Raw genomic sequence first — 57,671 nt, 5'->3', positions numbered from 1 at the left:
GCTACTGCCTGCGCCCCGGTACCGGCCACGGCATGGATGAGCAGCGCATGAAGCGGGTGTGGAAGCTCTTTCGAAACGGACCGGTTTTCGATCGGAACAATCAGGTGCGCGGTGAGTGGTGGATTCTCTGGCGACGCCTTGCCGCGGGCCTCAACCCCGGACAGCAGCGCCAGTTTTTCCAGGAGGTCTCCCCCCTGGTCTTTCCCGCCCGGGGCAACGGCGTGAAGATGACCCCCCAGGAGCAGATTGAACTCTGGATGGCCCTTGCCAACATGGAGCGCCTCATCACCAAGGACAAGGTGCGCCTGGGCAACCAGCTGGTAAAAGCCCTCTCCCCGAAAAAATCTCCGTCCCAGATGGTCTGGGCCCTCTCCCGCATCGGCCAGCGCGAGCCCCTGTACGGCTCCGTGGACCGCGTGGTGGCCCCAAAAGATGCCTGGCCCTGGATCGAAAAACTCCTCACCGGGTCATGGAAAGAGCCCAAAGCCGTGGTCAACGCCCTGGTCATCATGGGCCGTAAAACCGGCGACCGCATGCGCGACCTCGACGACGCGCAGCGCGAGCAGGTCATCGCCCGTGCCCAGGCCCTGGGCGGCGGTAAAAAGGTCCTCAAACCCCTCACCGAGGTGGTGACCCTCTCCTCCGGCGACGAAAAGGTGATCTACGGGGAATCGTTGCCCACGGGCATCGTGCTGCATGAATAAATAAAAAAGCAAAAAACGCCTCCGGCGGCCAGGGATGATCCCCTGGACCCCAGGTTTTAAAATCACAGGCCTGAAATGATTAGATATCATTTCAGGCCTGTGCGTTTTGGGGACTGCACGGTTACACATTACCAACCTGCCACGGGAACTGTAGGGTGCGGCTCCCGCACCGCCTTGCGTAACGCGTCCCACCGGCCCTGTATTTTTCCCATGGCATAACGGGTTTGCAACGATTCGTTTGCCTCCGGCGGGTCGCTTTTTGAAAAAAGCTCCGCAAAAACTTTCCGGTTGCCTGCTTGTTACGTCGAATGCAGTCAGCAAACCAGACCCTTCGAATGGATCAAACGTAGCCTCAAGACCTGTTTGTCAAACCCAAACCATAAAATCGGGCAAACGTTTGGCACCTGGCAGGACCGCGGGGGCTTTTTTTGAGCTGAATAGTTACCCGGGGCTCTGCAACAAGAAGCCGGTGACGGGTTTCGATACGCTAAGCGGTGCGCACGGCGCACCCTACAAAACCCCGATCGGCTTCGCGGCTCGCCCTGCACAACCCCGCACCATAAAATCGCTCCCTATCACCTATGTCCTATCCCCCTATGACCTTTTTTCTATCCTGCACCTCGCATCCAGCGCCAGCACCCCGGACCCGTCTTCCAAAACCCGCACGGGGTTGAGGTCCAGCTCCTGAATTTCCGGGAACTCGGCCATGAGGTGGGTGACGCGGTGGATGAGGTCGATGTAGCCGGTTATATCACCAGCGGCTTTACCGCGGGTTCCTGCAAGGATTTTTGCCGATTTCAAGCGGCTGATTTTGGTCTCGATCTCATGGGGGGACGAGGGGCACAGCACGGTCTGGGCGTCCTGGAAGACTTCGATGTAGATGCCCCCGTAGCCGAAGAGGGTCACGGGCCCGAAGGAGTCGTCCACGCTGCCTCCCACAAACATATCGTGGCCATTGCCTGCCATGGCCATGAGACGCACGCCGTCGAAGGACGATTTCCTTGTAGCCAGATTGGGCGTAGGGATCTTCGAAACCGGTTTCGACATCCGGTTGCCGTTGAGGCCAACAGAACCTCGCCCGCCTGGAGCTGAAACGGCGTTGGATGATGACCTTCATCACCACGGGGTAGCCGATGGCCTCGGCAGCTGCCACCGCTTCATCGGCGGTGGCGGCAGTCTGGTTTGTTGCCACGGGGATGCCGAAGGCAGTGAGCAGTTCCAGGGCCTCCTCGCCGTGGGTGCCGGGGTGGGAGTGCACCCAGGAGGCTGCGGCGTCCATGTCGATACCCGGGGGCAGCGACGTGGTGAAGGCGGGCTCGGCGCGCTTGGCGTGGTAGCGCTGCTGGAGCTTCATGATGCGGATCATGGACTCCGGGGTGTTGAAGATGGGCACGTTGACGTTTTGCTTGACCCGGTTGATGGTCTTTGAGGGGCCGTAGAGGCAGGAGGCCATGGGTTTTCCCGAGGAGCGGATGGCGCCGGTGACCTCTTTGGAGATATCGGTCTTGAACATTTTGTTGAAGACGTCGTCGTTTTTCGGCATCTGGGGATTCTGGGTGAGGTAGACGGCCCCGTCCACCTGGTCGTTGTGCAGGACGAGGTTGATGACGCTGGCCGTGGAGGCGGGGTCGTAGATGTCCCCGAGGTCCAGGGGATTGGACAGGGAGATGACCCCTGCGTTGGTGAACTCGGCGATCTCTTTGTAGAAGGCCTCTCCGGGATCGGCAAACTCGAAGCCTGCTTTTTCGCAGAGGTCTGCCATGAGCACGGTGAACCCTCCGGCCGGGCTCATGACCATGATGCGGTTGCCCCGCATGGGGGGCAGCTCGAAGATTTTTGCGGCGCCGATAAAGTCGTCGAACTCTTCGATGCGGAGGATCCCGGCGCGTTCAAAGGCAGCGTCGATGATCTCTTCGTTGTTGCTGATGGCCGCGGTGTGGCTCATGGCTGCCTTGCTGCCCGCAGAAGTGGTGTTGGCCTTGTAGACGATCACCGGTTTTCCGGCCTCGGTGGCGGCCTCCATGAGTTTCCGTCCGTCGGTGATGCTCTCCAGGTACAGGCAGATCACCTTGGTGTCCGGGTCTTTCCCGAAGTAGCGGATGCAGTCCACTTCCGTGACATTCAGCTTGTTGCCGATGCTGGCGAACTTGGCCAGGCCGATGTTTTCGTCGGCCATGAGGTGCCAGAGGAAGAGGCCCATGCCCCCGCTCTGGGTGACGAGGCTCATGCCGCCGCGGGGTGCTTTGAAGGTGGGCGTGAAAGGAAGGCAGAGGCCGTTGGCCGTGTTGGCCACGGTGAGGCCGTTGGGGCCCACGAATCGGATACCATAGGCTTCGGCCACGGCCGTGAGCTCTTCGGCCAGTTTTTCCCCTTCGGGGCCGGATTCGTTGAACCCCCCGGAGAGGATGGCCGCGCGGCGGACCCCGAACTCACCGGCCTCGCGCAGAGCACCGGGGATAAGACGTGCGGGGAGAAGAAAAACTGCCAGATCAGGCTGTTGTGGGAGATCCTTAATGTGACGGTACATCTTGACCCCGTCCACGTGTTTCTCGTCGCCTTTGGGGTGTATGCCGAACAGGCGGCCTTCATAGCCCCAGCGGATCAGGTTTTCGAGCATGAGCCTGGGGATGTTGTTTTCTCGATTGGACAGTCCCCAGATGGCAATGGATTCGGGATAGAAAATTTTTTCCATGGTCCTCCGCAGTCTGTGTTATGTGGGTGATGCGCGTTATGGTTTGGGTACAATGTTCAGGGTTTGCGGGGCACGGGTGGCTCTGTTACGTTAACGTAAACTTTATAGGCTGAAAGTCAAAGGGCTGTCAAGGGCAAGAAGCAGCTGCCCGGAAAAATTCGGTTTATCGAGGGGGCGTCAGGGCTGAAGGGCATGAGAGGCAGTTCTTGACAAGAGGCCTTGCAAGGCATATGTAACGACGGAGTTCTCGCAAGGTTGACGCTGGTTTGCCGCGAGATCGTGACAGAAAAGAGCCGACAAAGAGGCCTTGCCGCCCACTCCTGGGCAGGCACGGCGATGAATCATCCAGGAGATCCTTGCATTGAAGCGCCAGGGCAAAGAAATATACTACACCATCTCGGATTTGGCCCGCGAGTTTGACATCAGCACCCGCTCCATCCGGTTTTACGAAGAAAAGAACCTCATTTCACCCCGTCGTACCGAAGGAAACCAACGCATCTACAGCCGCAGGGATCATGTCCGCCTCAAGCTTATCCTGCGCGGGAAGCGGTTCGGGTACTCCCTTGAGGAGATCTCCGAGATCATCGGCCTCACGGATTTTGATATCGATGAAGTGGAGCAGATCCGGAAGACCCTGACCATGGGTCAGAAGAAGATCACCGATGTGCGAGAGCGCATCAACGACCTGAAGCTCCTGGAAGAGGAGCTGGTCTCCTTTCAGGGGAAGATGGAAGATCGTCTCCGTGAGCTGACCTCCGACGAGTGAGTTTTTCATGCCCCTTCGTTTTTCCTTCTTGGAACCCCATTTCAGCGGATCCCACAAAGCCGTAGCCGAAGGTCTCAAGGCCCACAGCCGACACGACATCGACCTGTTGACCCTCCCCGGGGGAAACTGGAAGTGGCGCATGAGGGCATCGGCCCTCCATTACGCCGGTGTGTTGCGTGAAGCAAAGGATGCGGACGGTCTCATCGTCTGCAACATGGTGGACCTTGCCCGGCTGAAAGGGCTGGTGGGCACCTGCCCGCCGACGCTGGTCTACATGCACGAGAGCCAGCTCACCTACCCTCCGCCCAAGGGGAGCACGGTCCAGGTAGACCTGGTGATGCAGGAGATCTACACCGTCCTTGCGGCAGACCGGGTGGCGTTCAATTCATCCCACCATCGGGAACTCTTTATCAACAGCCTTTCTCCCTTTCTATCCCGTTTCCCGGATGCCGTGCCCCGGGGCCTGGAAGAGATCGTGGCCGAAAAATCCGTGGTGATCTACCCGGGCTGCAGCCTTCCGGCTGAAGCGCCGGACATGGAAGAAAAGCGCACGGATCCGCCCCTCATCATCTGGAACCATCGGTGGAGTTACGACAAGAATTTTCCCGCCATGCGGCAGGTGCTGGAGATGGTGGCGGAGAAGGGGATCCCCTTTGAGGTGGCTCTGCTGGGGGAATCCGCAGGCGGAAAGGCCGAGGAACCGTTCCATGAAGCCCTGAAAACTTTAGGGGATCGGGTGGTTCACTTCGGGTACTGCAAGACAGCCGAAGAGTATCGGGCCTGGCTGAAGCGCGGAGCCATCGTGGTGAGCTCTGCGGTTCAGGAAAATTTCGGCATCTCCGTGGTGGAGGCCATGGCTTATGGGTGCCTGCCCCTTTTGCCAAAGCGCCTGGCCTATCCTGAGGTCCTTCCCAGAGCGTTCCACAGCGCCCACCTTTACACCAGCCGCAAGGACTGCACGGCAAAGTTGTGCGAGCTTCTGGATCGCTGTACGCACAACGATCAGCGGTCCGCAGCCCGGGACCTTGCCCGTCACATGGCGTCCCATGACTGGGGGCAGCAGGTCACGTCCTACGATTCCGTTCTGGAATCCATGGCCTTTCCACGTTTACATCATGCCTGACAAATTTTTGCGGCTTTGTGCCCGGTGGTTTGCCGGGGGCAACTGACAGTCTCTACACCTTAAGGCCCGGGATACCCACTCATAAGCGGGTATCCCGGGCCTTTGTGTATTGGCGTGTGTCGTTTACTTGTGGATGCTCGCCACCTTGGCACCGGTGACTTCAATGAGGTCTTGGGGGGAGAGTTCGATTTCAAGGCCCCGTTTGCCCCCGCTGACCATGATGGTAGGGTGATCCATGGCCTGGGCATCCAGGAGCAGGGGAATGCGTTTTTTGTGGCCCACAGGGCTGATTCCGCCGGTGATGTACCCGGTGGCCCGTTCCGCCTCTTTGGGGTCGGCCATGGCCGCTTTTTTGGCCCCTGCCGCCTTGGCCACGTGCTTCAGGTCCGTGAGCCCGGTGACCGGGACAATGGCGCCGCAGAGGTTTTTGCCCACCCCGTCCAGGGCCACAATGATGGTCTTGAAGACCCGCTCGGCCGGAAATCCCAGTTTTTCCACGACCTCATCGCCGTAAGCCCCGGCATTTGGGTCGTGTTTGAAGCTGTGGACGGTATGTTTTATTTTCTTCTTTTTTAAAAGGTTGATTCCGGGTGTCAAAGCAGTACTCCAGGTATGTTTTGTAATGTTTTGATATGTTGGTTGTTTTTATTCAATGTGTTTTTTGTATATGCTGTGGCTGCCCCAGGCAATGGCTGCAACCATCAGCAGGATCCCCAGTGTTTTAAAACCACCTGCGATGAGGTGGTCTTTGTCCAGTAGCCCTGTTTCGGTGAGGATAAACTGCCAGTCATGGAACCCGTACGGCGAAGAGTGGCCCACGTTTCCCCCCAAAAGCGGAAGGGTAAGGCGACGGGCATCGTCCACATAAGGGGCAATGTCCAGGCAGTTCTCCCCGATCCACCAGAGGCAGACCGACGCGCCGAAGGGGTCCCGCTGCTTGATGAGCAGCACGAGCAGGCAGACCAGGGGCATGAGGAGCTGGCCCAGGGTGCCGCCCAGGGAGTGGATCACCGGCCCGAAAGGCCTGAAGAGCAGGTGCCCCGCCTCGTGGAACGGGAGGTTCACGTTGTGAAGAAACGAATTTCCGGCCCCGCCGTCCACCAGGGGGATTGTTGCCAGTTTAAGTCCCCATACCGCGAGCAGGAGCAGCAATACGCCTTTGACCACCGCATAGACCTTCCCTTCAAACGCCCCTTCCGGCTCGTAAAACGTCACATGGGTATCTTCCCCATAGGCCTGGTGTCCCCCGTTGGTTTTGACGGGTTTTTGGGACGTATTTGAAGCCGAGGCGATTTTGGCAAAGATTACCCCGCACCGCAGGCACTCCTGGGTGCTCGCCGGGTTCTCAAATTCGCACTTCGGACAGGTTTTTCTGGTTATCATGGGGCAGGCAGCTCCTGACTGTTTTGGGGCACTTCATGTCGTGGTGCTTCTGGTGGCGTCGGCATCCCGGGGCACGTTTTGTCGGATGCGGCTCCCGCACCGTGGTCGGTTTCACCGTACTGTGGTGGTTCCCGAAAAAATTTGGTGCGCACGGCGCACCCTACGGGCCTCGGTGCTTCGGGCTGTGTTGGTTTATGCATCATGCCACTGTTTGGAACGTAACGCATGCTTTCTTAATGGCGCTGGCTAAGCGTTTCGCTTCCGCTGTTTTTGAGAGGCATATTATCCCGTGGTGCTTCGGGTGGCGTCGCTATACCGGGGCACGTTTTGTAGGGTGCGGCCCCCGCACCGTGGTCGGTTCCACTGTATTGTGGTGATTCCCGTAAAAATTCGGTGCGCACGGCGCACCCTACGGGCCTCGGTGCTTCGGGCGGTATCGGGTTTTGGTTCATGCCGTTGTTTGGAACGTAACACAGGCCTTCTTGGTGCCCCGTGCGTATCCTTATCCCTGTTTTTCCTACTCACTATTTACCACTCACCATTCACTATTTCCCCTTGCCCTCCATCCCCACAACCTCCGCCATCGCCGTGGTGAGGGTCTGTAAATCGTCCGGCTCCATGACAAAGGGCGGCATCACGTAGACCAGCTTGCCGAAGGGGCGGACCCAGACGCCGCGTTCCACGAAGCGGGCCTGGATGACGGCCATGTCCACGGGGTCGGTGAGCTCCACCACGCCGATGGCGCCCAGGACGCGGACGTCGGCCACCTGGGGCAGGTCGGCAAGGGGCATCAGCCCGGCTTTGAGGCCGGCTTCGATGCGGTTGACCCGTGCCTGCCAGGGGGAGTCGAGGAGCATCTGGGTGCTGGCCAGGGCCACGGCGCAGGCCAGGGGGTTGCCCATGAAGGTGGGGCCGTGCATGAAGTTGGGCGGGTTGCCGCTGCTGATGGTTTCCGCTACTTCGGCCGTGGCCAGGGTGGCGGCCAGGGTCATGTACCCGCCGGTGAGGGCTTTGCCCAGGCAGAGGATATCCGGTGTGACTTCCGGGTGCTCCAGGGCGAAGAGCTTGCCGGTGCGGCCGAAGTTGGTGGCAATCTCATCGAAGATGAGGAGGAAGCCGTAGCGGTCGCAGAGCTCCCGGAGTTTGTTCAGGAAGAGGGGCGAGTAGATGCGCATGCCCCCTGCTCCCTGGACCACCGGCTCGATGATCACGGCGGCGATCTCGTCTTTGTGGCTCTCCATGAGGGCCTCTAACGCCCGGATCTCTTCGTCTGAGGGTGCTTCGTCAAAGCGGGCGGCCGGTGCGGGCGCAAAGAGGTGCTTGGGCAGAACCCCTGCAAAGATGTCGTGCATGCCGTTGACCGGGTCGCAGACGCTCATGGCCCCGAAGGTGTCGCCGTGGTAGCCGTTCATGAAGCTGAGGATGCGGTTTTTCCCCTTTTTACCGCGGGCCATCCAGTACTGGAAGGCCATTTTCAGGGCCACCTCCACGGAGACGGAGCCGGAATCGCAGAAAAAGATACGCTCCAGAGGATCCGGGGTGATGGAGAGGAGGAGCCGTGCCAGCTCCACCGCGGGCTGGTGGGTGATACCTCCGAACATCACATGGGACATCCTCTGGGACTGAGCGGCGAGCACCTGATTGAGGACCGGGTTGTTGTAGCCGTGGATCACGGCCCACCAGGAGGACATGCCGTCGATGAGTTCCCGGCCGTCTGCAAGGGTCAGGCGGACGCCGTCGGCCGAGGCCACCTCGTAGGCGGGAAGTGGGTTTTTCATGGAGGTGTAGGGATGCCAGATATGCCTGCGGTCAAATTCAATAGAATCCATAGGTACCGTATCAATCGAAGATAAGGGTTGATTGGTTTTCTGCGTGCATTTCCGACGGGGATGCGGGTGATTTCCAGAATCGTGTAGTATGCCGCCGTCATTGCCGTTGCTGCCACGGAAAAGATGAAAGAACAAGGTGGTGGTGGCCGTTTGCATGTTTCATTCATCCAAACGCAAACCGCCCTTCACGCTGAACGTGAAGAGCGGTTTCTAACCTATTGGAATGAAGGGGTCTTATGCATCCTTTTTAGGCCGCATCTGGTACCGCTTCTGCTGGGAGAGGATGGCCTTTCTCAGGCGGATGGAGATGGGGGTAACCTCCACCATCTCGTCATCACGGATGAAGTTGATGGCCTGCTCCAGGGTCAGGGGCTTCACCGGGGTGCAGACAACGTTGTCGTCTTTGCCGGAGGCGCGCATGTTGGTGAGCTTTTTCTCTTTGCAGGCGTTGACGTTGATGTCGCCCTCTTTGTTGTGCTCACCGATGATCATGCCTTCGTAGACGGGAACTCCGGGGGGGATGATCATGCGGCCGCGGGGCTCCAGATTGAATAGGGCGTAAGGCACGGACTGGCCTTTTCGGTCGCAGACGATGGAGCCGGTGTAACGGGTGGGGAAGGTTCCCCTGAAGGGCTCGTATCCCTGGAAGATGGAGTTCATGATACCGGTGCCCTTGGTGTCGGTGAGGAACTCATCACGGTAGCCGATGAGGGAGCGTGAGGGGATGGAGAACTCCATGTTCACGCGGCCTCGGCCGTTGTTGGTGAGGTTGATGAGCTTGCCCTTTCTGAGGGACAGCTTTTCGGTGATCACGCCCATGAAGTTTTCATCGCAGTCCACGTAGACGTTCTCGATGGGCTCGGTGCGGACCCCGTCCTCTTCCTTGAAGATAACCTCGGGACGACCCACGCAGAGCTCAAAACCTTCCCGGCGCATGGTCTCGATGAGGATGGCCATCTGGAATTCGCCGCGGCCCTTGACCATGAAACACTCGCGGTCGTCGGTGAGCTCCACTTTCATGGAGACGTTTTTCATGGACTCTTTTTCGAGGCGGTCCAGGATCTTGCTGGACTGAACGATCTTGCCCTCCTGGCCGGCCAGGGGCGAGGTGTTGATGGTAAAGCGCATGGCAACGGTGGGCTCGTCCACGGTGACACGGGGGAGGGCCACGGCGTTGTCCATCTCGCAGACGGTGTCTCCGATCTGGATCTCTTCGATGCCGGAGATGACGGCAATATCCCCTGCGGCAACGGTCTCGGTCTCGCTGATGCTGAGCCCGTCGTAAATCTGAACCTTGGTGACCTTGATGCGGACGGCTTTGCCCTCTTCGTTGATGTATACCAGGGGCGTTTTGGTGGACAGGGGCCTGTTGTAGACCCTGCCGATGGCCAGTCTGCCCAGGTAATCAGAGTACCCGAGGTCGGAGATGAGGATCTGCAGGGGTTTCTCCGAGTTGATCACCGGTGCGGGCAGGTCGTTGACGATCCTTGTGAACAGGGGCGTGAGGTCGGTGCCCTTTTCTTCCAGGGTATCCTGGGCGATGCCGTCCCTGCCGATGGCGTAGAGGACGGGGAAGTCGAGCTGCTCGTCGGTGGCGTCCAGGTCGATGAAGAGGTCGTAGATCTCGTCGAGTACCTCGTCGGGGCGGGCATCGGCGCGGTCGATCTTGTTGATGGCCACAATGACTTTAAGGCCTGCTTCCAGTGTCTTTTTCAGAGCAAGAGCAGATTCGGGAAGGGGGCCTTCGGAGGCCACCAGCAGAATGGCACCGTCCACCATGGAGAGGGCACGCTCCACCTCGCCGCTGAAGTCGGCGTGGCCGGGGGTATCGAGGATGTTGATACGGGTCCCGTTCCAGTTGACGGAGCAGTTTTTGGCGGAGATGGTGATGCCGCGTTCCTTTTCAAGGTCCATGTTGTCCATGAGCCGGTCTTCCACTTCCTGGTCTTCGCGGAACAGGCCGCTCTGACGGAACATGGCGTCCACGAGGGTGGTTTTGCCGTGGTCAACGTGGGCAATGATGGCGATGTTTCTGATGGTGTTACAGACTGTCATGTGTGGGTCTTCCTCTTGGTTGATGGTTCTTCACAATGCCAACACTACGATGCTTCGCCGCCGGAAGAAATCTGCCGGAGACCTCTGTGGGGGGTGTTACGGAACCATCATATGTCAAGCCGAAACCGGCTGTTGGGCATGGGTGCTCCCTGGTATCGGGGGGGAGCCTGTTGGGGCAACGCCGAGATCCGGGGTTTTTTTAGAATACACAGATATTCAAACAATTGCGGCTCATCACATACTCATATTTTGCCACAGAAACAACCGAAAAAGCGATGGCGACTCATTTTTTCGGGGGGCACTGCCTGTGAAAATGCCGGGGCTCCGCACGCCAGGCAGAGGAGGGGCAAGGGCACAAAGGTGCTGAACGTGTGCTTTTTCCGGTCCGGGGACAGTGTCTGAACGGTTGAAAATCGCGGGGTGATGCTCTATATTCTTTTTTTCCCGGTTTGAATCCCCGGAAACGCCCCAGGCGGTTTTTCGGGGCTTGTGTTGAACTGTAAGATACGGAGTGGTGAAACATGGAATATGCACGTACCGCCGATGAACTGGATGCCCTGGTGGAGGCCAACCCGGACCGATTTCCCACGGAATTCATTGAGGAAGGCTCCCTTGCCGACGTTTTAATGAAAAAACACACATACAAAGAGCTGGCCACCATGGTTCAGATGCCGGCAGATCCCGAGCAGATGAAAGAGTGGGACCTGACGGAAGACCAGTGGACCGAACAGGTGACCCTTGCATGGCTTGCGTTCAAGCACGAGCATTCCCTTTAAACCTGGCACCGAAGGATTCGCCGGATCGTGAAAAAGACCGAAAAAAAAAGAGAGCATGAGGCCGATGTGCCGTTCTGGGAGAACACCCCCCTGTCCCGAATGACTCGGAAACAGTGGGAATCCCTCTGCGACGGGTGCGGCCTCTGCTGCATGGAGAAGCTTGAGGACGCCGATACCGGTGTCATTTACGTGACCTCCGTGGCCTGCCGATACCTGGACCTTGAAAGCTGTAGGTGTCGGATTTACGAGAACCGCACGTACATCAACGATGTGTGTGTGGAGCTGATGCCCGGCTCTGTGGAGCATTACCACTGGCTGCCGGAAACCTGCGCCTATCGAAGGGTCCTGGCCGGCAAGCCTCTTCCTTCCTGGCACCCCCTTATTTGCGGGAGTGCAAAGCAGATGAAGAAAGCCGGTGCCACGGCCAGTGACAGGGCCATCTCCGGTGAATCCATCCATCCCGATGACCTTTACCGGTTTATCGACTACGAAGTGCCGTCGAAGTGATCCCAACGCCCCTGTCAAAAGGGGCTTGGTCCTTCGGATTTTCCCGCCTGTTTTTTTACGCTTTTTTTTATGTCCGTTCCCCTCTCTTTTCCTTGCATCTCGATAATTTGTGACTAATTTATGACATGGGAAATCTTCAGGGTTTCCCCATGTAACGCAATGGCAGTGGCGGTGTGGCTGTCACAGAAGGGTTTTGTGACGGTGCCGTTTCCGCCCCTGCTTGACAGGGCAGGTGGGCTATGATGGAGCGTGTGATAGAACGGCAAAACAACATCAGTTTTGTAAAATCAACAGCAGCAGCATGGGCCTTGGCGTCTTTGCTGCTTTTTTTGGCCCATATTCTGGGGGGGCCTCTTTTTTCCATTCCGGCTGCGGTGGGGGGGCTGCTGGCCTACCACCTGACGCCGAGGATCTCTCCGGCCGTGGTGCTTCGATTTTACAGAGGGGTTCCGGTGACGGAGTTCCAGATGCCGGGTTTGCATCGCCTGGTGAAGGACCTGGCCACGGATGCACGGCTCACCAATGCCCCGGAAATCTGGATTTTACCCAGTGCACGGTCCATTGCCTTTGTGACGGGAGACCGGCAAAGCTCCGCCATTGCCTTGTCCAGGGGGATCCTTGACGCCCTGACCAGGGATGAACTGGCAGGGGTTGTGGCCCATGAGCTGAGCCATGTGGCCCACAACGACAGCCGCATCATGTGGTTTTCCGAAATCACGGTGAAAATGGTCAATGTGCTCTCCATCATCGGGCAGTTGATGGTGCTCATCAATCTTCCGGCCATCTTTGCAGGGGAACGGGAGGTCTCTCTTCTCCTGCTGGCCGTTGTGGTGACGGCCCCTGTGGCGGCGCTGCTGCTTCAGCTGCACCTGCTGCGGACCCGGGAGTTCGCAGCCGACACAGGCTCTGCCAAACTTCTGGGCTCACCAAGGCCCCTGATACAGGCGCTGCGAAAGCTTGAAGGCGGCCGCTCCCCGTTGCTTATGCGCTGGGTGGCTGGCCGCAGGGAGCAGCGCGGGCATACGCTGTTGCGCACCCATCCACCGGTTCGGGAGCGGATCTGTCGGCTCAAGCGGTTGGAATCGGACCCTCGGTGGCAGAGGACCTACACCCCGGTGACGGAACAGGAGCTCGTGGAGATGCTCCTTCCGGGCCACGGGGCAAAGGTGGTGGTGTTGAGGGATCGTGAGGGGGGATAGTGAATAGGGGGTAGTGAATAGGGAATAGGGAATAGGGAGAGAGCGCGTTTTCTGTCGGTCGAAGATTTTGGGGCGTTTTTGTTTGGCAGGGCCTAAGCTATCTGCCATGGGGACCACTCACCACTCACCACTCACCATTAACTCTGAGTGACGTAGGGTGCGCTTGCGAACCGTCGAAGAACCGTAACGGTCATAAAACCCATCTGCGGGTGACCTGCACGCAGCATAAACGTGTCAAAAGACGTTGGTTTCATCAAACAGATGGTGCGCAAGCACACCCTACAGGATGTCACATAATAAGCTGTTAAAGCCACTCTGGCATTCTGAGGTAAATTGGGCTGCATACGTACTGTCAATTGCCCTTCTATGTGTCGAAAAATGGACCATTTCCCCTGTTTCACCACTCACTAAAACACCCAATCCCCGGATCCGGTTAAGGCTCGCCACCTGGCCATGGCCGTGTGGTCCGAAAAGGCCACGGGAAACATTTCATCCGCAAAGGGGGCCATGGCTTCCTGCCAGGCTTTGAGCGATGGGCTGTCCGGTGCGTCGATGACGGCGCCGTCGGCGTCGCTGAGGGTTTCCAGGTCTTCCCGGCTGGGAAGAGTGTCTCCTTTGAAGCGTTTCAAGGTGCGTCCCATGGGGACGGAAAGAGGACGCGGATCTTCGCTGACCAGTGTGCAGAGGATGGCTCGGTTGCCGGGGCGCTGGTCCAGCAGAGCCAGGTCGTTGTCCAGAAAATGGGGCCGGGAAAGGGGGAGGTCGGTTACGATGTGTAACGCGTCGGGAAGGTTTTCAGGCTCGACCCAGATGATTTCAAGCGGTGTGTGCGGGTTGTGGGCGACACAGGCCTCAAGGATGCCAAAAACCGTTGCCTCGTCCGTCACCTCGGGGGTGATGACCACCTGATAGGGGGCGGAGAGCCGGGGGGCGGTAAGGCGTGCCTCGTCTGCGGTTGTCTCCGTTGTCACCACAAAGGTGGCGATGAGTTCCCTGCTGTCCGGGTTGATATGACGGTGGGCAGGCAGGTTGCCGGATGTCCAGGAGAGGTCCACCTCAGGGGGCGTGATCAGGTCCATGTCCAGCAGGGACTCTGCCCAGTCCAGGGCCAGGGTGATCTCATCGGGCTTGAAGCCCGGGGTCTCGATGATGGTGTACGGAGGCTTGTCCTGGTACCGGAGCCCCAAGGCTTCACTCTCCTTTCGGAAGGCGGTGCCCGGGAGCAGTGCAAGGGGGAAGACCTGCATGTCGTCGTCCAGGCCGTTTTCCTTTACAAAGCCCAGGGAGCGCGAGAAGCTGGCGAGGTCATCGCCGGGGAGGCCGATGATGAGGTCCACCGTGGAAAGGATTCCGTGGTCCTTGAGATGGTTCACCCCGTCGATGAACCGTGTGAGGTCTGTCTTGCGACCCATGAGTTTCTGGGCCTGGGGGCAGGTGGACTGAAGGCCGATTTCAAACACGGTGAACCCGGCTTCGGCAAACAGCTCCGCGGCCTCGGCGTCGATCCATTCGGCGCGTATTTCGCTGCGCAGGGAGAGGCGTTTGTCCGGGTTGAGCTTTGCGATCTCTTTGAGCAGCTCTTTGAGCCCGGGGCGGGCGTTCAGTGACGGGTCCAGGAGATAAAGCTCCTTGACCCCTTTTTGTACGGCCCAGCCGATCCCTTCGAGCACCTTGTCATCGGAGAGAAAGGTGAGGCCTTTGCGGGCTTTGTTGTAGTAGCAGAACTTGCACCCGTAGGGGCAGCCTCGCTGGGTCTCCAGGAGCATGATCTCTTCCGGACCGGGGTCGAGGAGCTTTTCCATGTACGGGTTTTTGGCGTCCATGAAAAACTCCGGGGCGCAGCCGAAGGCCTCTTTTTGCTCCCAGAATTCCGGTTCATTCAAAAGCCTGACAAAGATCTCTTCCCCTTCGCCGTACACACGGAAATCAATGGCCGGATGGCGGGTGAGCTCATTATCGGCCGTTACCTCGGGACCTCCGGCCACGATGCGCGTTCCGCACCTTTTTTTGACCTCTTCGGCAAGGCGCAGGGAGCGCTCCACGTTCCAGCAGGTGAGGGTCAGCCCGAGGATATCGGGGCGCTTCCGGCAGATCTCTTCCAGAATAACGGTATCCCCTCCATGGGTGGCCAGGGGCTCGGGGAAGATTTCCACGCGGGCGTCGGTATGGGCCTCGGCTGCAAGTTTCAGGCAGGCGGCCCCCAAAGGAGTTGGGCGCCGACTTGGTGCCTGGGAACGGGGAGTTGGACAAGAAGGGTATGGGGCATGAAAAAGCCTTGGGATCCTGGGGTTAAAAAAAGAGAACATATGCGTTTTTTTGCCGGTCTGGTATGACAGTGGGGTTTCTATCAGAATCCGGGGATGCTATAAAGAGCGTTTTTTATCCTAAGATCGTGTAATCAGGAGTTGTATGAAGACAGAGCAGATATCCATTCCGGGGCGTGGCGGGTCCCCAGCCCCTTCCCATCGGTCACTTGTCCAGGGCCATGATGAATTTCGGTTTTTCACGTCTGGTGCTCGTGAACCCCCAGTGCAACCATTTGTCCATGGATGCCCTGCGAATGGCGGTAAAGACAAAGCGGATCCTTGAAGAGGCCGTGGTGGTGGATACCCTTGCCGAAGCATTGGAAGGGGTTCATTACGCCTTTGGCACCACACGGCGTTTTGGCAAGTACCGAAATGTTTTCTACACCCCGGATGAGCTGGCGGAAAAGCTTCACCCCAAAGGCGACGAGGTCAAAGCCGCCCTGGTCTTCGGACGGGAAGACAAAGGCCTGAAGACCGAAGAACTGGACCTGTGCCAGTATTTCATCACCCTCCCCACGGACGAGGCCTATCCCTCCATGAACCTTGCCCAGGCCGTCACCGTCTGCCTCTACGAGGTCCGTAAACGCTTTGCCGGGCCCACCCCTGAAGGCATCGATACCCGGGTTCCCGCCACCAACGAATCCCTGGAACGCATGCTCCGCCACATGCAGCAGACCCTCCTTGATATCGAATATTTAGACCCCTTAAGCCCCGATCACCTCCTCCGTACCTACCGCCGCCTCTTCGGCCAGAGTGACATCACCGAACGTGAGGTCAATATCCTTCAGGGCCTCTGGAGCCGGATCGACTGGACGGAGAGCGAGCGGTTGAAGTGGAAAAAAATGGTGGAAGAAAAATAGGGAATAGCAAATTCGGTGTTTTTTTTGTTGGCTCCACGGGGTGTTGTAGGGTGCGCCGTGCGCACCGCAGGCGATTCAAGACCCGGAATTATCCGATTTCATAAGGACATGTGATTGACCCAAAGCCGGTGGTTTGCGTTACGTAAATCGGTGCGGGAGCCGCACCCTACGCTTCGCAGCCCAGGTGGGACCGGGGGGTCCTTGGGGGCAGGGAATCGTTTTCTCCATGGCGGCAAAAGGCCGTTGTCCCGTAGGGTGCGCCGTGCGCACCGTCGATTACCAAAGAAAGCGGATGGGTTACGGCGCATTGCAATGGCGTTGGCTGTGGTCAAAGCCGATGGCTCCGCGTACCGTTTTGCGGTGCGGGGGCCGCACCCTACGCTTCGCAGCCCAGGCGGGACCGGGGGTTCCGTGGGGACAGGGAATCGTTTTCGCCATGGCGGTAAAAGGCCGTTGTCCCGTAGGGTGCGCCGCGCGCACCGTCGATTACCAAAGAAAGCGGATGGGTTACGGCGCCTTGCAATGGCGTTGGCTGTGTCCAAAGCCGATGGCTCCGCGTACCGTTTTGCGGTGCGGAGGCCGCACCCTACGCTTCGCAGCCCAGGCGGGACCGGGGGGGCCGTGGGGACAGGGAATCGTTTTCGCCATGGCGGCAAAAGGCCGTTGTCCCGTAGGGTGCGCCGTGCGCACCGTCGATTACCAAAGAAAGCGGATGGGTTACGGCGCATTGCGATGGCGTTGGCTGTGGCCAAAGCCGCTGGCCTCGCGTACCGTTTTGCGGTGCGGGAGCCGCACCCTACGCTTCGCAGCCCAGGCGGGACCGGGGGGGGGCGTGGTAACAGGGAATCGTTTTCGCCATGGCGGCAAAAGGCCGTTGTCCCCTATGGTGCGCCGTGCGTACCGTGGATTACCAAAGAAAGCGGATGGGTTACGGCGCCTTGCAATGGCGTTGGCTGTGGCTAAAGCCGATGGCTCCGCGTACCGTTTTGCGGTGCGGGAGTCGCACCCTACGCTTCGCAGCCCAGGCGGGGCCGGGGGTTCCGTGGGGACAGGTAATCGTTTTCGCCATGGCGGCAAAAGGCCGTTGTCCCGTAGGGTGCGCCGTGCGCACCGTAGATTACCAAAGAAAGCGGATGGGTTACGGCGCCTTGCAATGGCGTTGGCTGTGGCCAAAGCCGATGGCCTCGCGTTACGTTTGCGGTGCGGGGGCCGCACCCCACGGGATGTCATTCGGTCGGGGTGCTTCGAAAGCATAAAAAAAAGCCGCTGGAGATTCTCCAGCGGCTTTTGGTTTTCTGTCAGAGGCCCGTGACCAAAATTACCTATGGCCTATTGCCCCATAACCTTTTTCTTACGCTTTTTCACACGCTGCCACCGTGTGCTTGCAGAGCACCGATGTGGTTACTGAGCCGACCCCCGCGGGGACCGGAGAGATGCGGGCAACGATGGGCTCCACGTTGGCGTAGTCCACGTCGCCGCAGTATTTGCCGGGGTTTTCCGGATCGGCGTTGATGCCGACGTCGATGAAGGTCTGGCCGGCTGCGGCGGCATCGGCTTTGACGAGGCGGGGGACGCCGGCGGCGGCCACGATGATGTCCGCCTCTTTGCAGACGTCGGCGGTGGTGACGCCTTCAAGGCGTTTGGCAAGGCTCATGGTGCCTTCTTTCAGGGCAAGCTCGTCCACGCACAGGGTGCCTGTTTCGTCGATGTAGCAGGTGGTGACGGCGGCACCGGCTTTGAGGAGAAGGTAGGAGACGGGTTTGCCCACCACGGCTCCCTGGCCGATGACCACGCATTTTTTGCCTTCAAGGGGCACGTTGTAGTGGGCCAGCATGTCCATGCAGGCTGTGGGGGTGCAGGGGGGGAAGCCGGAGCCGTTGCCTGCAAAGAGTTTATCGGCGCTGATGGGGCTCAGACAGTCCACATCCTTTTCCACGGGAATCAGGCTCTTGATTTTGTTCTCGTCCAGGTGGGAGGGGAGGGGGGCGAACATGAGGATGCCGTGGATGTCGGAGCGGGCACCTACATCGGAGACGGCCTTTTCAAGGTCGGCCTCGGTGATGGCTTCATCGTGCTCAAACACCTCGTACTCCATGCCCACGGCCGTGCAGGTTTTTTTTGCGCCCCCTTCATAGAACAGGTCGTCGGGGCGGGCACCCACGCGGATGATTCCGAGCTTCGGTGTGGTTCCTTTGGTTTTGAGAGCGGTCACTTTGTCCGTCAGGGAAGCCTTGATGGCATCGGCCACGGGTTTGCCTGTTAAACGTTCTGCCATGTCTGTCGTCCTTTCCGGTCTCCAGAAATAAAGGAGCCCATGTGAAATTGATTCCTGTAAAATAAGAGAAGAATCCTTGCCTGACGCAGCGGCTCCCTTGTGAGGCGGTCTACGGGCAGGTGCGGTGCCCGAGCAGGGAGTCGTTTTGTATGTTCTGCACCGTGCCCCGCTGAAGACGGCGGGCGCTTTGTCCCGCCGTGTGTTGCCAGGGCCCGTTGCGTTATTTCGTCAGCTTTTCCATCACGATCTCAAGGGTGTCGTCCGCATCCACTGTCCCCTGCTCCATGAGGATGTCCATCTCATTACGGGTGGCCGCAAGGTAGTCTTCATCCTTAATGGAGTTCAGGTTGATGATGACGTTGAGCTGGGCGGAGATGAGGGCCGCTTTGAGAAAGGCCACGCCGCAGCCCACATCGGAGACGGCCATGACCGTGCCGATTTCACCCATGCGTTTGTGAATGGCGATGCCTTCGCAGGCCTTTCGCATGATCTGCATGGGGACGCTGCACGCTGTTTTGCAGCAGGACTCGATGGTCTCGGCCTTGATTGCCGCCTCTTCCGGGGTGGCTTTGGGCAGGCTGTAGGCTTTGGCAAGGGGCTTGAACACCTCGGCGTCCGCGTCGATGAGGGCCAGGAGTTCCCGAATGACAACGTCGCCTTTTTTCAGGAGTTCCAGGACTTCACCTTCCACATCCTGGTACTTCTTCTTGCCTGTGGTCAGGTTGCCCACCATGTTGGAGAGGGCCATGCCGACGGCACCGCCCAGGGCTGCAGCTCCGCCGCCTCCGGGAATGGGGGCTTTGGATGCAAGTTGTGAGAGAAATTCTTTGGATGAGAGTTCGGCCATGGACATAACGGCAGGTTACCTCCCTGAAGTGTGAAGGGCACGTGTTCCGGGCACGCTTTGCGCACATGACGACGGCAGATTCTTTTTGCCGTCGTAACATCCGGTTTTGCCGTGGCAGCACCACTTCACGGTATGCGCAATGGTATTGCTTCAGGCCCGAAATCAAACCCTTATGGAAGAAATTAGAGTAAGTATATGGCAGTCATGTAATCGAGTGATCCCAAATCCGTCCTGTTGAAGACAAATCGTTGCAGATAGTGGTGTATTGCTTTGACTATTACTTGTTGAGCAATGCGATACTATCTACGAAACAGGACAGGATAAATTTAACTTGATATACCTTCTGTGCCGAAATTTGTCAAAAAGAATATATCTAAATAAGGAAAAAACGGTTTGACGCAAGGCTGAGTAATCTTGATCATTTTCCTATAGATGTATCCTTGGGGGAGACTCACCCCAAGCCGCAAAAATGGCTTGCGGCCGAGTCATCCGAAGGCGGTGGCAACAGCGCCGTGCGGCCGACCTGGGGTGTCTTTTCGGCAGGTTCAGGAAGGAGGCTTTTGGCCTTCCCGTTGGATGTGCCGGATGCGCTGGAGCAATGGGGGGTGGGAGTGGTTCAGGGCCACGTGAAGCGGATGGGGGTTGAGGTTGGACAGGCTGGTCTTGTGAAGGGCCTTGAGGGAGGAGACAAGGGCGCCTGAAAGACCGGAGGTTCGCACCGCGTAGGCATCGGCCTGGTACTCGTTGGCACGGGACCATGCTTGGAGCGGAAAGCCCAGGAGAAATTCCACCGGCGTGTACAGAAGGGAAAAGAAGATCAGGCCGGTGTACACCTCGATGGTGGGCATGAAAAAAGCGTCATGCAGGGGGCGAAAACTCAGGGCCAGGGAGAGGAGATAAAAGAGCACGCCGGTGTGGGCAATGGCGATGAGCAGGCCGTTACGGATGTGCCGAAGCTTGAAATGCCCCATCTCATGGGCCAGGACCGCAAGGACTTCGTCGGTGGACTGGTTGTTGACCAGGGTGTCGTAGAGGACGATGCGCCGGAACTTGCCGAACCCGGAGAAAAAGGCGTTGGCCTTGGTGGATCGCCGGGAGCCGTCCATGACGAAGATCTTCTGCAGGGGGAACCCGATGGTGTCCGCATAGGCCACGATCCGTGATTTCAGGTCCCCCTCTTCAAGGGGCGTAAAGGTGTTGAACAAGGGCATGATCCAGGTGGGGACGATGATGTTGACCCCCAGCATGAACAGGGTGACCACGGCCCAGCAGATCAGCCAGGCCGAATCGCCCGCATGCTGGAAAAAGGCAAGGATCCCTGCAAGCAGGGGAGCACCGATGGCAAGGCCGACAAGCATCCCCTTGATTCGGTCCAGGACAAAGGTTTTGAAGGTGGTTCGGTTGAATCCGAAGCGCTCTTCGATGACAAAGGTGCCGTAGAGGTCAAAGGGGAGACCAAGCAGGGACTTTAAGGCTCCGAGGAGGGCAAAGGCCGCCAGGCCGGTGAGGACCGGGCCGACGTTGAGTGCCCTGACCAGGCGATCCAGAAAGGGGAACCCCTGGAAAAACCAGAAGAGAAGAAAAAGGCCCAGGGAGAGAAGGCTCTGGAGCCACCCCATCTGCGTGCGCGCCTTGAGGTAGGCTTTGGCTTTTTGTCCTTCTTCTGGGGAGTAGAGGTCGTCGAGTTCAGGGGGGATGACTTCGGCGCCGCGGAGGTTCAGGGCATCGGCAACCATGTGGGTCAGGGTTTGGGTCAGCAGGGCGAGCAGTATAATCCAGGCGATCAAGTTCAAGGCGGCGTCCGTGTGCGTTGATGGGTGGCGAATAGAGTGAATCGTGAGCCGTAAACGGCCCCCGGTGCCGTGCCGGGGTGGTTGTCACGTGCGTCCGGTCCCGGGGCGTCGGGCAACCCGATCCCCGGGACCGGACATGGCGATCACATGTCGGTTAGTTGGCTTTTTCCTGTTTCAGCAGCATGGCAAAGTCGGAGACCACGTAAGCACACTCTTCAAGGAGGGTGTCGTCGTCATCTTCTTTGTCGTCGGAGTCATCTGTCTCCTCGTTTTCCGCCTTGCGTGATGCGGTCAGGGCTTCGTAGTCCTTAAAGGGCTTTTCCCCCTGGGCTTTTCTCAGCTCGTTTTCAAGGTCGAGGAAAAAGGCTTCGCTGCTCTCTTTTTCCGCCTTGCGGGTCTTTTCGTTGAGGGCAATGGTCTCTTTTTGCCGGAGGGTCTCAACGTACGTGTTGTAGCCCTTGAGGTATTTAAACTCAGCCGAAGCCTCGGTCCGTTTGTCGTGGCGCTCTTTGACACGGAGAACGATGGGCGTCAGGCTGGCCTGGTGGTACGGCTTGTAACGGATGGGACGGATGGTGTCCCAGGGAAGGGCTTCGGGAAGGGAGCTTTCCCCGGTCTCTTCCAGGTTGTACTCGGAAGGGAAGGAGATGTCCGGGTGGACACCCCGGTGCTGGGTGCTGGCCCCGGAGACCCTGTAGAACTTGGCGATGGTAAGCTTCAGCTGGCCGCTGTCCCGGTTGAGGTTGAGCAGGGACTGAACCGTTCCCTTGCCGAAGGTCTGGGTGCCCACGATGAGCCCGCGGCGGTAGTCCTTGATGGCGCCTGCAAAGATCTCCGAGGCCGAGGCGCTCATGCGGTTGACCAGAACGGCCAGGGGGCCGTCGTAGGTGATGCCGGGCTCGGGATCCGGGTAGGACTCCACGCGGTTGCGACGACCGCGTACAAGGACCGTGGGGCCTTTGTCGATGAACAGGCCGGTGAGGGCCGCGGCTTCGGTGAGGGCGCCGCCGCCGTTGTCCCGCAGGTCGATGACCAGGCCGTCGATGTTCTCTTCTTTCAGCTTTTCAAGGAGACGGCGCACGTCCTCGTCGCCTCTGTAGTCCGGGGCTCCTGCCTGGTGGGCGTTGAAGTCCGCGTAAAAAGCAGGGATGGTGATGACCCCGATACGCCGGGTCCCCCCCTCTTCAAGGGGGATGTCCAGGACTTTGCTGCTGGCTGCCTGGTCCTCCAGCTTCACGGTGTTTCGGGTGATGGGGATTACCTTGCTCATGGCAGAGTCCGCGCTGTCCGCGGGGATGATCCGCAAACGGACCACCGTCCCTTTGGGGCCGCGGATAAGCTGGACCACGTCATCCAGGCGCCAGCCCACCACATCGACGATCTCTTCGTTTTCCTGGCCCACGCCGATGATGCGGTCACCGGGTTTCAGGAGGTTTGATTTCTCAGCAGGTCCTGCTTTTACCAGGCTCACCACCTTGGTGTATTCGTTGTCCATCTGGAGCAGGGCACCGATGCCTTCAAGGGAGAGGCTCATGTGGATGTTGAAATCTTCCGACGCCCTGGGGGGAAGGTACTGGGTATGGGGATCGTAGAGCTCGGTGAAGGTGTTGATAAAGATGCGGTGCACGTCGCTGCTCTTCATCTGGCGCGACCGGTTCAGGCTGTTGGTGTATTTTTTGAGGAGGTTCTCTTCCGTCTTCTCAGACCCGGTATCCGACAGGCGCCTTGTGATGAGTTCGTTCTTCAGCCTGCGGCGCCACAGGTCGTCCAGGGCTTGTTTGTCTTCCGGCCAGGGGCTCTCCTCCCGGTCCCTCAGGAGGGTCTCATCTTTGGTGAAGTCCAGGGTGTCGACCTTTGATTCCAGAAAATTGGCCATGAAAGCAAATCGCTCCACGGTCCGGTGCTGGTAGAGGTTGAAGATGTCGAAGGCGGGCTGGAGGTTGCCCTGGGCAAGGGCGTTGTCCAGGACGTATCGGTATCGCTGCATGGTGGCGATATCGGCGGCGGTGAAGTAGGCTCTCCCTTTGTCCAGGGAGTCGATATAGTTGTCGAAGATGCGGCTCGACAGGTCGTCGTTGAGTGTCAGTTCCTGATAATGATGTCGTTTGAGGTTTGCGATGATGCTCACGCAGGTTTTATTGAACTCGGGAAGAGGCGCGAGGGTGATGTAATAGTCCTCTGCTGATATGGGCGCCTTGGTCTGCTGGGAGAAAACCGGCGTCGCAAACAGAAAGGACAGGGCAATGCAGGGGATCACCGCAAGGAAACGTTTTTTCATGGTTGCAGGGTATCCTTCGTCTGGGGGTCTGACAGGTAAGGGTACGCCACCCAAGGGGGTGGCGCATGGGGCTTAGGTTGATGGCTGCGATGGAAAAATGTCTTCTACCGCCAGTCCCTGAATTTTGGACAGGCAATCTTCAAGGGCCTCGTCCGGTGTATCGCCGACCCCTTGATACTCGGATGATGCATGGATCATCACGAGGTTGGGGACAGCCAGAAAGCGCCCGACAAGGGTGCCTTCGATCAGTTCATGGACGTCAATGAAAAGCGATTTTCCGTTTCTCATCAGGTTGTAACGGGTGACGCGGGTTAACACATCTCCGGTTTGTAATGATTGCATAGTGCCTCCTTGGGAACCATAATTAACACAAAAGGGGGGGGCGGAGCGAGCCTTTTTGACTGACGCGGGCCTGGGGGCTGGGGATGCGGACCCTGGTTTGCAAGGAGGTTGAGGGGCTCTCAATGAATGGTTGAGACGGCGTGTTGATATCCTACCATATTAATATATGTCTCAGTATACATGTTCGACCGCCCGATGGGAATGGTTCATCATGCTTCGATGATCATAATCCTGATATTTCATGAGTCGAGTGCGCCCATATGCAAGGCATCAGATCTGCAGATGCAATGATTTGCCCCAATGCTCTGATAACACAGAACATGGGTTCACTCGTCTCGCCCGAAGGGTGAGAAAATCGACGAATGATATTTTGAATTGTTTAACTGTCTGAATTTAAACCAATAGCTAATTGCAATGCCGGTTTGTTGAATTGGCCTGGCCGTTTATCATGTGATATTCGGGATAAGCCGCTGGCGTCCTGTTTGATTGGGGCGCCCCATGGCATGGCTCCTGCTTTGTTAATTGATGCTCCGTTGATTTCGTTGTGGTATACTGAACACCTACACACTTAAACCGGATAATTCACGAATCGCGTGAGCGCATCTTCAAGGTATCGGGCTGCAGATGGCGTCGTTTGTTTCAATGCTTCGATAACACGGAGGATAGGCTCCCTTACGACTCCCCGGAAGGGTAAGGACATGGAGCCGAAAACAGCAGATTACATTTTGCATTTTTAACATGTCCAGATTTTTCCTGAGTAACCAGCTGTAAAAATACCCTATTGATTTGGCCGGGGCGTTTTCCCATGAAGTATCCGGGCTAAAGATCCAAAGTGGGCAGACCATCCCGGGAAGGGGGCAGGGCAAGACACGTGGCGGCAATAGATACCATTAAAACAGACCATCTCATCGGCCTGGAAGTTGGGTCGTCCACCATCGTCCGGGAGCATGCGCGGGGCGGGATGGCGGTGATCTTCGTTGCGTATCAGCGAACGCTCAAGCGGCGCATTGCCTTGAAAGTCCTTCCCAAGAGCCTGATCACACCCACTGCTGCGGAGTTGTTCCATCGGGAAGCCGAATCCGCGGCAGTCCTTTATCATCCGAATATCATCCCCGTCTATGAAGTGGGGGAGACCGACGAGTTTCTCTACTTCTCCATGCAGCTCGTGGAGGGGGACTCCCTGCTACATGTCATGAAGACCGCCCGGAAGAACATCCTTCCCTCCAGGCGGACCCTTCCCGTCAAAACCGCCCTTGAAACGGGTATTCAGGTTCTCGACGCGCTGGATTACGCCCACTCGGAGGGGATCGTGCATCGGGATATCAAGCCGGGCAATATTCTTATGGAGAAGCGAAGCGGCCGACCCATCGTCCTTGATTTCGGTGTGGCCAAGGTGTTGAAAGAGGACACCAAGTCCAGGCGCGTGATCCAGGGAACGCCGGTTTACATGGCACCGGAGCAGATCATGGCCCGTAACGTCGATGGACGGTCAGACATGTACGCCTTTGGGGTTACCTTAAGTCAGTTGGTTGTTCCATCGCTGCCCTTTCCAAAGGTCGGCAGCGCCGTGGAGCTGATGAGGGAAAAGGTCAAACGCAAAGAGGGGATCTTTACGCGGCCCCTTTCGGAGTTGAACCCTCAGCTCGATGAACGGTTCGATGCCATGATTCAAAAGACCATGGCCTATGACCCGGAGGATCGGTACGCGTCCTGCGGAGAACTCAAAGAGGAGATGGCTGCCTGCCTTTCACAGCTACAGGACAGGCAGGGGATCAACAGGCGGGGTGACGAATGAAACGGAAAAATCCTCAGAAAAAACAGATCGCCGATAAGATTGGCCGCAGCTTTTCCCTTCTTTTCAATCGCGCCCTCATGTACAAGACCAATCATCCCACCACGGTTCATTCTGCCGAGGAGTTCCATCGCGTCCTCCGGGCGGAGCTGGATAAGGTCTCAGCCATTGCCCTCGTATTTCACCGGGGAGCCCTCTACGTGGATGAGGAAGCCCTGGACCCGAAGATCAATATTTCCAAAATTGCCGCAAGTTTCAAAGAGACCGGTGTGGAATCCATCTCCTTTGCAGCCGGTGTGTCCCTGGAGGATATCAATCTCCTGCTGGATATCCTGACGGACACCCAGCGCTTTGCCACCGCGGGCGCCATGAAAAATGCCCTGAAAAATCAGGGGGTCGATCTGGTGTCGGTCAATCACATTGTCTACCGGAAGGTGACCGAAGGAGAGACGGTTGTATCCAAGGCCGATGCCGAAGGCGGGCAGGGCGGGGTCTCACCGATTCAGACGTTTTTGATCGACAGGTTGATTGCCTCGGACACGGCCGGTGCCGGTACAGGGCTCTTTCGCGAGGTCTTCGGGGCCACCGAGGCCTGGGCCACGGAAGCCTTTGAAGGCGGGCTGGAGAGGTTGGAGGGTGAACTGGGTCAGCAGCTGGGCGGCCTGGACCACCAGGCTGTGGAAAAGCTGCTGAAGGGGCTGAATTATTTAAAGCAGGAGCTCCGCGAACGCGTGATATCCCGAAGGACGGGAGGTGTTGAAGGAGCCCTTGAACACGGCCTCCTGGACAAAGCCGATTCCGTGACCGACAAGGTGATGCTGGATCTGATTCGCCGGGAGTACGGCAAGGGCGCCATCAGCATTGAGAGGCTTGCCCAGATCATCCAGAGGATCCTGCCTGATCCCGATGAGCTGGTCCGGCTTCTGCCCCGCATTGAGAAGGTGCTGCTGGATGAGGGTATGCCCCTGACCGATTTCATACGGCTCTCGGAGATGCTTCACGGGTATGAAGCGGGCAGGGACGTGATGGACGCCATCGCCGAAGGGGCGGAGACCATCGGGCTCCAGAGGCAGGAACTCCTTAACGAGATCACCGACGACCCCCGGGGGGCTGCCGAGCTTATCTATCTTGCCTCGGAGATACGCAAGGCCCGTGGTGACGACGGCACCTTGACCGATGTTCTGGTGGAGTACATCGAACGCATCGGCGGTAAGATGGCCCTGGATGCCGTGGGAGAGGGGGGCAAAGAAGGGGAGGAGCATCTCCAGGGGGTGATCGCCCGTCTGGAGCAGGATATCGTTCAGAACCTGAGGGGGCGGGGCATCTCATCCGAGGTGATGGATTCTGTTGTGAACCGGTTGAACGGACGCCTTGAAGGGTGCCTGAAAAAACTGGAGTCCGACTGGGAGTTTCGGACCCTTCCTTCCGTGGGAGGCGGGTTCAAGGGAGACGCCACCAATGTGCTCTCCTATTTTGAAGAGACCATCGACAGCATGGAGGACCTTCAGTTTGTCCTTCAAAAAGCCAGGGAATCGGTGCAGGAACTTCGGGCCAAAGATGACAAGGTACAGCAAAACGCGACACCTGAAGAGAAAGAGCCTGCATCGGAGCCTCAGCCCGCCTTGCCCAAAGGCGTGTTGGGAAAGAAAAATACCTTGTACTTTATTGAAAAAGAGCTTCAGCGCCTTCGCCTTCAGCGTCGCCCTGTTTGAAATGATCGGGGCCAAGGTTTCCGTGCCCGTATCAAAGGGAACTGTCAAGGCCATGGACATCACCACCGTTGTGCTGGAATCGTTCCGTAAGATCGTGCGGGACACCGATTCTCTGGGACTTCTCGGCAACAAGCGGTTTGCTGTCCTGATGCCCATGACCGATGACGAGGATGCCCGCATCGCCCTGAGGCGTCATCTCAAGGAGCTTCAGTCCATGGTGCTTAAGGTGGGCAATGTCGCCATCGACGCCACCTTTGCAGGGGCCGTGGCCGAGTATGACGTGGAAGAGGCTCCGAACCTGCGCAAGTTTGTACAGACTGCTGAAAACGCTCTGGAAGAGATGATTTTCAGGCTGCGGAACATTCAATCGCTTCTATAGCGAAAGGCGAATGGCAGATGGTGAGTGGTGAAAACGTGTGGCCCTTGTTGCATCCATCCCCCATGTTTTGGAGCGCCGCACTCCAGTGCGGCACGAATGCCGACGCCCCTGCAAAAAGCCAAACCCATTCGCAACATCTCGGTTCGGCTTATTTCATGGCGTTCCCAAACACTCCCCGAGGCTCGGCCCCCGGACATTCACAATATTAATGATGGAGCCACAGCCAACGCCATCCCCCCCCATCCCTTTTTTCCGCTTCCTCCCCCGTAGCACGTATTTTTCATTACAATGCGCCTATGGCCTATGACCTACTTCACCTATCATCTGCTTTACCTGTTTCCCCTCCTTCATCCTGCGCTGTTCATCCTTGTAGATTTCAGCGATCCTGTCGATTTTCCGATACTGCCTTTCCAGCAGGTCTTCTGTAATGGTTCTGATCCCCCATTTTTTAAAATCGAGTTGAAGCCCATTGCCATTGGAGTCCTCGGCCCCTTCAAATTCGGCCAGGAACTCCCCGACGGATTTGAGAAGCCTGTGGATGTCTTTGATGGCGTCACACAGGGCCGGGATTTCAGTCCCTGAGAATATATCGGTGGTATGCTGGGATTCCGTGGTGTTCATGGTTGGTCTCCTCTTCGGGCATCGTGTGCATCCGGCAGCCAATGTGCTGGCGAGGCCCGTTTGGCAGGAAGTTCGATTGTTGGCCGGTAAGAAGGCATGCCGCGCAGGGTAGGGGAGAGGGACACGAAGAAAAACGCAGGAAGAAGTAGAGGGTGTTTGTCATGAAAATAGAAGCCGCTTCGTGTCCCTCGTGGCGCATAGACCGGCTCGCCCGGAGAGTGAGAAAACCGTGATTGAACGTTTTCTCGTGAAATCTCCGGGGGAGCCTTACCAGCCGTGCTTTACGCGCAGATGTCCATCGACGGTATGTCCGATCCATTCAGCAGGCCAGTCAGGGAGCGCAAGACGCGTAAACGGGTTTTGTTTTCCTTGTTAACCTTGCTGATGGCGGATTCCGGACAAACGTGCCTTGGTGAGCCTGGCAGGATATTCCTTCGTGAAAGTGAAACCGAAGGAAAATACCAGGTGCATCAGCACCCAAAGGTACGCCTTTCCGTTATCCGGCGATCAGGAAATAAACGGTAACGGCCATTTGAAGCGGCAGTAAAGCCGGGTGCGTGATAGCGGGATTCCGCGGGATGAGGAAAATACGACTTGAAAAGGGGGTGGGTGTGGTGTAAAAAATCGCTTAGCCATGACGACCTCCTGGTAAGGTTGTTTTGGTGAGGCCTGGCAGGATGTTCCCGCATCCTGTCGGGTCGCTACGTATATCGAATAATAACTAGTTATTAGTGCTCACGATAAAACCATCTCTCCGGTATGTCAATAGTTTTTTCTGATAAATCCACCTGTTATTCCCTCCTGCTGTAATTTGGCGTGTTCCATGCCTCGATCCCCTTACGGAAATGCCTGGTGTCGGTATACGTCACGTGACGAGTCCGTTGTGCTGGCCATTTTGCTTTTTTTGAAATCCAGCTGCAAGGACGCCTTGTTGATTTGCCCTGGTTATTGTCTCATCACATGTCCCGTTTATGACCCTTCACCACGTCCACATCACCCCTTCCTTACATCACGAACACTATTCTGCGTGTTATGACAGCTGCGTTATAGGAGGCATTGTAGATGCAAAGGGCTCCTGATGGGGCCGCTTGTCTTTGCTATGGTGTGGCGGACTTCTCTGGTGCATATTCCCACTATTAATAAGGCCTTCTGCCGGTGCTTTTACCTGTAGATGCTTTTCGTAATGAAGCATATTCACGGATAATTTATTTTTGTATTGACAGAGAAGAATAAAAACGAGACAACAATACTTCAAATTGGTTTGGTGGATCAGTTATGACGCAAACCTCGCGTCGCTTTGTCAGTTCAATCATAAGATTGATTTTCAGCGAAATTGAGAAAAGTGAATTTCGCAACTGCCCGACTGAATTACAATCGGGTCAATCTAAACAGTAATACGGTGTTCTCTCTTTTCCAGGAGAACAATGTTTTTTGCCATGCGTATGCATGACAGAACCGTTGTTTCTTCTTCCCCCCCTCAATGAAAAGAGACCCAAGGGCTCCTGACAGGCCCGACAGAAGTTCCCATTGATATTGTTGTACATGTTACATGCAATACCCGTCGTACCCCTTGTTGTACCAGAGACAAGCAGTGCCCGTTGTACCCATTGTCGTGCCCGAATCATGTTGTGTGACCATGACCCCCAATGGATACGGAGCTCCCTATGCGTATGCCGGGTTGGATCTCATCACCTTTACGGCGATTCGTGATTTCCCATTTCTGCGCGATTTTTTTAACAGGTGGATGTAACCTGAGGGGCGGAGCTATGCGAAGTGGGTTATAGGAAATAGGTAATAGGTAATTTAGAATATACAAGCAAATGCTGGGTGTGTTTTGTGCAAATTCGGTTAACCTATGGATTTCCTGAATCTTAAAGTATGGAATCGTGCAAAAGACCTTGCGGTATTTATCTATGTAATAACCGGTAAAAATCCTTTTGAACGGGATTATGGTTTAAAGGACCAAATACGTCGCGCCGCTGTTTCTGTTTCGAGCAATATCGCAGAAGGTGATGAACTTGGTACGAAGAAACAGGCCATCAAACATTTTTATATAGCAAAAGGCTCGTCCGCAGAAGTGTTCACCCAGGCAATTATTGCCTTTGAAGTTGGTTATATTTCGAGGGAAACGTTATGTTACATTCAGAGTGAATGTTCAGCTATTTCAAAAATGCTATACAGTCTGATTCGCTCTCGTGCAAATTAAATTGGGCCAAATGGTTGTTTTATGACCTATAACCTAAGGCCTATTACCTTGGTTTCATATCCCTATGCCTGCAAAGCTACCAACTGACTTTATCTCTCTGACGCACTTGGGAGGCGAATGTTCCGTCACCGGCTCCTGCCACCTCCTCACAATCACCCATGGCCCGACCATGTTGATCGACTGCGGACTGGTCATGGGAGAAGATTCCCTTGCGCCGTTCTCCGAGTGGCCTGTGGAGCCTGCGGACATCGATTATCTGTTCCTGACCCATGCCCATATCGATCACATCGGCCGGGTGCCGGACCTTATTGATGCTGGGTTTTCAGGGGAGATCCTCTGTACGCACCCCACCAAGGCGCTTCTCATCCCCATGCTCCATGACGCCATGGGGTTTTCAAATCGTTCCAAAGAGGAGGTTAAGCGGCTTGAGGCCGCTATCGACGAGCTTTCTTGGGGATTCGAGTATCAGCAGTCCTTTCGCCTGAACAAAGGGGTTCGGTTCAAGTTTGGGCACGCAGGGCATATTCTGGGGTCTTGCTTTATCCATTTCACAATTCCAGGAGACCCAGCACCCTACCGGATTCTTTTTTCAGGGGACCTGGGCTGCAAAGGGTCGCCCATTCTATGCGACCCGGATCCACCCGATGCCTGCGACCTTCTCATCATGGAATCTACCTACGGGGATCGAAACCATGAGGCAAGGGGCGACCGAATCCAGCGACTGGAGAAGGCGCTGAAAAGGGCCTTGGCCGACGGCGGCAAGGTGTTCATCCCCGCCTTTTCCCTGGGGCGGACCCAGGAGTTGATTTATGAGATTGACCGGATCCTTTCGTCTCAGAAACAAGGAGAAGCGGCAGGGCAGGGGAGTGACCTGAAAAACATTCCGGTTTTTGTGGATTCTCCCCTGGGGCTCAATGTCACCCATATATACGGCTCTTTGAGCGAATTCTGGGATCAAGAATCAAAACGCCTGCTTAAAGAGGGCGATCATCCCATCGACTTTGCGACGCTTTTTGCGGTAAAGTCCTACAGAGATCACCAAAAATCTCTCACGGTTTCCGGGCCGGCGGTTATTATCGCGGGCAGTGGCATGTGCACCGGAGGCCGGATCATCGACCATCTGGAAGCTGGCCTGGAAGACGCAAAGAACGATCTCTTTTTTGTGGGATACCAGGCCAAAGGCACGCTCGGTCGCGATATTCTCACATACGGTTCCCGAAAGAACGGTTACGTTCGGATCAACGGGGAGAAAGTCCAGGTCAACGCAAGGCTTCACGAACTCGGGGGGTATTCAGCCCACGCCGACCAGAGCGAGCTGGTGCGTTGGGTGGAAGAGATGCCCGAGAAGCCGGGTAAGATCACTTTGGTACATGGAGAAAAGGAGGCAAGGACGTCCTTACAGAAGGTGCTGGAAGATCGTGGTTATCGGTTATAAGACATTCAGGTAAAAGGTGTCTGGTTCTTCGTTCTGCCATCATATTCTGACTGAGCTATACACATTCTCTGGCAGAAGAATCGGAGTCGGCAAACCAAGAACACATCTAACCCGGATATTTCATGAGCTGAGCGCTGCCATAGTCAATGCATCAGGGCTGCAGATTGGGTGGTGTATCCCAAGCTCTGATAACATGCAGGATGGCGCCCGAAAGGTGAGCGCTCGATCAGACAATCGTGAGTTCCAGCGGCAACAATTCCTTGTTGCTCAGGTCTGATCGTTTTCTCATGAAATATCGGGTAATAACGGAGCCAACCATCATGATACATAATCCAGTCATCGCCGTTGTCGGTTTAGGATACGTTGGGCTTCCCCTGGCCCTCGAATTTGGAAAACAATACGAGACCATCGGTTTTGATATCAAAGAGTCCCTGGTTGAAAACTGCCGCAGGGGCGTGGACAACACCGGGGAAGTGGATGCAGGGGCCTTCAAAGCAGCGGTAAAATTTTCGGCAACCAGCGACCCCACAATGATCGGAAAAGCCGATTTTATTATCGTGGCTGTGCCGACGCCCATCAATGAAGCCCATCAACCAGACTTTTCGCCCCTTATGTCTTCCTCCGAGACCGTGGGCCGTCACATGAGCAAAGGGACCGTCGTGGTGTACGAGTCCACGGTTTTTCCGGGAGCAACGGAAGATATTTGCGTGCCCATCCTTGAGAGGGAATCGGGCATGACGTGGAAAACGGATTTCCATGTAGGCTACTCCCCTGAACGCATCAACCCGGGCGATAAAGTACGAACTCTTACAACCATCACCAAGGTTGTTTCAGGCGACACCCCGGATACCCTTGACAAAGTAAAGTCTCTCTACGGCTCCATCATCACCGCAGGAGTCCATCCCACGGCAACCATCAAGGAAGCCGAAGCCGCAAAAGTCATTGAAAATACCCAAAGGGACCTTAACATCGCCCTCATCAATGAGCTGGCCATCATCTTCGACACCCTGAACATCGATACCCTCAAATGTCTTGAAGCTGCTGGAACCAAATGGAATTTTCTCCCCTTCAGGCCCGGCCTCGTGGGCGGCCACTGCATTGGCGTTGACCCTTACTATCTCACCTACAAGGCCCAGGTAGAAGGCTATCACCCCGAAGTGATCCTCTCCGGACGCAAACGGAACGATTCCATGGGCAAGTACATCGCCCAGACCACCGTAAAGCGCCTCATGAAAAACGGCTGCCTGAACAACGGCTCTTCCGTGGCCGTCCTCGGCCTTACTTTCAAGGAAGATTGCCCGGACCTGCGCAACACACGCGTGGTGGACATCGTCGAAGAGTTTCAATCCTACGGCATCCATGTCCACGTCCACGACTCCCAGGTCGACCCCCTTGAGGCCAAGCGCCATTACGGCATCGAGCTGACCCCCTTCGACGAAATCCAAGACGTCGACGCCGTCGTCATCGCCACCGCCCATCGCGAATACAAAGCGATGCCCCTGGAAGCGTTCACAGACAAAATCAAAACCAATGGGTCTCTCATTGATGTCAAAAGTGTTCTGGATCCGGATGAGATGAGGGATTGGGGGGGGGATTTTTGGCGGTTGTAAAAGTGAGGCCGGGTGCATCGTTCAACAATATAGAGATATATACCAATAAGATCGAATTGCACCCGGAATGATATTTTTTTAAGGATCATGATGTGTTTCAGGGGTCTTACTTGACAAGCACGTCAATCGCGAATGAATCAAGTATTTTCTCGATTGTAAACCTTGTGAATGCCCTCGGAAAACCACGATATAAAGGCAGCTTTCCCTGCGAGATACAATGCTGTAAGCGTAGCCAACAGAAACCCTCTATGGTATTGATATCGATTTCATTGAAATCGTCTTCGTCATCACCTCTGGCATACTCTTCAGCCCCGTATTCAAGCTCATAAGCCCATCGCTTCATTCTTCCAGCCGGGCATAAACACTGCATTCATCGGAGTAAACCAATCTGGATATTTAACAAGACGAGTAGACCGGTCGCTGTTCAATATAGTTGACACCTATACACATCAAGCTGCGACCAATCCGAGGCCTTCAGGAACAACTTTTTCAGGGTTAAGGTAGATGTATTTTTATATTCCATATCCTTGCAAGGCCCACTCCAGCGCTCGGGGAGTTTCTTCCTGCACGAGGTTGTACCAATACGTAAAAGAAAGCAGTCACTTTCGAGACCTTATAAAGGTCAATAGATCCGCCAGTAGGGTCCTTTGACGATACGTAAATGTTCGAAAAAGCGACTCCATAAATGCGTTGCCATTACTCACTATAGAGTGGTTAAACGAGCTTGATATTTCGAGTGTTTTAAGTTTCTCTCTCAATGTTGCGACCTTCATGAGGCTACTGTTATCTGAGTGTAAAATTGGTGGCTTTCTGATGCACCCTACACGCAAAACTGTTCTATGAACAAGTTGAGCAGCATTTTCCGATGACTCACAGCCCTGGACCTCTATCTCAACAATTTTTCGGCTGAAAAGATCAAGTCAAGGATCATATAAAAGTAATAATACTGATGTTTGATCGGGCCTGGTAAGTAGGTGATGTACCAGTGCCATACCTGATTTGGAGCCGTTGCACAGTGAGTGGTTGCTTCTCCCGGGGGGCAGGATTTTGGCTAAGGCTTTGAGGTATATGCGCGTTCGTGTAGGCAAGGCCAATAAACAAATTAAAACCAAGTTTGCAACAGATCAAAATCTTGAAAAGGTTTAGGGTATGGAAGCTGCGCTAAATAAAAGCACGAATGTTACTTGGCATCACTCGAATGTTCGTAGGGCCGACAGAGAAAAATTACACGGTCATAAAGGTGCAGTTGTTTGGTTTACAGGGCTTTCTGCGTCTGGAAAATCAACGATTTCTCACTACGTAGAACAGATTTTACATGATCTTGGTTGTTCGACTTATGTATTTGACGGGGACAATGTGCGACATGGTCTTTGTGGTGACCTTGGTTTTGATGAAGTAAGCAGATCAGAAAATATTCGAAGAATTGGTGAAATGGTAAATCTATTCGTTGATGCTGGAGTCATCGCAATCACTGCATTTATATCACCGATCAAAAAGGACAGGGAAAAAGTCAGAAACATTGTCGGAAAGGAAAATTTTATAGAAGTGTTTGTGGATTGTCCTATAGAAGTCTGTATTGAAAGAGATCCTAAAGGGATTTATGCGAAAGCCCTTACTGGAGAGATAGATAATTTTACTGGTGTTTCAGCAGAATATGAACCACCAGAGATGCCAGAAATTGTCTTGAAAACAGCAAAAAGTGACTACTTTTTAGATGCAGAACGAGTTGTTGCCTTGATAAAGGAGAAGCGGTTGATATTTAGTAGTTAAAGGACTAATATATTGGGGTTACATGAATTCATATTGGTGTTGAAATTATAATGATCCAGTTGTCGCATCTGTTGATAATTTAGGCTATGTAGGCCTTCCCATCGATTTTGTGTTTGGGGAACACTACGAAATCACTGGTTTTGATATTAAGGAAGCCTTGGTAGAAAATTGTCTATAGGGTGTGAATTACACCGGAGAGGTAACTACCGATGATTTTAAAAATCCTGTGAAGTTTACGGCAACAAGCGATCCGACGGTGATCGTCAAAGCAGATGTAATAATCGTGGCTGTGTCACCCCCCATTAATGAAACTCACCAACCTGATTTGAGCCTGATCTCATCGTCAGAAACTGTTAGCAGGCATATGAAAAAGGGGGCTGTTGTGATTTATGACTCCACGGGTTCTCCCAGGGGCACGGAAAATATCCGTATCCCTATTCTGGAAAAGGATTCCAGAAAAAAGTGGAGATAGATATTTTATGTGGGATACTCCCCTTGACCGGATCAATTCGAGAGACAAAGAGAGAACCTTCACCACCATTGTCGAGGTGATATCGGGCGACAGCCCAGAGACTCTGAGAATAATGAAATCTCTTTACGGCTCCATTATCACCGCCGGGGGCACCCCACAACAACCATTAATGAGGCCGAGGATGCTAAAGTTATCGAGAATACTCTGGGGCTCTTAACATTGCTCTAATTGTCAGCGGCGACCTGAAACTGGGTCTACACTGGCGGTTTAAAAATGACCTCATGAGGCATTATATTTTCTTCAATTCAACTATTTAAAGCCATATTCTTCCTTCTTGATTTTCTTGGCTTTTAATGACAGGAATGGTGGCTTCTCAAATGCACAGAGACCAAAAATGGCCTATGATTCTTCTTCAAAAAAGGTACAACTTCAAACCGCCAGCCAGAGGCAATTTGACGGAGCCGCTGAGACTGACACTCTAATCAATGAATTTGCCATTATCTTTGATACCATTGGTCTCGATACATTAAATGTTGCGGAAAGCGGTGGGGTCGAAATGGGATCTTCTTCCATTTCAACCTCTGCTTGCTGACAACCATTATATTGACCCGGCAATTAAAAATACAGGCAACAGGTTGTTTATACTATACTCTTGTTTATGGAAAAGATTGATACAAGAAAACTACCAGCTGATACATGCACGAACTCCGAAAACAGTCAGCCCATCTGCGCAGTAAAGGCATGATATTTAGGGACATCGCTGAAATTGTGGAGCTCACCAAGAGACTGTATTTCGATGGTGTAAAGCCTTAGCGAAAGAAGGTTCAAAGGCCCTTATTCCTAAAACTCGGGGCCGTAAGGCAGGTGAACTACGAACGGCTGACACCCGAGCAGGAAAAAACAATTCAAAAATGGATCAAAGAAAAAGATCCAAGTCAATTGAAATGCCTATAAGAACGGTTGGTGAATACTTAAAAAGATGGGGTTTTACTCCGCAAAAGGGCTCTTTAACGATTTGAGTGGGTAGAATGTTCTTCCAAAGCACTTGTGGAGTGAGAAACTCTTCACCCATGCTACGACAGCCCCCCTTGCTATCAAGGACAAGCCGGGCTGCGCAGCCTTGACAGCTGCGGGTGTCTGCCGTCTTTGGTGGCTAAGAGTTTATACCTCCGTACGCCTGCCATGGCAGGCCTTGTACAACTAAGCTGTACCGAAGCCAGCTGGGCTTTCCGAGAGTTACCCACTCGAAATGGAAAGGAGCCCGCAAAAGCCACTCGCTATGTTGATCATCAAGTTCCTTCAGGCAAAATCAAAGTTTGGCTGGTCACTGTCAAATCTGGTAGCCTTTTTGAGGTGGAACCTGTTTACACACCGGGATTTGTGGGCCTGGTTAGATCAACCATATGATGTGCTACCACTTGAGCCTATGTCAGTACAGTTAATGCTCCCATTCACGTGAGTTGGACAGCAGGCAAAATAATGGGACCTGTTTTTCAAGAATTGAACAATATCTACTAATCACAGGGGCCTCTCGAAGAAAATTATTCTTTGAGAGGATATTTTGGACAATAGTGATCTGAGCTTAAAATATGTTTAGTGTAAACAAATATGTAACGCCATATAATAGGATGTTTAAGTGGATTGATGAATTCAAGTAGAAAATCCTTAAAAGAAGATAATAGCTCTTTGTATGAAATTGACGGTAAGCGACATTTAACAAGTCTACCGCTTAAAGATTCAGTAAAAAGTTATTTGATAACAGGTACTGTATGGTCACTTATTGGTAAATTGGTAACAGTTTTTTCTAATATGATGATTGTTGCACTTCTTGCAAGAATTTTAAGTGTTAATGATATGGCAACGTATTTCTTAGGGCATAGTATTGCAGTTTTTATAGCTCTTTTTGGTCGATTTGGTATAGAAAATAGTTTATTACGATTTGTCTCTGAGTTTTTGACAGAGGGTGCAAACAATAAAGCCATTTCGGCAATATATAAAGGTGTTGTACTTGTTGGTATAATAAGTACCTTATTTGCTGTCTTATATATAAGTCTTGTCGGGCCATGGGTCTCGTCATACTTTTTGGGTTCGTCCTCCTTAGAGAAAATTGCTGGTTATATTGCATTTTGGTCAGTTATTTTGTCATTTCAGTTTGTTCTTAACGCAGTCTTTAAGGCTTTTAAGGATATCATGAGATCGGTCTTTTTTGGTGGTGGTATTATGGCGATTAACTCATTTGTATTTTTATTTTTCATAATTAATTTTTTGCACCTGAAGCTAACGCTATATCAGTCTTTAATTATAATTCTTATTAGCGGTAGTGTTAGTGTTATAATTGCTCTTTTTTCGTTACAAAAAAAAATTTCATATATACGTATTGGAGGCAGGCCTGATACAATCTCGTACAAGTAAAATTCACGTCATAGCTGGCCATTATGGATTAATTCTCTTTCACTTTTCGTTTTAAGTCAATCTGGCATTTGGATTGTAGGTTTTTGGTTTGAAGGTATGGAGGTAGCGGGTTTTGGCGCATCGAATCGATTGATTCTCATGGTTAGTATGACTTTGGTTATTGTTAATTCTGTAGTTCCACCTCTTATCACTCAATATAACATACTTAATAAAAAAAAAGAATTAGAGAAAATTTTGAGAATGACTGCGACTTTTGCATCATTACCTGTGATTTTTGTAATGATTATATTTTTAGTATTTCCTGGAGAAATTTTACAAATAATTTTCGGTGATGGATACCAAATTGCTGCACCTATTTTAGTTGTTTTAACAATCGGTCAAATAGTTAACGTGCTAGTCGGTTCATGTGGGTATGTTCTTATCATGACGGGACATAAGACTGTTATGATGTGTGTTTCAGTAAGCGTTGCTATAATTTCCGTCAGTTGCGGAATCATAGTTACTGAAAAATTTGGTGCTGTAGGGGCCGCAAGTGCGGTTACACTTGCAATAACTATTCAACAAATTCTTATGCTTATTATGGTACGTATCCGAGTTGGAGTATGGACATGTGTTGATTTTAAAAGTGTGGTTAACGTTTTAAGGTTAAAACAAATTAGATAGGAAAAGAAATGATTAAAAATATGAAAGATATTCTTAGGAAACATTATTGGAGTTTATTGATGACTTTACCGGTTATATTCAAAGAAAAAGGATAATAGACGTGCATCGCGGTATATTTTTAGGCCGTATTTTGATTAGTACAAAGAGTATTTATATTCATATCCCTAAAGTGGCGAGGAAAAGTATATCTAAGTGGCTACATCAAAAGACCCGATGCATCATAAGTTACATGAGTTTAGAGAAATAGACACAAATAAATATGACTTATATTTTAAGTTTGGATTTGTTCGCAACCCATAGAAAAAACTATTACAACCGTATTAATTATTTAGTTAATAAAAATAACTATTATCCATATGGGAAATATTGGTGGCTAAATGAGTATGATAGTTTTGATAGATTTGTCATAAAAGGCTTAACAAAAGAACTTGTCGAAAATGATATGTTCTTTGCTTCACAAGTATCTTATCTAAAGAACCTATCTGGTGAAATTGATGTAGATTTTGTCGGAAAGTTTGAGTCAATCAATGATGACTATATATATATTGCTAATAAACTTGGAATAACGAAAGATTTGGAAAAAATTGGTGCTAGTGCAAAGGGTAAAAATTACTATAGTGAGTATTCAAACGACATGATCAAAAAAGTTAGAGAAATATACATTGATGATGTTAACGAATTTAATTATGACTTTTTGTCTTAGATTCCCTAAAAAGCAGTTGCAATTTGATCTGAGTCGAAAGGCGAATTTCGGCTGTAACAGTGGTTTAACTGCCGGTATAAGTATCTGATCTTGTGCACTATATTTTGTAGTCGTTTATTGGTTGCGAAGTGAGTTTAACTATTTTAAAAATGAAAAATGATAAAAAAGTAAAACCGTTTGCATTTGCGTTATTATTTTTAACTATGTTAAGGTGTGTTATACCTTCGATAAGTGATGTAGTCGTAATTCAACAATTTGAATTTTATGTTAATTCGTTGTTAATTATAGTAGGCACATTGTCTTGTTTGTTCGTTGTAAATGAAAAAAACCAGAAATGGCTTTTTGTATATTTTTCACTTATTTTTGTTTGGATTGTATTGTCGAATATTCTGGCGGGACATGACTTTGCAAAATCTGTTATTCAATTTTCGAAATATATAGTTCCTATTCTTATAACGGTTAACCTGATAGAAATGTCTAAGCGAATGCCTTTAGTACGAGATGGTGTGGTACTCATTTTTGTTATATGTACTTTAGCATTTATTCTGCCATTGGTATTTAGGGAAAGGTATTTCCACGGTGGCATTGAACGATTACCTCTTTATTATGGTACATTGCACGATAACGGTTTCATTGCAGCTACCGTTTCATTATTTAGTTTAATACTAATGTACACAATGAGGCACAAGTTGTTAGGTTTCATAATTTTCATGTTTTCCATCTATTTAATGATGGGTTATTTAGTCCGAACGTCAATGGTAATGTTCACTATAGTTGTTCTTGGAGTTGTCTTCTTTAAAGTTCCACATAGATTGAGGCAGTTAATATTTATAGAAACCATTTATTCTCTTTGTGGGGTTATTTTAATTCTTTTTTTGTTTTTTACTGACAACTTAGAATGGTAAACCTATCTATCATCAGGCCGTACTCGGATGTGGCTTGATCAAATCAATAGGCTTATAAATTCATCTTTTCTAGAGGTAATTTTTGGGTTTGGTAGTAATGGTGATATAATATATTCTTCTGTTTGGCTTCAGAAACCAAAAGATGCACACAGCACTTTGCTTGGTTTATTGGTTCAATATGGTATTGTGGGCTTTTGTTTGTTTGTTTCATTGTTTATTAAAATTTCGGACTATTTCTCGAAAGTTGTTGATCGCGTCGAAGGGCGATGTCTTTATGCTGGCTTTATAAGTACACTTGTTATTAGCAATGGCTTGTTGGAGAGGGTGGTGCCCTGTTTATTGTACTTTCTTCTTTTTTTGTTGGTACAACCTAAATTTTATGATTTGAAAAGGTTAAATATTCCTTTCAGGTAGTCAATTTTTTCCTGATAATTATGGGTCTCCGGCATGTTTGCCGAAAAACAAAAGATGTTAGTCAAATCGAAAAATCATGATATCTGTAGGCTTCTCACGGCATTTAAGTCGGTGGATTTTTGATGAGCAGTACCTCTTGGCTCTGGGCTCGAACGATTCCGCTTAAAGAATATAGGGAACACGGGCTATACGGAAAATATTGTTTAAATGACATATTGTGCCATCAAAATTTCATTGAGCGACAACCCATGTTGCATTATGCCTAAAGCAACGGCGGGTACGATTCCATTTGTCCAGTGGGGCCTGACAAAATTGTGTATCAGCTGGTGAACATCCAAAGTCCTTTGCAATCCAGTTTTTGTCTTTGCGTATGTGTTTGTTTTTCGCCTGAATGCGCTGTTTCTTCTTCTCAGTGCAGCATTCTGAGCCTCAACATGATTCGCATGAATATCCGAATCTCTCAGGTCTTGTGATGTATCAGGATGCTCCTGCTGTGTGGCCTGATATTTCTGACGCTTCGGTCCTTTTTTATGTTGCTGGCTGCCCTTGTTCTTAATTCGTACTCGAACACTCTTCGGAAGGACTTTCCGGGGACGTCCAGGCCTGCCAGTATGCAAGGCCTCATTACAAATTTCGAAAAGCATATTTCCATAGCGTGTTTCACCGTCTGATAAAAATGTCAGATCATCTGTTTGGTCGATGTATTCACACACTGTATTCATGACATATTGGAACAATGCTGCGTCCTTGTTGCCAGTCTTTTGTTCACCTAGAAATCGACTGGCACGTCCCATAATAATAACCGTCCATACTTTGGAATCCATGGGGGCAGTGCGCTTGCCAACGATGGTGTACAACTCATCACCTTCAAAGGTAAGGGATACAAAATCTTTGCAGAGTGCATACAGCATGAGGGAAGCCTTCTGCTCTGCAAATTTGCTTTCCCAATGAGCAATTGTTCCTTTGAGGGAATTTAATATACGCCCTGTAGCACGAAGGCCAAGTCCTTCGCTTCGAAGCCTCAATGCTGCTGCTACCTTACTGATGGGTGATTTAATTGTCAGCGGCTCCGTCACATTGCCCCTGGGCTGGCGGTTTGAAGTTGTACCTTTTTTGAAGAAGAATCATAGGCCATTTTGGGTCTCTGTGCATTTGAGAAGCCACTATTCCGGTCATTAAAAGCCAAGAAAATCAAGAAGGATGAATATGGCTTTAAATAGTTGAATTGAATACAATATAATGCCTCATGAGGTCATTTTTAAACTGCCAGTGTAGCCCCAGTTTCAGGTCGCCGTTGGCACTAATCCCTTCCATAGCGGTATTGTGGGTTTGGGGGAAAACCTTTTAACAGTCAGAGCATCGCATCAAATGGCGTTCTCCATTATGAATGGTTTGGTAGCGTTTAAAAAATGATACATTTGTGGATTGACAATGGGGACATTTTATTGAGTCTAAATCGTTCATGAAGGCTTTAAATCATAGAATCCACTTTTTTTGGAAGACGAATATTCAATGATTTGAGCCCAGTCCCCTTGTCGTAGGTATCATATTTACTCTGAAAAGAATCTATATGGAAAAAAATATCGTAATTTTAGGATTGGCACCGCAAGGACTTGCCTTATTGAGAGCATATTCAATCGCAAACTACAATGTTACTGCTATTGGTTGTAAAGAAGATGTGGGCATATATTCTAAATATGGTGATATTTATGTAATTGATAGTCTCGATAGCATTATAAATATTATATTAAATAAACTTTATGGCAATGAATTAATACATATTACAAGTGATGTCATTCTTAACTATTTAATAGATCATTATCCCGAATTGTTCGAAAAATACAATTTTTTTCCAAAACTTAAGGATGCAATCGTTTTCCGAGATAAGCTTAACACTGCGAAGTTTGCGCAGATTTTGAGTGTTCCTTGTCCTGAAACGTTTAAGTTTGATGATTTAGCATATTGTAGTAAATTCAAATTCCCATTGATAGGGAAATGGAATAAAACTGTTGGTAAGACAATTTTTAAAACCGTTAGAATAGATTCGTATGAGGTTTTAGAAAAAACTAAAGATTTACCAGGATTCAGTAATTTAATATTTCAGCAGTACATTTTTGGAGAATGTGAATCCGATATAAGTTATGGAGGATATTGGATGAATGGTGTTGAGCAAGTCGGGATAGTTGTTCAGCAATCCAGGCAGTATGCAGGTTTAGCAAGTAAAGTTGAGGAAATAAGCAACGAACCTGCTAATGTAGTAAGAAGATATGCAAATAAGTTATTAAAGGCAATGGATTACAGTGGATTTGTTGAAGTTGAATGCAGGGTTGATGATAAAACAGGCGTTGTGTATCTAATAGAAGTGAATCCTAGAGCTTGTGGATGGATTAAGGTCCTGATGAAAAATTTTTCTCATAAAGTTTTATGTACAAATACTGATAGCATAAAAGTAAACGAAAGAAGAAAATGGATTAATATTGTGCGCGATGTAAGAGCCCTTTTATATGGACTTAAACGATCACCCCACCAGTTTAATGTTAGTGAAATATTTATGGACTATACTGGGCATGGGGTTAAAGATATTTTCGATATAACAGATATAAAACCTTTTTTTATGCAGTTAAAAAAAATAATGAATAGGTGGTAGGTGTATATATTCTTAAAGAAAATTAGATTTACTCTAAAAACGGAAAGGGTCAACGTATTATTTGATCGTATATTGAGCCTCGTTTTATTTAAAATAGGTTTAAAATGCTCAGAGACACTATTTTTTTATTATGATCTTTTAGCTGAGTATAATTGCCTTAATGATCATGGTCATTTACTACTTAAGGATATCAAATTTATGGTAATACCAGACCTCAAAATGTTATTAAATTTTAAAGCAATACCAGAGCGAATGGATTTTGTTCCCATACAGCAATGGTTTGATCGAGGTGCTATGTGTTTAGCAATTGTTCTAAATAATAGGGTCATTGCATACACATGGGTTCATAGAGAAACGTATGATAATTTAGGACCAGCAGGTGTGCTCAGTTTGAGAGATGATGAAGTTTTCATCGGGCCATTTTACACGGATCCTGAATTTCGAAAAATGGGGTTATATCAGCGTTTAATGTACGATAGTTTAGTATGGCTTAAAGATAATGATGTCAACTTGGTTTATAGTTCTTGTAGTATATCAAATATCGCATCTATTAAAGTTTTAGTTAATAGTGGATTTTCTGCTCTTGGAATTGTCAATGTTACCAGAAATAAGTCCGAAGTTCTTAACTTTAGACATTCATTACTGTTAAATAGCAAAATTATGAAGGGTTCCCTATGAATATTATTTTTACTCGATCTTTTATGAACCTTCGTATGGGCGTTCATTTTTACAAATATATGTGAAACAACTGATAAAGTATTTGGATGATGCAGAATTTTCTATCATCAATTTGGTTGGTTTAGAAAAAAAAAGATTTTTGAATGCAGTTGAACTCGTAAACTGGAGTAATATTTCTATTAAACGCGATTTATTTTTATTTTTCATTACGTTTCCGTTCAAAATAATTAAACATAGAGCTGATGTTGTACATTTAAATCCTTCACTTGAAGTAAAAGGATTATTTAGAGATGGTTTTTTTTTTATTGATTGGAAAACTATTTAACCTAAAATCTGTCGTATTTATCCATGGTTGGAATGAAAAGACTGCGTCAAAAATTAAATCTTGTCACTTATTTTCAACAATCTTTAAAATGATCTATAATCGCTCTGATATCATTGTTGTATTAGCGAATGAATTTAAGCATTCACTTCGCGAAATTGGACTTAAAACAAAAATTATCGTGGAAACAACTATGGTTGATGATGAAATGGTGCCTATAAAAAACGTATACAATAAATGCATCTCGTCAAATCATAGTAACAAGATTAATATACTTTTTTTAGCAAGGATTGAAAGATCAAAAGGTATTTATGAGGCAATTGATACCTTTGTCATTTTACGACAAAAATATTCTAACATTCGGTTGATTATTGCTGGTGATGGTAATGATTTAAGTGAGGTTAAAAAGTATGTAGATTCAATTGGTTCACATGGAATTGACTTTATTGGGTATATTAGCGGGAAAACAAAAGAAGCTGTGCTCTTGAACTCTGATATATATTTATTTCCGACTACTTATGGAGAGGGTATGCCGATATCCTTATTGGAAGCAATGGCATTGGGCAACGCCGTCATAACTCGGTATGTTGGTGGGATTCCTGATATTTTTATAAATGGAAAGAATGGATTTATTACTGATTCAAAATCACCCGATGTTTATGCTATGCTTATTGAAAAAATGATCCTTGACCAGTCCCTATTAAGAAGGATAGGTATGAATAATTTCAACTATGCTCAGGAATATTTTTTTGCATCAAAAGTTACTAAAAGGATTGAGTCTATTTACTTGGATCTTTAATACTCTTCTATTTCATAAGATATAGTAATTCTAAGGCGCCTCTTTTGCACTCTGAGCATCGATCTGCATAGATTAGTGATATTTTTCAATCGAGGTTCAACCTTACGATTTTGTCGGTAATTCCATTATGGAGATAATTTTATTTTGCTGAATATTATTCTTACAATTGATTATGAGATTTTTGGCGATGGCTCAGGTGATGTAAAAAAGCATGTAGTAAAACCTACAGAACATATTTTGAATATATGCAATAAATATTCCGTACCTTTAACAATCATGTTTGAGGTTAATGAGTATCAGAAATTTGTAGAGTATGACCTTGAGCTAAATAAAAACCTTGGATATTCTCCGGCCCAAGAGATGAAAAAGCAAGTGCTCGATGCATATTCCATTGGGCATGATGTTCAGCTTCACATACACCCACAATGGGTAGACGCTGTATATAAGGATGGTAAGTGGGAGATGATTGATTCAGAACTTTCTATTACTGAATTTTCAAGATCAAAGATACACAGTGTTATTCAGCAAAGTTAAAGCAACTATCAAATTAATTTATGAAGTTGATAAAGAATATACAGTTTCTGCTATGAGACTCACTAATCTTCCATGGATCGAAGCACCTATGGAAGTACATTCTGCTATGATAAAGACAGGTATATTTGTACATTCACTGGCGGTTTCGGATTTTTCATCGTCTCTGGGATATTGGCAACTTGCCCCGGATAATTTAATTTATGAGCTACCGATACACTCTGTTCCTGATTATGGCTATAAACGGTTGCTTGTTCAGTCAATCAAAACAGCACAGAAAATTCAATAAGAACCTGCAATTCTGTTTCTAAACATGATATTTCAATATCAAGAAACTATATTAAGATGTTTTTAAAGTAAAAAAATAACTTGTCTTCAACCTTATTCATTCAAGTGGGACTTTTGTAAACAATCTTGTAAACAAATGTTAATATTTTTGGATGAAGCTGAAAAAAAATATAACTATGCGAAAAATGAAATCCCTCTTGTAATGATATCTCATTCTAAAGACTTTTTTAATGAGAACAATTTTGAAAAATTTTTATTAAAAGTAAATACTGAATATTGCAGAAAAGGTAAGATTAAATTCACAACTTTTAATGATTTCAATAAACTAATATCATTATTTTGCACAACTATCTCATAAATCTTTGAATTTTATCACTCAATAATAGTGGTTGAGAATTATGATTAATATAAGCCACAATTTACTATTACATTACATCCACCAGCAAGATTACAATGGTTGGGACCTGTTCGATGGTCTTAATTCAACACTCCTCCAAAATACCCCACTCTATAAATTTGAGTTTATTCGCCTTGCAGTTATCCAATTTTTTAAACGCTCCCCACTAAATCTAAGAAAACTTGTATCAGTTCCAAAGGGCTATAATCCCAAAGGTCTTGGTCTTTTTGCATCAGGTCTTCTTTATTCAGGGAAATATGAAGAAGCTGAAAATCTCTTGGCTCAGCTCAAATCAATGCGATGCCCTGGGTATTCAGGCGTATGCTGGGGTTATAATTTTGATTGGCAGGCAAGGGCGTTTTATGTGCCAAAGGGTAAACCCAACATTGTGACAACGGTTTTTGTTGCTAATTCTTTTTTAGACTACTTTGAGAAACATGGAGAAGCTGAGGCTTTCAATGGGCTTGCCACTGCAATAAGTGCCTGTGAGTTTATTTTGAATCATATGGTGCTGTCAGAGGATGAGGATACTCTTTGTTTTGGGTATATCCCCGGAGAAGAGGCTCGGATTCATAATGCAAATATGTTGGGGGCTGCCTTGCTGGCCCGTGTTTACTCTCATACAAAAAATAGAATATATTATGATAAATCGAAAAAGTCGATGGCTTATTCGATTAAGGCCATGAAAAACGATTATTCATGGCCTTACGGTGAATTGAATCATCATCAGTTTGTTGATAATTTTCATACGGGGTTTAATCTGGTTGCTTTGAAAGGCTGGATGGATTCAACAGGCGACATGGCCTGGGAAAATGAATTGAGAGACGCGTTTCGTTACTTCCTTGAAACATTTTGGCTAAAAAAGGGTTGCCCCAAATATTATAATGATACCCTTTATCCTATTGACATTCATTGTTCAGCTCAAGGTATTGTTACGTGCCTTAAACTTTCCGATTATGATAGCAGAAGTCTCCCAATGGCCCATACTATTGCTGAATGGGCCGTTAAGAATATGCAGGACAAAAGAGGTTTCTTTTATTACCAGAAAACAAGATGGTATACCAATAAGATCCCGTATATCAGATGGTCCCAAGCCTGGATGTTCTACGCGCTCTCCTTTTTGTTATCAAAGCAGAATCCAAAATTATAGTTATGCGTTTTCGTCAAATTCTTTGAAGAGGATACCGATGTCCAGAATTGATGTCATGGGCTGCCCTGTCGATTCATACAACATGAATCAAACAATAATTGAAGTTGAAAAATCAATTCACAACAAAGCTATGTGTCAGCACGTGGTTGTGAATGTTTCAAAGTTTGTGGAGATGCAATCGGACTCTAAGTTAAAAGATATTATCGCATCCTGTGACATTATCAATGCGGATGGCATGCCCATTGTCTGGGCCTCTTGGCTATTGGGGGTTCCGCTCCCTGAGCGTGTTGCCGGTGTGGATTTATTTCAGAAACTTATCCGTGTGTGCAGTGATAAGGGATACAGGCCTTTTTTCTTCGGCGCTCAGGAGGGGGTTGTGAAAGGGGTGGTGGAATCCTTTCAAAAAAAATATTCAGATTTAAAGGTGGCGGGGTATCGAAATGGATACTATTCAGAAGATGAAGAAGAGGGCATTGCGAGCATGATCAAAGAGAGCCATGCAGACATGCTTTTCGTAGGATTTTCTTCACCTATGAAGGAAAAATTTCTGAACAGATGGATGCCTGTGATGAATGTTCCTTTCTGCATGGGCGTCGGTGGGAGTTTTGATATTGTTGCCGGAAAAACGAAGAGAGCACCGGTGTGGATGCAGAAAACCGGAATGGAGTGGAGTTACAGGATTATTCAGGAACCCAGGCGGATGTGGCGCAGATATGCTCGCACAAACCCCGCATTTCTTTGGCTTGTTATGAAAGAAATGTTAGGCCATGACAATAAAAATATGAAACAATAGATAACCCGAGTAGCACGAAAATTACAACAATCCCCTCTCTACAAATGAATGTATATAGCGTTTTAGAGAGGTCGCCACTCCGTACCGCTGGAGGCTTGTTTTGTGCTTTTCCCATTCTCAACTCGGACTATATTTTTTTCTCAGGTATTTGTGCGAGGTTTTCAATAATCTGTCTCCACTGAGAACGGCACCGAAACGTGATGTGTTTTGTGCTTGAGCTGCAATGATAACAGGCTGATTTTTGAAAAAGCCTTGCACTTTGAGGTTAAAAATTCATTTACAGGCACAATGAGAAGCAATTTGTTTTAGAATTTGAGCTACCTTTTGGCGGCAGATTGTCCCTATACAACCGCTATGTAAAATTGGGTCACCTGATTCCCTGGGACGAATTTGAAAATGAGTACCATGGAAAGCTAACTCAATGCGGTCAAGGCCCCTCAGCAATATCAGCACGAATGGCTCTTGCTACACTCATTATTAAGGCACGCTTGTAAGTAAGTGATCGTGAATGTGTTGAGCAAATTCGAGAAAACCCATACCTGCAGTATTTCTGTGGCATGAAGGCTTTCTCCGACGAGCCTCCTTTTAATCCAAGTATGTTGGTCCATTTTCGAAAACGTTTTACTGCAGATATCATTTCGCGCATCAACGAATCGGTTAGAAAGCGTGCTCTGAGGTCAGCTGCGTCATCAAAAGAAAAGGCCGATGACGATTATAACAAAAAGGGTGGAGGGCCATCCAACCGAGGCAAATTGCTTGTTGATGCCACCTGCGCACCCGCTGATATCTCTTTCCCTACTGATTTCAAGCTGATCAACAACGCAAGGGAAAGATCTGAGCACATGATTGACATTTTCATGGCACTCGAAACCCAGGTAGTATCAAGCCTCGAACATACCGTAAAAAGGCGAGAAAAGAGTATCTCTCCGCTTCAAAAAGTAAACGGATGAGTACCAGTAAACGACGTCAGATCCTGAGACTTCAATTAGGGTACTTGAACAGAAATCTGGGGTATATTGACGCGCTGTCCAAAGAAGTAGGCCTCCAAGTTCTGAAGCCGAAGGTGTACTAAGATCCTCTTGTGATTACCGAGCTCTATCGACAGCACAAAATGATGTTTGATCGGCGGGAGAAAAGGATCGATGACCGAATCATTAACATCAACCAACCGCATGTACGACCAATCAAACGTGGAAAAGCCGGGCGTGATACAGAGTTCGGCGCTAAACTGTCCGTTAGCCTTGTTGATGGCTATGCTTTCATTGGCCGAATCAGCTGGGATAACTTCAATGAAAACCAGGACCTGGTGAGACAAATCGAGCGTTACAAGAAACGGTTTGAGGTTTACCCTAAATCGGTACACGTTGATCAGGTATACCGAACCAGAGACAATCGTAAATATTGCAAACGCCATGGCATTCGTATATCTGGACCTCCTTTGGGAAGACCACCGAAAAAAACGCAGAAACTGAGGCTGAACTAATCGAAAAATCTCTTCAGGCCCGACAAGACGAAATAGATCGAATCCCCATTGAAGGCAAATTTGGACAAGCAAAGAGACGATACTGCCTTGGCCGTGTGATGACAAAATTGGCAAAGACCAGTGAAACTGCTATCTCACTTTGCTTTTTAGTCATGAATATAGAAAAATGGCTGAAAGCCATTTTGTTGTGCCTGCTTTTCAAAGAGCCAATTCGGTGGTGGTCTTTCAATGTGCCACGTTTTGCCTCTGCAGCTGACTAACCTCATGTCCTGAAATTAATCGCGCAAAATTGTTCAGCAACCCCTATTTAAGTGTTGGATAAAAAAATGAAAATATTGCTCGTTGCCGGTGCTCGCCCCAATTTCATGAAAATTGCACCCATTATTCGTGAGATCAAAGCAAACCAAAATGGTTTGCAACTTGACTACAAGCTCGTTCATACGGGTCAGCACTATGATGCGAATATGTCCGAGAGCTTCTTTGAAGACCTCGGCATTCCGAAGCCGGACTATCACCTCAACGCTGGTGGCGGTTCCCATTCGGAACAGACCGCAAAGATCATGGTGGCGTTTGAAAAGATATGCCTTGATGAAGCCCCTGATGTAGTTCTTGTGGTGGGGGATGTGAACTCCACCTTGGCGTGCAGTATTGTTGCCAAAAAGCTGTTGATCAAGGTGGCCCATGTGGAAGCGGGGCTCCGGAGTTTTGATATGGCCATGCCCGAAGAGATCAACAGGATGGTTACCGATGCCATTACCGATTATTTTTTCACCACGGAGAAGCACGGCAACGAGAACCTTTTGAGGGAGGGGAAATCAAGCGGGTCCATTCATTATGTTGGCCACGTGATGATCGACAACCTCCTGTTTCAGCATGCAAAGGTCCTTGACACCATGGATTCTGAATTTGCCTGTCATGATCTGAAGGCTCGCTTGGGCCAATATTTGTTTTTGACCCTGCACAGGCCGTCCAATGTGGATGACAAGGAAAAGCTAAGCGATATTGTAAGGGCCCTGAACCAGGTGGCCGAAGAGACCCCCATCCTGTTTCCCGTTCACCCCAGAACCAGAAAGATGCTGGACTCTTTTGGTGTCAGGATGTCTGAGCGCATCGTTAAATTAAACCCTTGGTTATGGGGAGACTTTCTTTGTTGGAGGAGCCCCTTTATGCTGTCTTTACCGACAGCGGGGGGCTTCAGGAGGAGACCACGGGCCTGGGGGTTCCCTGCTTTACAATCCGCGATAACACTGAGCGGCCCGTTACCGTGGAAGAGGGGACAAACACCCTCATCGGAACCACCGGCGCCAACATTCTTGCTGCATATGATGGCCTTAAAAAAGGCAATGTCAAGACCGGCTCGGTACCGGAGTTGTGGGACGGCAAGGCCGCGCAGCGGATTGTGGATGTTCTAATTGAGGATGTCACCTCTCCGTTATAACAAAAAAATCGAATCCTTTTCTATGCGTAACGTATCCTACCGGATTTTTCTGTTTGTTCTGATCTTTTCTCCCCTTGCTTTTGGCGCCCGCGACACCTTGGCTCTTGCCATCTTGGAGTTGAGCTGCGTTTTTGGAGCTGTGTTTTATCTTCTTGCACTTAAGGGAAATGCAACACCATACCGTGTTCCCGGGCTTTTGCCTCTTGGACTTTTTGTGGGCTGGCTCGTGTTTCAAGCCGTGCCTCTTCCTGCCACACTGGTCAAGTGGGTTTCTCCTGCCACCTATCTCATCTATCGGGAGAACCTTGGCCCGCTGGAAGAGTTCTCGTGGATTCCTCTTTCTGTTTACCCCGGGAAAACCCTGGCGGAGGGTTTTCGGTTTTCAGCCTATCTTTTGTTTTATTGGGGTACGGTGCAGCTTCTTTCGGATCGGGACAAGCTGAAGAAAACCGTTCTCGTCGTTGCAGGTCTTGCCGGTGTCATGGCTGTCTATGCCATTGTTGAAACTCTTTTTACCAACGGAAAAATTTACGGTTTTTATGCAGGGCCTGCCAACAACACCCATGTCGGGCCGTATGTGTACCATAACCACTATTCCGGTTTTATGGGCATGATTTTGCCGATGGTGCTGGGGCTTTATCTCTATTATCGACCCCAGGCAAGGTATGGCTCCTGGCGGGAGAGGGTGGTGGAGTTCTGGAGTGGGGCGGCAGGGCACCTTCACCTTTTGCTGGGCTTTGCGGCGGTTCTCATGGGGACGTCTGTGTTTCTCAGCCTTTCTCGAGGTGGGGTTATCTCTCTGTGCCTGTCCATGATTTGCCTGGTCGGCTTTTTTTCTCTTCGTAAGGGGACGTCGCGGCGAAAGCGGTTTGTCTCTTTGTCTGTGCTGCTGATCCTTCTTTCTGTCTCCTGGTTTGGGTGGGAACCCATTGTTGAGCGGTTCGGTAGAGCCTTTAATGAAGAAGGGAAGTTGGTTAACTCTCGTTTTACCATCTGGAACGATGCCTACGGCATGGTGAACGATTTTTTTCTGACAGGTACAGGAGTGGGGACCTTTGAGGCGATTTACCCCGGTTATCGGAGTTTGCAGGGCCAGAAATCCGTAGGACATGCCCACAATGATTACATTGAGCTGCTCTCATGCGGCGGGGTGATTGGGTGCCTCTTGGTGGTGTGGTTCGTTGTTGCCCTGTTTCGCGCCACCTGGGCTATGTATCGCAAACGCCGTGATCCCTATGCCCATTGCCTGTATCTCGGCTCCTTTACCGGAATTCTGGCGATTTGCTTTCATAGTGTTGTGGATTTTAATTTCTACAGCAATGCCAATGGCCTTGTTTTTTTCTTTATGTGCGGCCTCGCCGTGGCCGCTTCCCATACGCGGCTTCGCGGCAGGCAGGAGACATTCCTGGCGGAATCCACATCGGTTCATAAACGGGTTACCTGGGTTTTCACAGTGGTTTTTCTCTTGCTGGTCGGCGTTTACCAGGGCGGTTCCCTACGGGCATCCGCTTTGTTTGATCGTGTGGCCGGAACGGTTGTCTCAGGTGACACCACGTTGCAAGAGTCGTCGCAAGTGATAGAAACCCTTCATTGGGCAGCGTTTTTCGCCCCCCTTGAACCCGCCTATCCCTTTGCCCTGGCACAGGTTTTTGCTGTTTACGGAGAGGGGGATATGGCGAAAGGGTGGTTGACGCAGGCTCTGCGCTTATGCCCGGTGGACAGTAGCGTCCTCCAGTACACCGCCCGGTATGCGTGCCGGAGAAACCGGAAGGTCTTGGGGCGTCACTATTTTGAGAGGGCCGTCGCCCATGACGCGGCCAACCCGGACAGGCGCAAAATGTTTGCCGGATGGCTTCTCGGTGCTGGAGAAACCGATGAAGCGTCCCTGTACCTCAAGCAAGCCATGCTCCTTGATGTATCTAAGGATAACATCAAGGCGTGCATCTCGTTGCTTCTTTACCACGGGTTATCCAAGGAAACCATTTACGGGATGCTGCCCGAGCGCATCTATCCTCGCTTTGTGTTCGCCGATACAATGAGTGCCTTCGGCCATGGTGAACTGGCACGTGAGGCGATTCTCCGGGCAATGGATTATCTGGAGTGCGACGATTCGCTGAGACCCTGGCACTTCATGAAAATTTACCGGGTTTATATGACTGAGAAGGACTACGACATGGCGCTGTCGGTCCTCCAAAGAGCCTCTGAGTACTTTCCCGGCCATCCGAAGATACGACTTCTGACGGGCGACACCTACCTCAAAATGGGTATTCCCTACCGCGCCGCAGAGGAGTACGAGCGGGTGTTGATTGTTGACCCGGACAACCGAAGAGCAACGGCAGGTCTAAAGCGGCTGTCGTCCTACCTTTGATTTGGTGATTGAGTTGTTGATGAACCGAAGCATTCTCCCCCCCTTAGCGTTTATGGTATCGGCACGAAAGGTGCCTTGTTGGGCGCATTTGTATCTGAAAACCGAGGGATTCTCATGCTTAAAGAAAAGAACAGGGTTATTGTCCGGTTTCATCTCTTTATCGATGTGTTAATTACGATGCTGGCCTTTGTGGGGGCCTACTTTACCAAAAAATACCTGCTTCCCGGCGGGGCAGGGGGGCTGTCCACGGCCCCTAATTATTACACCCTTCTTTTTATGGTGACGGTTATCTGGGGACTGACGTTTCAGGCCTTCAACCTGTATGAGCCCTATCGAAAACGAAGCCTCATGCAGGTTCTGGTTAACGCCTCCCAGGCCGTTTGCTTTAGCCTGCTGGTATTTGGGGCCGTTTTATATGCATTGAAAAACCATGATGTAAGTCGTGGTATGATTCTTATTTTCGGCGGCCTCAACATGGTGATGCTTTGTGTCAGCAAGGCCATAATCTATCTGGTGTTGGATAGGATCCGAAAGCGTGGGTACAACACGCGAAATATTCTGGTTGTGGGAAGCCTGGAACGTGCCAGGGACATCCTGAGGAAAATTGAAAAGCAGAAAGGATCGGGGTACATCATCCAGGGGTGTTTGGACGTCGATTCCTCTCGCATCGGACGGGAAGTGATCCCCGGCGTGACGGTTCTCGACAATGTGGAAAAGCTTGCTGAGATTCTCAAGGAAACCGTTGTGGATGAGTTGATCTTTGCCATGCCGTTGAAGTTGATCCCAAATGCGTCCGGCTACCTGACCCTTGCAGAGAGCATGGGCGTAAGCGTCCGCATCGTGCCGGACTGGCAGATTCATAAATTGGTTTATAAACCAGGCAATGCGTCGGTTTCATTTGAAAATTTTCTACAGATTCCCACCATGAAGATGCACATGATCTCCTCGGATGCCGTGGGGTTGATGCTGAAAAATGTGTATGACTATGTTTTTTCCTGCATCATGCTGGTCGTCTCTTTACCGTTTTTTCTGGTCATCGGTCTGGCCATCAAGCTCATCTCTCCCGGGCCGGTTTTTTATAAGCAAAAGCGCATGGGGGTGAACGGGCGGTTTTTTGAGATTTACAAGTTTCGCACCATGGTTGTGGGTGCCGATACAATGCTGGACGAGTTAATGGAGGCAAATGAAGCAGACGGCCCGGCCTTTAAAATTCGAAAAGACCCCCGGGTCATTCCATACGTCGGGACCTTTTTGAGAAAAACCAGCCTGGACGAGCTGCCCCAGTTGATCAACGTGGTACGTGGGGAAATGAGCCTCATCGGGCCACGACCACCCATTCCGAGTGAGGTGAGTGAGTACGAGCTGTGGCAACGCCGAAGGCTCTCCATGAAACCCGGAATGACCTGTATCTGGCAGGTGACCCCCAACCGGAATGATGTCAGCTTTGAAGGATGGATGAAGATGGACCTGGAGTACATCGACAATTGGTCCCTGGGGCTGGATGCAAAGATCTTCCTGTCCACCATACGGGCTGTTGTGATGGGAAGCGGGCGATAGAACCTTTATTTCAAAGGGATACTATCAGCTTTGTTTGATATTATTTGGCACGTTTCGGTGGCGAACGTATGGAGGCATGGCAAGTGTGACGTTTTGGCCCTTTCTTGACATGAACACGCGGGGCAGCCAGGGGCTTTGGGGCCAAATAAGGTGGCCATGGATTCCCAAGGGTAGGCCGGAAACTGCCAAGGGGTGGTCCTCTTCGGCTCTTCCTGATTCCCCGGACTTGGGCAGAATCTGGCTGGAAGCCGCAGGTTTCGCAGAACAGCTGGGGCTTCACGGCTTCCATGTGAAAGTCACAAAATCGGATTCAGGGGCTGTTCTCTTTGAGCGACGGTGGTGTGCTGGCGATGTCACGCCGTTTATGATAGGCGACAAAGAGCCCGGGTTTTTGGCAGGCTTCGTCGTAACCGGTCAAAAAGGACTCCTCATTGAATTACTTTTCGAGGGGGAAGGGGAATCTGACCCTGGTGCCGAAGCCGAAAGGCAAACGGGCGTTGCTTTTTTGAGAGAGCGTCTTGTGGCGTGTATGATTCAATTTGATTTTACCAAAAATGAAGTAAAACAACCTTTTTACGGCAAGTACTATGATAGTTGCTTTTGAGTGATTTTTGTGAAGTGCCAACCTATTATTACTTTGAAAAAACATGTAAAAAAACTTGTGCGATTATGTCTCTTATGTTTAAGTAACTATCTGTTATCCTCCCCCCTTGGTATCGATCAGTATTCATGGCTCGGACTATCATGAATACTCTGTAGTGAAACGCATCAGGATATAACCAGATTCGGCAGCGTTGCCTTTCTTGATCTTAGGCCCGAATTGTATGGGTGTGGTGTATCAATCGTTCTGATAGTGACTTGCTTACTCGGTTACGGGGTATGTTTACCTTCATAGGGTTGTCGCATTATCCCACGGATTTCGCCAGTCTCTTTTGGTGTATAAACTAATGGCTCAGGGATTCCTGATCGCCTTCGCGAAATATCCGGTATAGATACTCGAATTTTTTTGCACTGCTGCCAGTCAATGGGAAATATATCGTCAGATAGTGATGGCGATTAAATAATATAACTTCATTCGGTAGAGTGCTCCGTTTTTCTGGAGCGACCGGCTTATTTAACTCATGCGCCAAGGGGGCACCATGAAAAAGTGGGGTGTAGTCGTTTTATCGGTTTGTTTGGTTTTCGGTTCGGTTTCGTTAAGTTTTGGGGCGCCGGAAGCGGAAGAGATTCCGACTTGGAAGACGGTATTGAGCGATGCCATTAAATTTGGTGGTGTCTCCGACTCCATGATGATGCAGGAAGCCCTGCAGTTTGCCATGACCAACGATGTCTCTTTGTCGGAATTTCTTTCCGAGGTTAACACGATCAATCCCGAAGCCGTCCAGGTTGCACTGACGTCCGGTTTCAAGGTGGTTGACGACAAAAGCGCTGTGATCGCTGCTGCTTCCACCGTCAATGCCGATGTCGGAACCGTTGTGACCGCAGCCATCGCTGCCGATGTTCCGGCTGCCGACATTGTTTCAGAGACCGTCAAGGCAGATCCCTCATCGGCAGGAAAGGCCGTTGCAGCAGCCATTGCCGCCAATGCATCCGCTACCGAGGTCGTAACTGCTGCCGTGACGGCGGATCCTTCCACAACCGGTGACGTAGTTGCAGCTGCGGTTGGCGCCAATGCAATGGCGGGAGATGTTGTGGCTGCCGCCGTAAAAGCAGATTCAACAACTGCGGGCACAGCGGTTACCGCCGCTCTTGATGCCGGTGCCCAGGCAGATGAGGTTGTCTCATCTGCAGTCGTCTCGGATCAATCCGTCTCAAGCGAGGTGGTGGCCGCGGCCATCAACGCAGGTGAGAACGTCCTTGAGGTTGTGGGCAGCGCCATGGAGGCCGGTGCGACTTCAGACCAAATTACCGTGGGGGCCACTGAGGCAGGAATGACAGTGGACGCTGCACAAGTTGCTATGGATACGGCCACTGAAGCTCAGACCTTTACCACGAAATCTGATGACGATGGCTCGGAGATAGATATCGACGATACTCCGGTCACTCAGCCTCCCGTTACCATCGATAATCCGCCCTCCGAGGATGTTAGCCCCAACTAAACCATGGCGATCTTGCCAAAGACCGGAAACATGGGGCTTGGATTCCCGCTGTCACATTCGCTCTCTTATAGGCGGGCAGGGGAAATGCATCACGGTATAAGGCTCAATATGAAAGACGCGACGTGGTAGCTGTCTTGTTTATCGCGGAAATGATTTTGAGGTCGGTTTTCAGCCTTTACCATAAATAATAGGTGAAAAAGTGAAACGAACGAAGTGGATAGGGTTCGGATTTGGGATTGTGGTGTTTCTGTTGATGGCCGCGTCTGGGTGGTGTGATCTTTACTCTCAAGAG

The 57,671-nt window shown here is 50.5% G+C and carries 46 protein-coding genes and 3 pseudogenes (2 of these 49 cut by a window edge); 35 read left to right on the top strand and 14 right to left on the bottom strand.

The window, feature by feature from the left end; translation table 11 throughout:
• Positions 1 to 704, top strand: the 3' end of a protein-coding gene (locus ACOYW2_RS12230; protein WP_482770583.1) for an Hsp70 family protein. The gene continues 2,071 nt to the left of window position 1, outside the view; the window shows 704 of its 2,775 coding nt (coding positions 2,072-2,775); its start codon lies beyond the left edge, outside the window; it ends in the stop codon at positions 702 to 704.
• 594 nt (positions 705 to 1,298) lie between these two features.
• Here the strand turns inward: ACOYW2_RS12230 and ACOYW2_RS12225 are convergent.
• Both ACOYW2_RS12225 and ACOYW2_RS12220 read right to left on the bottom strand, forming a co-directional pair.
• Positions 1,299 to 1,643 carry an acetate--CoA ligase family protein gene (locus ACOYW2_RS12225; protein WP_482771022.1) on the bottom strand — a complete coding sequence of 115 codons (345 nt, stop codon included), beginning with the start codon at positions 1,641 to 1,643 and terminating at the stop codon, positions 1,299 to 1,301.
• Positions 1,528 to 3,396: an acetate--CoA ligase family protein gene (locus ACOYW2_RS12220; RefSeq protein WP_482770582.1), complete on the bottom strand. Its 1,869-nt coding sequence runs from the start codon at positions 3,394 to 3,396 to the stop codon at positions 1,528 to 1,530. The genes ACOYW2_RS12225 and ACOYW2_RS12220 overlap by 116 nt, the downstream gene beginning before the upstream one ends.
• Positions 3,397 to 3,757: 361 nt before the next feature.
• On the opposite strand from ACOYW2_RS12220, the gene ACOYW2_RS12215 reads away from it, so the two are divergent.
• Positions 3,758 to 4,162, top strand: a complete 405-nt coding sequence (locus ACOYW2_RS12215; RefSeq protein WP_281374509.1) for a MerR family transcriptional regulator — start codon at positions 3,758 to 3,760, stop codon at positions 4,160 to 4,162.
• A gap of 7 nt (positions 4,163 to 4,169) precedes the next feature.
• The gene (locus ACOYW2_RS12210) at positions 4,170 to 5,285 is read left to right on the top strand and encodes a tRNA-queuosine alpha-mannosyltransferase domain-containing protein (RefSeq protein WP_482770581.1); all 1,116 of its coding nucleotides are present in this window, start codon (positions 4,170 to 4,172) and stop codon (positions 5,283 to 5,285) included.
• 123 nt (positions 5,286 to 5,408) lie between these two features.
• Here the strand turns inward: ACOYW2_RS12210 and ybaK are convergent, their stop codons facing one another.
• The 4 genes from ybaK to typA form a co-directional block, all read right to left on the bottom strand.
• Complete coding sequence (ybaK, locus tag ACOYW2_RS12205) at positions 5,409 to 5,882, bottom strand: Cys-tRNA(Pro) deacylase (RefSeq protein WP_482770580.1); 474 nt, start codon at positions 5,880 to 5,882, stop codon at positions 5,409 to 5,411.
• A 48-nt stretch (positions 5,883 to 5,930) separates the two neighbouring features.
• Entirely contained in the window at positions 5,931 to 6,668 is a 738-nt protein-coding gene (locus ACOYW2_RS12200; RefSeq protein ID WP_482770579.1) for a zinc finger Ran-binding domain-containing protein, read from the bottom strand.
• Positions 6,669 to 7,213: 545 nt separating this feature from the next.
• Positions 7,214 to 8,497: an adenosylmethionine--8-amino-7-oxononanoate transaminase gene (gene bioA, locus ACOYW2_RS12195; RefSeq protein ID WP_482770578.1), complete on the bottom strand. Its 1,284-nt coding sequence runs from the start codon at positions 8,495 to 8,497 to the stop codon at positions 7,214 to 7,216.
• Positions 8,498 to 8,731: 234 nt separating this feature from the next.
• Positions 8,732 to 10,552, bottom strand: a complete 1,821-nt coding sequence (gene typA, locus ACOYW2_RS12190) for a translational GTPase TypA (RefSeq protein WP_482770577.1) — start codon at positions 10,550 to 10,552, stop codon at positions 8,732 to 8,734.
• Positions 10,553 to 11,073: 521 nt separating this feature from the next.
• Between typA and ACOYW2_RS12185 the strand changes: the two genes are divergently transcribed.
• The 3 genes from ACOYW2_RS12185 (at position 11,074) to ACOYW2_RS12175 (ending at position 13,034) form a co-directional block, all read left to right on the top strand.
• On the top strand, positions 11,074 to 11,328 hold the full coding sequence (locus tag ACOYW2_RS12185; RefSeq protein ID WP_482770576.1) for a hypothetical protein: 255 nt from the start codon (positions 11,074 to 11,076) through the stop codon (positions 11,326 to 11,328).
• Positions 11,329 to 11,355: 27 nt separating this feature from the next.
• Positions 11,356 to 11,835 carry a YcgN family cysteine cluster protein gene (locus tag ACOYW2_RS12180; RefSeq protein WP_482770575.1) on the top strand — a complete coding sequence of 160 codons (480 nt, stop codon included), beginning with the start codon at positions 11,356 to 11,358 and terminating at the stop codon, positions 11,833 to 11,835.
• Between the two features lie 308 nt (positions 11,836 to 12,143).
• Positions 12,144 to 13,034: a M48 family metalloprotease gene (locus ACOYW2_RS12175; protein WP_482416113.1), complete on the top strand. Its 891-nt coding sequence runs from the start codon at positions 12,144 to 12,146 to the stop codon at positions 13,032 to 13,034.
• Between the two features lie 407 nt (positions 13,035 to 13,441).
• Here ACOYW2_RS12175 and ACOYW2_RS12170 read toward each other — a convergent pair whose 3' ends face one another.
• Entirely contained in the window at positions 13,442 to 15,238 is a 1,797-nt protein-coding gene (locus ACOYW2_RS12170) for a B12-binding domain-containing radical SAM protein (protein ID WP_482770574.1), read from the bottom strand.
• Between the two features lie 236 nt (positions 15,239 to 15,474).
• Between ACOYW2_RS12170 and ACOYW2_RS12165 the strand changes: the two genes are divergently transcribed.
• Positions 15,475 to 16,200 (top strand): RNA methyltransferase, encoded by a 726-nt coding sequence (locus ACOYW2_RS12165; RefSeq protein WP_482770573.1) that lies wholly within the window; start codon positions 15,475 to 15,477, stop codon positions 16,198 to 16,200.
• 1,351 nt (positions 16,201 to 17,551) lie between these two features.
• Here the strand turns inward: ACOYW2_RS12165 and ACOYW2_RS12160 are convergent.
• The 5 genes from ACOYW2_RS12160 to ACOYW2_RS12140 form a co-directional block, all read right to left on the bottom strand.
• Entirely contained in the window at positions 17,552 to 18,475 is a 924-nt protein-coding gene (locus ACOYW2_RS12160; protein WP_482770572.1) for a bifunctional 5,10-methylenetetrahydrofolate dehydrogenase/5,10-methenyltetrahydrofolate cyclohydrolase, read from the bottom strand.
• A gap of 220 nt (positions 18,476 to 18,695) precedes the next feature.
• Positions 18,696 to 19,328, bottom strand: a complete 633-nt coding sequence (locus ACOYW2_RS12155; RefSeq protein WP_180141448.1) for a cyclodeaminase/cyclohydrolase family protein — start codon at positions 19,326 to 19,328, stop codon at positions 18,696 to 18,698.
• 539 nt (positions 19,329 to 19,867) lie between these two features.
• Entirely contained in the window at positions 19,868 to 21,115 is a 1,248-nt protein-coding gene (locus ACOYW2_RS12150; protein ID WP_482770571.1) for a M48 family metallopeptidase, read from the bottom strand.
• A 154-nt stretch (positions 21,116 to 21,269) separates the two neighbouring features.
• Positions 21,270 to 23,393 carry a carboxy terminal-processing peptidase gene (locus tag ACOYW2_RS12145; RefSeq protein WP_482770570.1) on the bottom strand — a complete coding sequence of 708 codons (2,124 nt, stop codon included), beginning with the start codon at positions 23,391 to 23,393 and terminating at the stop codon, positions 21,270 to 21,272.
• 72 nt (positions 23,394 to 23,465) lie between these two features.
• Positions 23,466 to 23,735 (bottom strand): hypothetical protein, encoded by a 270-nt coding sequence (locus ACOYW2_RS12140; RefSeq protein WP_482416119.1) that lies wholly within the window; start codon positions 23,733 to 23,735, stop codon positions 23,466 to 23,468.
• 871 nt (positions 23,736 to 24,606) lie between these two features.
• On the opposite strand from ACOYW2_RS12140, the gene ACOYW2_RS12135 reads away from it, so the two are divergent.
• The 3 genes from ACOYW2_RS12135 to ACOYW2_RS12125 are packed head-to-tail and all read left to right on the top strand — an operon-like array spanning position 24,607 to position 27,618.
• Positions 24,607 to 25,530: a serine/threonine-protein kinase gene (locus ACOYW2_RS12135; protein WP_482770569.1), complete on the top strand. Its 924-nt coding sequence runs from the start codon at positions 24,607 to 24,609 to the stop codon at positions 25,528 to 25,530.
• On the top strand, positions 25,527 to 27,239 hold the full coding sequence (locus ACOYW2_RS12130; RefSeq protein ID WP_482770568.1) for a hypothetical protein: 1,713 nt from the start codon (positions 25,527 to 25,529) through the stop codon (positions 27,237 to 27,239). Before ACOYW2_RS12135 ends, ACOYW2_RS12130 begins: the two co-directional genes overlap by 4 nt.
• Before the next feature lie 52 nt (positions 27,240 to 27,291).
• Positions 27,292 to 27,618: a diguanylate cyclase domain-containing protein gene (locus ACOYW2_RS12125; RefSeq protein ID WP_482770567.1), complete on the top strand. Its 327-nt coding sequence runs from the start codon at positions 27,292 to 27,294 to the stop codon at positions 27,616 to 27,618.
• 294 nt (positions 27,619 to 27,912) lie between these two features.
• Here ACOYW2_RS12125 and ACOYW2_RS12120 read toward each other — a convergent pair whose 3' ends face one another.
• Entirely contained in the window at positions 27,913 to 28,239 is a 327-nt protein-coding gene (locus ACOYW2_RS12120) for a hypothetical protein (RefSeq protein ID WP_482416122.1), read from the bottom strand.
• 1,855 nt (positions 28,240 to 30,094) lie between these two features.
• Between ACOYW2_RS12120 and ACOYW2_RS12115 the strand changes: the two genes are divergently transcribed.
• The 10 genes and pseudogenes from ACOYW2_RS12115 to ACOYW2_RS12070 all read left to right on the top strand — a co-directional run bounded on the left by ACOYW2_RS12115 (position 30,095) and on the right by ACOYW2_RS12070 (position 39,510).
• Positions 30,095 to 30,445, top strand: a complete 351-nt coding sequence (locus ACOYW2_RS12115) for a four helix bundle protein (protein WP_482416123.1) — start codon at positions 30,095 to 30,097, stop codon at positions 30,443 to 30,445.
• A gap of 64 nt (positions 30,446 to 30,509) precedes the next feature.
• Positions 30,510 to 31,880: an MBL fold metallo-hydrolase RNA specificity domain-containing protein gene (locus ACOYW2_RS12110; RefSeq protein ID WP_482770566.1), complete on the top strand. Its 1,371-nt coding sequence runs from the start codon at positions 30,510 to 30,512 to the stop codon at positions 31,878 to 31,880.
• Between the two features lie 320 nt (positions 31,881 to 32,200).
• The gene (locus ACOYW2_RS12105) at positions 32,201 to 33,490 is read left to right on the top strand and encodes a nucleotide sugar dehydrogenase (RefSeq protein WP_482770565.1); all 1,290 of its coding nucleotides are present in this window, start codon (positions 32,201 to 32,203) and stop codon (positions 33,488 to 33,490) included.
• A gap of 1,149 nt (positions 33,491 to 34,639) precedes the next feature.
• Positions 34,640 to 35,260 (top strand): adenylyl-sulfate kinase, encoded by a 621-nt coding sequence (gene cysC / locus ACOYW2_RS12100; protein ID WP_482770564.1) that lies wholly within the window; start codon positions 34,640 to 34,642, stop codon positions 35,258 to 35,260.
• 181 nt (positions 35,261 to 35,441) lie between these two features.
• Complete coding sequence (locus ACOYW2_RS12095) at positions 35,442 to 35,732, top strand: hypothetical protein (RefSeq protein ID WP_482770563.1); 291 nt, start codon at positions 35,442 to 35,444, stop codon at positions 35,730 to 35,732.
• Between the two features lie 394 nt (positions 35,733 to 36,126).
• Positions 36,127 to 36,324, top strand: a complete 198-nt coding sequence (locus tag ACOYW2_RS12090) for a hypothetical protein (protein ID WP_482770562.1) — start codon at positions 36,127 to 36,129, stop codon at positions 36,322 to 36,324.
• 229 nt (positions 36,325 to 36,553) lie between these two features.
• A pseudogene (locus ACOYW2_RS12085) lies at positions 36,554 to 36,733 on the top strand (IS630 family transposase); the annotation flags it as partial.
• Positions 36,734 to 37,376: 643 nt separating this feature from the next.
• Positions 37,377 to 38,144, top strand: a complete 768-nt coding sequence (locus ACOYW2_RS12080; RefSeq protein ID WP_482770561.1) for a lipopolysaccharide biosynthesis protein — start codon at positions 37,377 to 37,379, stop codon at positions 38,142 to 38,144.
• A gap of 96 nt (positions 38,145 to 38,240) precedes the next feature.
• Positions 38,241 to 38,807 carry a lipopolysaccharide biosynthesis protein gene (locus tag ACOYW2_RS12075; RefSeq protein WP_482770560.1) on the top strand — a complete coding sequence of 189 codons (567 nt, stop codon included), beginning with the start codon at positions 38,241 to 38,243 and terminating at the stop codon, positions 38,805 to 38,807.
• 259 nt (positions 38,808 to 39,066) lie between these two features.
• Complete coding sequence (locus tag ACOYW2_RS12070) at positions 39,067 to 39,510, top strand: sulfotransferase family 2 domain-containing protein (RefSeq protein WP_482770559.1); 444 nt, start codon at positions 39,067 to 39,069, stop codon at positions 39,508 to 39,510.
• A 1,522-nt stretch (positions 39,511 to 41,032) separates the two neighbouring features.
• On the opposite strand, the gene ACOYW2_RS12065 is transcribed toward ACOYW2_RS12070, so the two are convergent.
• A complete protein-coding gene (locus ACOYW2_RS12065; protein WP_482770558.1) occupies positions 41,033 to 41,905 on the bottom strand; it encodes a hypothetical protein in 873 nt (290 codons plus the stop codon).
• A gap of 494 nt (positions 41,906 to 42,399) precedes the next feature.
• Here ACOYW2_RS12065 and ACOYW2_RS12060 point away from each other — a divergent pair, with 494 nt between their 5' ends.
• The 15 genes and pseudogenes from ACOYW2_RS12060 to ACOYW2_RS11990 all read left to right on the top strand — a co-directional run.
• Positions 42,400 to 43,476 carry a hypothetical protein gene (locus tag ACOYW2_RS12060; RefSeq protein WP_482770557.1) on the top strand — a complete coding sequence of 359 codons (1,077 nt, stop codon included), beginning with the start codon at positions 42,400 to 42,402 and terminating at the stop codon, positions 43,474 to 43,476.
• 198 nt (positions 43,477 to 43,674) lie between these two features.
• On the top strand, positions 43,675 to 44,154 hold the full coding sequence (locus ACOYW2_RS12055) for a GNAT family N-acetyltransferase (RefSeq protein ID WP_482770556.1): 480 nt from the start codon (positions 43,675 to 43,677) through the stop codon (positions 44,152 to 44,154).
• 290 nt (positions 44,155 to 44,444) lie between these two features.
• Positions 44,445 to 45,275, top strand: a complete 831-nt coding sequence (locus tag ACOYW2_RS12050; RefSeq protein ID WP_482770555.1) for a glycosyltransferase — start codon at positions 44,445 to 44,447, stop codon at positions 45,273 to 45,275.
• A 144-nt stretch (positions 45,276 to 45,419) separates the two neighbouring features.
• Positions 45,420 to 45,809 (top strand): polysaccharide deacetylase family protein, encoded by a 390-nt coding sequence (locus ACOYW2_RS12045; RefSeq protein WP_482770554.1) that lies wholly within the window; start codon positions 45,420 to 45,422, stop codon positions 45,807 to 45,809.
• Positions 45,790 to 46,095, top strand: coding sequence for a hypothetical protein (locus tag ACOYW2_RS12040; RefSeq protein ID WP_482770553.1), 306 nt, complete (start codon positions 45,790 to 45,792; stop codon positions 46,093 to 46,095). The genes ACOYW2_RS12045 and ACOYW2_RS12040 overlap by 20 nt, the downstream gene beginning before the upstream one ends.
• A 397-nt stretch (positions 46,096 to 46,492) precedes the next feature.
• Positions 46,493 to 47,641: a hypothetical protein gene (locus ACOYW2_RS12035; RefSeq protein ID WP_482770552.1), complete on the top strand. Its 1,149-nt coding sequence runs from the start codon at positions 46,493 to 46,495 to the stop codon at positions 47,639 to 47,641.
• Between the two features lie 37 nt (positions 47,642 to 47,678).
• Positions 47,679 to 48,434 (top strand): WecB/TagA/CpsF family glycosyltransferase, encoded by a 756-nt coding sequence (locus ACOYW2_RS12030; RefSeq protein ID WP_482770551.1) that lies wholly within the window; start codon positions 47,679 to 47,681, stop codon positions 48,432 to 48,434.
• A gap of 275 nt (positions 48,435 to 48,709) precedes the next feature.
• Positions 48,710 to 50,177, top strand: a pseudogene (locus ACOYW2_RS12025) (IS5 family transposase).
• Between the two features lie 66 nt (positions 50,178 to 50,243).
• A pseudogene (gene wecB, locus ACOYW2_RS12020) lies at positions 50,244 to 51,083 on the top strand (non-hydrolyzing UDP-N-acetylglucosamine 2-epimerase); the annotation flags it as partial.
• Positions 51,050 to 51,355, top strand: a complete 306-nt coding sequence (locus ACOYW2_RS12015) for a UDP-N-acetylglucosamine 2-epimerase (protein ID WP_482771021.1) — start codon at positions 51,050 to 51,052, stop codon at positions 51,353 to 51,355. The pseudogene wecB and the gene ACOYW2_RS12015, both read left to right, overlap by 34 nt.
• A gap of 22 nt (positions 51,356 to 51,377) precedes the next feature.
• Positions 51,378 to 53,723 carry an O-antigen ligase family protein gene (locus ACOYW2_RS12010; protein WP_482770550.1) on the top strand — a complete coding sequence of 782 codons (2,346 nt, stop codon included), beginning with the start codon at positions 51,378 to 51,380 and terminating at the stop codon, positions 53,721 to 53,723.
• 114 nt (positions 53,724 to 53,837) lie between these two features.
• Positions 53,838 to 55,280: a sugar transferase gene (locus ACOYW2_RS12005; protein ID WP_482770549.1), complete on the top strand. Its 1,443-nt coding sequence runs from the start codon at positions 53,838 to 53,840 to the stop codon at positions 55,278 to 55,280.
• A gap of 226 nt (positions 55,281 to 55,506) precedes the next feature.
• Positions 55,507 to 55,884 carry a hypothetical protein gene (locus ACOYW2_RS12000; RefSeq protein ID WP_482770548.1) on the top strand — a complete coding sequence of 126 codons (378 nt, stop codon included), beginning with the start codon at positions 55,507 to 55,509 and terminating at the stop codon, positions 55,882 to 55,884.
• A gap of 535 nt (positions 55,885 to 56,419) precedes the next feature.
• Positions 56,420 to 57,379: a hypothetical protein gene (locus ACOYW2_RS11995; RefSeq protein ID WP_482770547.1), complete on the top strand. Its 960-nt coding sequence runs from the start codon at positions 56,420 to 56,422 to the stop codon at positions 57,377 to 57,379.
• Between the two features lie 199 nt (positions 57,380 to 57,578).
• Positions 57,579 to 57,671: the start of an outer membrane beta-barrel protein gene (locus ACOYW2_RS11990; RefSeq protein WP_482770546.1), read on the top strand. The gene runs 1,146 nt beyond the window's last position; only the first 93 of its 1,239 coding nucleotides appear in the window; it begins with the start codon at positions 57,579 to 57,581; its stop codon lies beyond the right edge, outside the window.

The sequence above is a fragment of the Desulfoluna sp. CLI2B genome (genome assembly GCF_056847375.1).
This window is presented reverse-complemented; position numbering and strand designations above follow the sequence as displayed.

Bases quoted from the DNA above. Each gene is read 5' to 3' on its own strand.
- ACOYW2_RS12090 (WP_482770562.1), top strand. From the start codon at position 36,127: ATGGCCTATGATTCTTCTTCAAAAAAGGTACAACTTCAAACCGCCAGC.
- ACOYW2_RS12200 (WP_482770579.1), bottom strand. From the start codon at position 6,668: ATGATAACCAGAAAAACCTGTCCGAAGTGCGAATTTGAGAACCCGGCG.
- ACOYW2_RS12015 (WP_482771021.1), top strand. From the start codon at position 51,050: ATGGGGAGACTTTCTTTGTTGGAGGAGCCCCTTTATGCTGTCTTTACC.
- ACOYW2_RS12105 (WP_482770565.1), top strand. From the start codon at position 32,201: ATGATACATAATCCAGTCATCGCCGTTGTCGGTTTAGGATACGTTGGG.
- ACOYW2_RS12075 (WP_482770560.1), top strand. From the start codon at position 38,241: ATGGAGGTAGCGGGTTTTGGCGCATCGAATCGATTGATTCTCATGGTT.
- ACOYW2_RS12055 (WP_482770556.1), top strand. From the start codon at position 43,675: ATGGTAATACCAGACCTCAAAATGTTATTAAATTTTAAAGCAATACCA.
- ACOYW2_RS12060 (WP_482770557.1), top strand. From the start codon at position 42,400: ATGGAAAAAAATATCGTAATTTTAGGATTGGCACCGCAAGGACTTGCC.
- ACOYW2_RS12115 (WP_482416123.1), top strand. From the start codon at position 30,095: ATGGATTTCCTGAATCTTAAAGTATGGAATCGTGCAAAAGACCTTGCG.
- ACOYW2_RS12140 (WP_482416119.1), bottom strand. From the start codon at position 23,735: ATGCAATCATTACAAACCGGAGATGTGTTAACCCGCGTCACCCGTTAC.
- ACOYW2_RS12010 (WP_482770550.1), top strand. From the start codon at position 51,378: ATGCGTAACGTATCCTACCGGATTTTTCTGTTTGTTCTGATCTTTTCT.
- ACOYW2_RS12080 (WP_482770561.1), top strand. From the start codon at position 37,377: ATGAATTCAAGTAGAAAATCCTTAAAAGAAGATAATAGCTCTTTGTAT.
- ACOYW2_RS12070 (WP_482770559.1), top strand. From the start codon at position 39,067: ATGACTTATATTTTAAGTTTGGATTTGTTCGCAACCCATAGAAAAAAC.
- typA (WP_482770577.1), bottom strand. From the start codon at position 10,552: ATGACAGTCTGTAACACCATCAGAAACATCGCCATCATTGCCCACGTT.
- ACOYW2_RS12155 (WP_180141448.1), bottom strand. From the start codon at position 19,328: ATGTCCATGGCCGAACTCTCATCCAAAGAATTTCTCTCACAACTTGCA.
- ACOYW2_RS12125 (WP_482770567.1), top strand. From the start codon at position 27,292: ATGGACATCACCACCGTTGTGCTGGAATCGTTCCGTAAGATCGTGCGG.
- ACOYW2_RS12160 (WP_482770572.1), bottom strand. From the start codon at position 18,475: ATGGCAGAACGTTTAACAGGCAAACCCGTGGCCGATGCCATCAAGGCT.
- ACOYW2_RS12035 (WP_482770552.1), top strand. From the start codon at position 46,493: ATGATTAATATAAGCCACAATTTACTATTACATTACATCCACCAGCAA.
- ACOYW2_RS11995 (WP_482770547.1), top strand. From the start codon at position 56,420: ATGAAAAAGTGGGGTGTAGTCGTTTTATCGGTTTGTTTGGTTTTCGGT.
- ACOYW2_RS12130 (WP_482770568.1), top strand. From the start codon at position 25,527: ATGAAACGGAAAAATCCTCAGAAAAAACAGATCGCCGATAAGATTGGC.
- ACOYW2_RS12145 (WP_482770570.1), bottom strand. From the start codon at position 23,393: ATGAAAAAACGTTTCCTTGCGGTGATCCCCTGCATTGCCCTGTCCTTT.
- ACOYW2_RS12120 (WP_482416122.1), bottom strand. From the start codon at position 28,239: ATGAACACCACGGAATCCCAGCATACCACCGATATATTCTCAGGGACT.
- ACOYW2_RS12220 (WP_482770582.1), bottom strand. From the start codon at position 3,396: ATGGAAAAAATTTTCTATCCCGAATCCATTGCCATCTGGGGACTGTCC.
- ACOYW2_RS12110 (WP_482770566.1), top strand. From the start codon at position 30,510: ATGCCTGCAAAGCTACCAACTGACTTTATCTCTCTGACGCACTTGGGA.
- ACOYW2_RS12210 (WP_482770581.1), top strand. From the start codon at position 4,170: ATGCCCCTTCGTTTTTCCTTCTTGGAACCCCATTTCAGCGGATCCCAC.
- ACOYW2_RS12005 (WP_482770549.1), top strand. From the start codon at position 53,838: ATGCTTAAAGAAAAGAACAGGGTTATTGTCCGGTTTCATCTCTTTATC.
- ACOYW2_RS12050 (WP_482770555.1), top strand. From the start codon at position 44,445: ATGGTTTTTTTTTTATTGATTGGAAAACTATTTAACCTAAAATCTGTC.
- bioA (WP_482770578.1), bottom strand. From the start codon at position 8,497: ATGGATTCTATTGAATTTGACCGCAGGCATATCTGGCATCCCTACACC.
- ACOYW2_RS12185 (WP_482770576.1), top strand. From the start codon at position 11,074: ATGGAATATGCACGTACCGCCGATGAACTGGATGCCCTGGTGGAGGCC.
- ACOYW2_RS12030 (WP_482770551.1), top strand. From the start codon at position 47,679: ATGTCCAGAATTGATGTCATGGGCTGCCCTGTCGATTCATACAACATG.
- cysC (WP_482770564.1), top strand. From the start codon at position 34,640: ATGGAAGCTGCGCTAAATAAAAGCACGAATGTTACTTGGCATCACTCG.